Genomic DNA, 57,671 nt, shown 5'->3' with positions numbered 1-57,671 from the left:
CCTGCTCTGTAATGACTCCAAATAATGGTAGGGGAGAGCTGCTGAAAAAGATGGTAGAGGAGTATAGGGCTGACGGAGTGATAGATGTAATTCTTCAGGCATGTCATACATACAATGTAGAGACCCATCAGATGAAGAATGTGGTGACCAAGGAGGGAAAGAAGAGCTATATGAGTATTGAAACTGGATACTCTCCATCCGACCTTGGACAGATAAAGACGAGAATAGAGGCATTTTTAGAGTTACTATAATCTATATGTAACTGGAAATAGAGGAGAAAAAGAATTATGAAAGAAAAAATAGAGTTTATCAATGCATGTCCATGATGCACTAAATTTGAAGTCTTCGTGGAAGATTATGCTAGAAAAAAGGGATTAACAGCAAAGATCTATAAAGCAGGAAAGGATTTTGGCTACTTAAAAAAATATGGAGCAGTGATGAAATCCACTCTTATTATTAACGAAACAAAAAAATACCAGACCCTTTCCGAAGAGATAATAAAAAAAGCAATCGATGAGGCGGTTTAAGATGATAAAGTTTTTAGAAGAAATATTGAAGAGTTCATTTGAGATTTTAAATTCAGCCTCTATATGGCTGGTATTTAGTTTTTTACTGGCTGGATTCTTAAGAAATATACTGAATCCCTTAAAGTTTCAGAGGATGCTTGGGAATACGAAACTATCTTCAGTCTTTAAAAGCACACTATCTGGAATGCTCCTTCCCATATGCAGTTGCGGAGTTATACCTCTTGGCATGAGCATGTACTTTTCAGGAGCCTACCTGGGTCCTGTTTTGGCCTTTATGACATCAGCTCCTATGATTAATCCTGTGGCAGTTTTGCTTGCTTTTGGACTCCTTGGACCTGAGATAGCCAGTATCTATGTTTTGACTGGTTTCTGTCTGCCATTTTTAATCGGAGTAATCGGAAATAAATTTGGAGGGGATGAGCTTCATGCTCCTGGTATGGATGAGTTTATCCAGTCTGATTACGATGATGACAGAAGTTTTAAGGAAAAAATAATAGATGGGTTTAACTGGGCATTTAATGATCTGGCACTTGTTGTAAGTAAATATGTGGTTTTAGGTATCCTTATGGCTGGATTTTTATTCACTGTTTTTCCAAAGGGTTATATTGAAAGATATCTGGGGGATCCTAGCGTACTCTCCCTGGGAAGTATAACTATCCTGGCGGCTATAATGTATGTATGTGCAGTGGGGCATATTCCCTTTATTGCTGCTCTTGTTGCCAGTGGAGCTGCTCCCGGTGTAGCCGTAACATTTTTAATGGCAGGTACTGCAACGAATCTGCCAGAATTACTCAGTATGTATAAACTTATGGGAAAGAGAACGGTTGTCATCTACTCCACAACAATGGTTATATCATCTCTGGGAGTAGGATATCTAACAAATATTTTATTGGTGGATTTTAAACCAGTCATTGACTTTAATAAGAACTTAGGTTCTATTGAAGCTGCCAATGCCCTGCTTATTCAGCCACCGGAATATATTAAATATATATCCTCCATGATGATTATCTTACTTGCAGTAAAATCTGTTTTACCTGTGGTAAGGAGGAGAGTGATGGCATGAGAAAAGTTATTTTTATCTTTTTTATCGGGTTTATCTTCTATACCTATTCTTCACAGGAAATCTTCCAGGAAGATATAGACCAAAAAAATCCACTATTAAAAATATTTCAAGATGAATACTCAAATAGGGTTATTCTCACCAAGGAGGGAGATATTACAGATGACGGAATTGGTGATCTGATAATTATCTATGAAGTCTCCAAGTCTGAAAAAAGAATGGTTGTCGTTCTGGGAGGCTCAGAGAGATTGACCAGCAGTGTGAAAGCCCCTGTTGAAAGACAGAGTATTAAGTTAAAAAATATCGATGAAAAAGCTCAAATGGAGTTTATAGTTTCAGGTTATAAGGGAAGCAAGTTGGGGTATGCAATATACAGAATAGAAGATAACAGGATCATAGACCTCTTTGGAGAGGGGATGGATGAATGTTGTTAAATAAATTAATCAATAAAGGAGAAAAAGAATGAAAAAATTTATACTTGGGTTGTCCCTACTGGCATTTTTAGGGTGTGGTGAAGAAAAGGCAGAGGATTATACAGTAAAACTGGGATACTACAACTGTGACCATATGACTGCATCGGTTATTGCTAAAGATGCCGGGATATTTGAGAATATGGGACTTTCAGTAGATATCAGCGGGAATGGAAAGGTTCCCCAGGCAATGGCTGCAGGACAAATGGATGTGGGATATATCGGGGTTAACAATGTATTCAGATCCCAGCTCAAGGGTGCCCCCCTTGTAATTGGTGCAAATAACCATAAAGGAGGATCATATTATCTGGTTGTTGCTAACGATGTTGAGAAACCTGAGGATTTAATCGGTGAAAAGCTTGCCATCGGTACCCATCCTGAAAGATCAACTGGCTGGACTCAAATTGCAAAAAATCTAAACCTGCCAGTAGAGGGAGAAAATTATCAGGGAATCGATATAGGGTCATCAACAGATGCACTGACTGCTCTTAGAATGGGAGAGATCAAGGGGTTTACAGCATGTGATCCATGGGCATCCATGGCAGAGTATCAAGGCATCGGAAAGATTATGGAAACTGAAAATAAGTTATTAAACGGTAAATGGGGAGTATGCTGTACATACACTTTGAATAAAAAGTTTATTGAAGAACACAGAGAGCTGGCTAAAAAAATGATATTAGCCCATGCTAAAGCAATTCAGTATATCTATGAGCACCCCTTAAAATCAGCTGAGATCTTTGCCGATAACTACAATGTTCCATTGGAGGTTGCTGTAAGTACAATCTATAAAAAAACTGTAGGAGAGGGAAGGACCCTAACATGGAAACTGGATCCACAAGAGATCAGAAATGAATTGGAGTGGGTACAGGAAAACGACTTTATTTCAAAGGAAGTCAAGTATGAAAACATTGTAGATGAATCGATCTATGCTGAAGCTAATGTGCCTGATTTTGATAAGTTTATAGCTGAAAAAATTGAGAAAGCTTTCCCATTGGGAATGAGCTATGATTCATGGTATGCAAAAGCTCAGGAATTAGATAGATAAAGATGAAAAACCTTAGTGTCTTTCTCATCATATTGCTTATGGTAGCCTTTATCCTGCCTAGGGAAAAAAGAATGGAAAAACCACTAAGGATCGCCAGTGGTAAAGATACAACTGGCCTTCTGGTCAGCAGGCTTCTCCATAAAAATATTGAACTTCAAACAGTAGTTGGAGAGTATGAACTGCAGGATTGCTGAAGTTCCACAACTCAGTGGGCACTGAGTAGCGATGTACTGGATATAGCATTTTTATGCGATGATGCTGTGAACTCATTTGGAGGAAATAAGGAATTTGAAAATTTGGGAAGTGTAATAAAAAATTCAGATATAGTTGTAAAAAATAAAAAGGATCTAGATACCATTGCATATGAGGGAAGGAAGGAGTATCAAAAAAAATTAATCAAAGATTACAGCGTAAAATACCCTGTAAAGGCTAACTCTATTCCTGTATTGCTAGAAAGAGGTGTAGTCGATGCAGCTATACTAGATGGCATTAAGGCAATTACAATAAGGGGAGATTATGAAGAGGCCGGGGAGAACTATACTACATATAATATGGTAGTGAGAAAAGCTGTAATGGGAACCAGAGAATTTAAAGAATTTATTGAAAAATATAATGAAGTGGCTGAGGAATTAAATGATGAAAAATTATACCAAAAAGAAGTTAAAATTTATTTAAAGGAGGGAAAATGGCCGAAACATGTGTCTACACCAAGGTTTCAAAGGATCAAAATCCTATAAAAGGTAAGATGAAAAATATATGCAATAGATCAATAGCATTTATTGGCATCTTAACTGTATGGCAGATAATGTCTATATACTACCACAATGAACTACTGCTTCCCTCGCCAGTTATTACAATTAAAGAATTTTTTAAGTGCATAGTGGATTTGGAAGTATTGGAAAATATGGGAATTACAATGGGCCGTGTATTGAAGGGTTTTTTATTATCTCTCCTATTCGGCCTACCCCTGGGTTTTTTAATGGGATATTTCAGGGCAGTTGAAAAGGCTATGGGAGGGATTATTGATGCAGTACGTCAAATCCCAGTTATGGCATGGGTTCCCCTGACTATCGTCTGGTTTGGTATTGGAGATGGACCGACATTATTTTTAATAGCATTTTCAGGAGTATTTCCAATTATCTTAAATACATTAGAGGGAGTAAAGGGAATTTCATCTGATTATTATAATGCAGCCAGAAGTATGGGTGCCAGCAGATTTAGTCTCTTTAAAGATGTCACTCTTCCAGCTGTTGTTCCAGATATACTGACTGGAGCCAGGATCTCTATCAGTACAGGGTGGATGTCTGTTATCTGAGCGGAGTTCATAGCGACAAGTGCCGGGTTCGGTCACTCAATGGTAGAAGCTCAAGCTTACATGCAGACGGAGAGATTGATTGCTCTTATGATGTTAGCTGCTGTTGTAGGTTATACAATAGACAGAGGACTTCTACAGATAAATAAGCATCTAACCTCCTGGAGGGAAATATAATGGAAATAAGAAATATATCTAAAATATTTTCTTCAAAGGGTGAAGAAAATATAGTACTTCAAAATGTAAACATCTCCTTTAATAAGGGGGAATTTATAACTTTACTGGGACCATCTGGGTGCGGGAAAACAACCCTACTGACTATGATGGCAGGGTTTCAAAAACCCACCTCTGGTGAGATAAGGTTAGATGATGAGATAGTTACCAAGCCATCTCCAAAAAAGGGATTTGTTTTTCAAAACTATGCACTTTTCCCATGGATGACAGTTAAGGAAAATATACTCTACCCCATGAAGCAACAAAAATTAGCAAGGGATGAGATGGAAAAGCGACTGAAAAAATTAATTAAAATTGCCCACCTTCAAGGGAAGGAAGACCTGTATCCCAAGGAACTATCTGGGGGAATGAAGCAGAGGACAGCTTTTGTAAGGGCCTTGGCAGGGAATCCTAAAATTTTACTCCTGGATGAACCACTGGGAGCAATAGATTTTCAGATGAGAAAGTCTATACAGGTACAGCTGGAAAAACTATGGCAGGAAACCAAAATTACAACTGTAATGGTCACCCATGATGTGGAGGAAGCCCTCTACCTCAGCGACAGGATAATAGTAATGTCTAAAAACAGAGGGAAGATCATAAAAGACTTTAAAGTTGAGATGGAGAGGCCTCGTAACAGAGAATTTGACGAGTATAAAGATTATAAAAGAGAACTTGAAAATCTGCTGGAAATAGCATTAAAAGGAGTATAGATGTATACAAAACAAGAATTTTTAGAGCTGGAATTTGAAGATTATACCAGCGAGGAGCTGTATTTAGAGGGGAGATATAAGGACTTAGAGAGCAGGTATCAGAATATCAGGCTTTTTATTATGGAGTCTGTAATTGCTTCTAAAACTTCTTTAAAGGATATAAAAAGTAAATTAATAAATAAATACCCAGATATAGATGATATTTTAATAGAGATGCAGAAAAGAGGAGTATTTGTAGCTGATGATGATGTTAAATTTATATATCCTGTTTCAGCCTTGCCTACACCCCATAGGGTAAAAAGAAGGGACGGAAAAGAATTTTATTCCATGTGTGCAATAGATTCAATAGGAACCCACTTTACTTTTCATCAGGATGTTGAGATTAATTCCAGATGCTGTGAAACGGGAGAAGATATCAATTTAAAGTTATCCAATGGAAATTTGGTTTCATATTTTCCCGAGGATCTGCACATCCTTCATGTGGACCTAAACAATCATACCAACTGGGCTGGAGATTGCTGAAATATAATGAATTTCTTCCGGGGGAAGAAAGAAATAAAAAACTGGATTGAGAGAAATGGTATCCAAGAGGGGATATACTCCCTTCCGGTAAAGGATGCATTTAAGGTGAGTAAATTGTTGTTTGAAATTTAAAGATGATAGAGGAGTTAACTCAGGGATTAGCTAAACTGGTTTAATTTTATTGTCTCCCTGTATAGGCAGGGAGACTTTTTAAAGGGGGAATAGAAGTGGAATACGGAAAAAACATTAAGGGGAGTTTTAAAGGATTGATACCATTCCTGATATTTATAGGGCTTTACCTGGGAAGTGGATTAATTCTTCAGTCTAAGGGAGTGGAGCTGGCATTCTATCAGTTACCAGCACCAGTAGCAGTTTTTGCAGGGATAATAGCGGCTTTTCTTTTATTCAAGGGGAGCATAGGAGAGAAATTCAACACCTTTGTAAAGGGATGCGGTAACCAGGACATAATAATAATGTGTATTATCTACCTACTGGCAGGAGCCTTTGCAGGGGTATCCAAGTCCATGGGTGGAGTAGATTCTACAGTTAACCTTGGTCTTACCTATATACCGGCACATTATATCGCACCGGGACTATTTATGATATCGGCATTTATCGCTACAGCTACGGGAACATCTGTAGGTTCAATAGTAGCAGTTGCTCCAATTGCAGTGGGGCTTGCTGATAAGGGGGGACTTTCACTGCCGCTGGTACTTGCAGCAGTAATGGGGGGATCCATGTTTGGGGACAACCTATCGGTTATATCGGATACTACAATAGCAGCTACAAGAACTCAGGGTGTTGAGATGAGGGATAAGTTTAAAGTGAATGTCTTTATAGCCGCTCCAGCCGCAGCTCTAACCCTTTTACTACTTCTGGTTATGGGGAAACCAGAGATAGTTCCTGAGCTTCAGGTTTATGACTATAACTTTATAAAGGTTATACCTTACATCTTTGTGCTTGGACTTTCCTTAGTTGGAGTAAATGTATTTGTGGTGCTTACAGGAGGGATTATTCTTTCTGGAGCAATTGGAATGTTCTATGGAGATTTCACTACACTTGGTCTCTGTGGTGAGATATATGGAGGGTTCACAAACATGAATGAGATCTTCCTTCTATCCCTTCTAACTGGGGGACTGGCAGCTATGGTAACTGAGGCTGGAGGAGTACAGTGGCTTCTGGAAAAGATACAGAAGAATGTAAAGGGGAAGAAGTCGGCTCAGATAGGTATAAGTGCTCTAGTGGCCCTTACAGATGCAGCAGTGGCAAACAACACAGTGGCTATTATCATCAACGGCCCGATAGCTAAGAAGATGTGTCAAAAATATAAGGTAGACCCGAGAAAAAGTGCTGCACTACTGGATATCTTCTCATGTGTGGGACAGGGGATGATACCATATGGAGCCCAGATGCTTATCCTTCTTGGGTTTACCCAGGGAGCTGTGTCACCACTTCAGTTGATGCCTCTTCTGTGGTATCAGCAGCTTCTGGCTATCTTTGCCATCATATCCATCTTTATACCTTTTGCAGACAAGCTTATAAGGGAAAAGCCTTGGGTATGGGAAACAGAAGGAACAAAATAAATAATAAAGAAAAGGGGGATAACAATGAAAAATCCAAGAAATATTCTTAACTCTTTTATGGGAGGAATGAAGGAAGTATCTAAAACTAATGGGAAGCATGTAGGGGCATTTATGAACTTTCTAGGGACATCCTATGCTGCAGAGGAGCTGGATGTTAAGTTTAAAGAGTTGATCAGTGTGGCAATTGGGATATACAGCAGGTGTGACTACTGTATCGTTTTTCATACATATAAGGCTATGGAAGCAGGAGCTACAAGGGAAGAGCTTATGGAAACTGCAATGGTTGCTACGGCATTTGGAGGGGGAGGAACATTTGCATATAGCGTAACACTGTTGAAAGATTCCATAGATGAATTTGAAAAAGATTTTCAATAATTATTGTAGTTAACTGAGAGAGCATTAACTATAGGGAGGAGTAAAATGAAAACACTACTGAAAAATGTTATTTTATTACTGACACTATTTATACTTGCAGCATGTGGAGGAAAAAAGACGACTACAGAGGATGTAGCTGCTACTGAACCAGTAAGAGATACCCTTATTGTAGCCCAATCTGGAGAGGCGAAGTCTTTGGACCCCCATAAGGGAAATGATGGTTTTTCACTGAGAATCAATAAGCAGATCTACTCAAGACTTGTAGAAGCCAATGGAAGGATGGAGATAGTTCCAGGTTTGGCTGAATCATGGAAGCAAATTGACTCGAAAACTGTAGAGTTTAAATTAAGGGAGGGAGTTAAATTCCATAATGGAGAGGAGCTAAAAGCTGAGGATGTAAGGTTTTCCTTTGAGAGGATGATGAAGTCTCCCAGGATCTCCTTTGTTCTTCCTCCAATCAAGGAAGTTGAGGTTGTAGATGATTATACTGTAAGGATAGTTACTACCAATTCCTTCGGTCCCCTTATGGCTCATCTTTCCCATCCTGCTCTTGCCATAGTAAATAAAAAGGCTGTAGAGAAGTGGGGGGAAGACTATGGTAGCCACCCTGTGGGGACTGGCCCATATAAATTCTCATCTTGGGATGCAGGGGACAAGATCACTTTAGAAAGAAATGATGACTATTTTCAGGACAGGGCGCAGTTTAAAAGGTTAATATTTAGAAGTATTGTAGAGGAATCTAGCCGTACTATAGCCCTTGAGACTAAGGAAGCTGATATAGCCCTTGGAATCGGAGCATTGGATAAGGAGACAGTAGCTAAAAATGAGGATCTTACCCTCCTGGAGAAGCCATCGATATCATACAACTATATTGGTTTTAACAATGATAAGGAGCTTTTTAAGAATAAGGATTTGAGGCTTGCTATCAACTATGCCATAGACAAGGAAGCTTTAATTGATGTTGTGCTGAATGGTGCTGGAAAAGTAGCCACTTCACCTATTGCTCCTGGAGTATTTGGTTTCACAGATAAAACAGTTCCCTATGAGTATGACCTGAAAAAGGCCAGGGAATATATGGAAAGGTCTGGTGTTGCTCCTGGAACAAAGATAAAGCTTACAATTTTTGAGGGGAACAGCAATACCCAGGTAGCGGAGATCGTTCAGGCTCAGCTGAGGGAGATAGGAATAGAGGTAGAGATTGAATCCCTTGAGGTAGGGACCTTCTGGCAGTATACAGCCAATGGAAAGCACGATATGTTCCTGGGTTCATGGGGATGTGTTACTGGGGATGCAGATTACGGACTATATGCTATGTATCATTCAAGTGCCAAGGGAGCTCCTGGTAACAGATCTTTTTATGGAAATCCTAAAGTTGATGAGCTCCTAGATCTGGGTAAGGAAACTATAGATCCAGCAAGGAGAGGGGAGATATATGAAGAGGTACAGAAGCTTATTGTAGAGGATGCTCCAGATGTTATGCTGTATAACAGAGTTCTTGGAGTGGGGATGCAGAGCGACCTTACAGGCCTTGAGCTTCATCCAGTTACTCTTCATGACTTCTATCCGGTGAAGCTAAAATAGAGAGAAACAGAAAAACTGAGATGTATTTGTCTGTAAGACAGACTATAGTTTTTATGAAATAAATATTATATGGGGGAAGATAGATGCAAAAAAATAAAGTTTTATTGATTTTTTTAATACTAGTGATTAACTTTACAGTTGTTTTTGGAAAGACAATCTCTTCCGAGGAGTTGAAAAGTAATTTAGATAAATATACGGTTATTGATGCAAGGGGAGAAAAATCTTACCTACAGGGGCACATACCTGGAAGTACTTTTACTTCATGGACAGCTCTTTCAAACATGGTTGGGAAAAATGGGGATAAGGGCTGGGGTGTTGTAAATCTAGATGCTCACTCTTTAACTGAAAAACTTCAGAATCTAGGAATTATGAAGGATAAACCAGTTGTTGTGTATGGTGATGCAAAAGGTTGGGGAGAGGATACCAGAATTTGGTGGACTTTAAAGCTTGCTAAAGTTCCTGAAGTTTATGTCCTGTCTGGAGGTATAAACCAATGGAAGGAAAAGAATCTCCCTCTCACAAGGGAAAAGATGAAAGTTAAAAGAGGAGATTTTACAGTTGAATCCATCAACAGGGATATTGTCATAGATACAGATAATCTTGTAGAGAACTTAAAAAGCTATAAGGTGATCGATACCAGGTCTTCCAAGGAATATAGTAAAAAATCTATTTATGGTGAGGTGAGAGATGGACATGTTCCAGGGAGTATTAACATAGATTACTTGAAATTTAGAGATGAGGATGGGATATTTTTATCACCTGAAGAAACTAAAAAACTGCTTTCAGAAAATGGCATAACAAAGAATGATACAGTTGTGACATATTGTACAGCAGGAGTTAGAGCAGCAATGGCAGCTTATGTTATAGGAAATGCAGGTTATAAAGTTATGAATTACGATGCAGGATTTGCAGAATGGGCAGGAAGAGAGGAGCTTTCTGTAGAAAAGTAACCTTCGATAAAATTAGGCACTCTTAGGAGTGTCTTTTTTGCGTTGTAAAGATATAGGTGACAGCACTTCACTTAGACATTAAGGTCTTTAGAGGTATCTAAAACTAACCTTAAAAATATATTGACGTTTATTATGGATTTATGTTAAATTATTAATCGTAATGTATAAAATTTAAACTGAAAGGAGAGACCATGTTTTTTAGAGTATGACTTTGATCTGTAAATCTTACTTCTGGAAGAAGTAAATACCCGTTAGAATTATAGATTTAGAAGAATTCCCGATAAATAAGTGTTTTTATCCCTTCTAAGTAGAAATTCCATTTTAATTTCATTTTCAATTCTAAATTCTAATTTTTTAAAATTCTTTAGTTATTAAATTTCAAATAGGATGCTAATGGCATCGTGATATCCATAGTCCATATATGGCTTTTTGTCGTACAGTGATTAAAAAATTCTTTGAATTTTAGGTTTATATGATTGTTTTTATAATATAAAAAAATAAGGGGAGGATACAGATGAAAAAACTGTTAAGTGTATTGCTAGCTGCAGGTCTGGTATTAGCTTTAACTGCTTGTGGTTCAAAGGAGTCTGAAGAAAAACCAAAGGAGAAGGTAGTGGAAGATAAAGTGGTTGTTTACTCTACCCATGCAGAAAGTTTATTGGAGGTTGTGGTTTCGGAGTTTGAAAGGGAAACAGGAATAAAGGTGGAGTATATAAACTTAAAGGGGGCATTGGCGGACAGGGTGCTGGCTGAAAAGGATGCTCCCCAGGCAGATGTAATGTATGGTGGTGCTTCATCACTATTTATTGACCTAGCTGAGAAGGGTGTTTTTGAAGAAACACATCCAGAGTGGTCGGAGGAGCTTAATCCTCTATTCAAGGATGAAGGTGGTCTGTGGTATGGTACAATCCAAACACCAGTGGTAATGTTTTATAACAGTGAGATGCTCAGTGAGGAGGAAGCTCCAAAGGACTGGTATGAACTGATAAAGCCTGAATATGAAGATAAACTGGTATTTAGAGATGCAGGATCATCTTCTGCCAAAGCCACATACTCAAGCCTGCTATACCAATATGATAAGGAAGGTAGAATATCTGATGGTTGGGAGTTTATGAAATCCTTAGATAGGAACACTAAAAAATACTATGGAAGCGGATCGCTACAATTTCAGGCTGTTGGAAGAAAGGAAGCTTCTATAAGTTTTGCTGTTTTAAGCTCTGTTATTGCCAATAGGGATAATGGTCTGCCCCTTGAGATAATAGATGCTGAAAGCGGATCCCCTGTAATTACAGATGCCATTGGAGTGATAAAAAACTCAAAACACCCAAATGCTGCAAAAAAATTCCTGGAGTTTGCTGGAAGCAAAAAAATCCAGTCTAAACTTGCAACTGAATTTAACCGTATGCCGACTTTAAATAGTGCAATTGAAGAATCGCCTCAGTGGATGAAGGAGATTGAGTATAAGGTTATGGATGTTGACTGGAAGGTGTTATCGGAAAAGCAATCTCAGTGGATGCGAAAATGGGATTCTGAGATTAAAGGTTACAATTAAAGGGCTGCAGCCCTTTTTTTGTATAAAGCTGTATAAAGGAGCAGAGGATGGAAGATGTAATAATAAAAAAATTGACAAAAAAATTCGGTGGGAATACCGCTGTTGAAGATATAAACCTAAATATAGAGAAGGGGAGTTTGTTTACATTTTTAGGGCCTTCTGGCTGCGGTAAAACCACTATCCTCAGAGCTATCTCTGGATTTTTAAAAGTGGATGAGGGAAAAATCTTTTTAGGGGAGAGAGATATAACCAATGTAAGTCCTGAAAAGAGAGATATAGGAATGGTATTTCAAAACTATGCTCTATTTCCCCATATGACTGTCTATGAAAATGTTGCTTACGGCCTGAAAATTAAAAGGTTTTCTAAGCAAGATATCGATAAAAGGGTGGAAAAATATCTGGAGCTAGTTAGCTTAAATGGCTATGAGGACAGAAAAATATCTGAATTATCGGGGGGAGAACAGCAGAGGGTTGCTCTTGCCAGGTCGTTGGTAACTGAACCTAAAATTCTGCTTCTGGATGAACCCCTATGTAATCTAGATGCTAAACTCAGAATAAAGATGAGAAACGACATCAAGTTGCTGCAACAAAAACTTGGAATAACAACTATATTTGTTACCCACGACCAGGAGGAAGCTCTCACCATGTCCCATAAAATAGCTGTCTTTAACAGAGGAAGCTGCGTTCAGGTGGGGACCCCCAGTGAAATTTATTCAAACCCCAAAAACTCCTTTGTTGCTAATTTTATAGGAGAAACCAACCTTTTTAAGATAGATAGTGTATCCGATGCTCCTAGGTGTATATATATAGATGAGGAGACTAAACTAGATACGGAGCAGGATCCCTCCAATAAATTGTTTGCTTCAATACGGCCTGAACATATAGGGATAAAGGCAAGATCATCGGGAAGAGTAAATGAGTTTAAGGGGATCATTGAAAGGGTTCAGTTTAATGGGAATATTATCAATTACCTTGTTAAGGTCAAAAATATTGAAGTAACGGTGACTTCAGTTAATAGTTTAGAGGAAAATGATAAGTTTTTTCCCCTTCAAGAAGTCTATATTGAAATTCCAAAAAACTCTGTAAGGCTTTTAAAGGAGTAGGTGTATGGTTGATTCAAAGAAAAGATATGAAAATTTAACGGGATTTGTTCTTTTAATACTTCTAACAGGATATATACTGATCCCTGCTCTAAAAACATTTAATCTGAGTTTTTCAGAGGGGGGCAAACGTACTCTTTTGCACTATAAAAACTTTTTTTCAGTTAAGGCAAGTGTTGCCACTCTTGCAAATACAATTTTACTTGGGTTTTCCACTGTTATTACCTGCGGAGTTATTGGCACCTTGCTGGCTTTTTTAATAGGTTACTTTGATTTTCCCTATAAGGGTATGGTCAATAAACTCCTGCTAATTCCAGTTATGGTTCCAGGAGTTATTATAGTTATCGCCTTTATACAGCTATATGGTGAAAGCGGTATTATAACCAAATCCATTGAAAAATTTTTTAATCTTACCGATATACCCTTTAGATTTACCGGGTTTTGGGGGATTTTATTTGTTCATGCTTATACACAGTATATTTATTTTTATATGAATGTTTCCATAGCTATTAAACACATAGACTATTCCACCATAGAAGCAGCTAAAAATTTAGGGGCTAAAAACTATCAGATCTTTGCCTCTATTATTTTTCCGTTTATTAAGCCGGCACTGATTGCATCCAGCATAATAACATTTATAACTGGTATTGGATCCTTCTCAGCACCGAGCTTGATCGGAGACAGATTCAGAGTTCTGACAACTCAAATACTCTTTGCCAAATCAAACAATAACCTGGAAGGGGCATCTGTTCAGGTTGTTCTTTTAATGCTGGCAGCCCTCACCTTTCTTTTAGTATGCAGATATTATGAGAAAAAAAGCAGCTTTCCATCGCAGGTAAAGGGAACTTCAATGAAGGAGGTTTCTATAGAAATCCCACTGTTAAAGTTTATTTTTATAACATTTACAAGTATTCTAATTTTATTTATACTACTTCCAGTAATAACTATTTTTATACTGTCATTTGTTAAACCTGGAACATGGATGGTTGAAATCTTTCCCAGGGATTTTTCTCTGGACAACTATATTAAGATATTTACAAGGCCAAGTTTACTAAAACCAATTATAAACAGCGTAAATATGTCTGCTCTTGCTGGAGCTATGGGTGTTGTTTTAGCTGTTCCATGCTCCTATATAATTGTTAAGACAAAAAATAAATTGAGAGTTCTCATTGAAGTTTTAACCATGTTACCGTGGGCACTTCCGGCAAGTGCCATAGCCATTAACCTCATCAATATATTTAATAAACCAAGTGTTCTTTCCTTTAATAAGGTTCTTGTGGGGTCCTATATTTTATTGCCCCTCTCCTACTTTATAGGGATATTACCCCTCATCCTCAGAAGTGTTAATATCTCCATGTACAGCTTGAATACAACCTATGAAGAAGCCTCTAAAAGCTTGGGAGCTTCCTGGGTCTATACCTTCAGAAAAATAACCCTTCCCATTATTATGCCAGGAATCATTTCAGGGTTTCTTCTGGGGTTTGTCAGGTGTATAGGAGATTACACAAGTTCAGCCTATCTTTATACAGTATCCAATAAGCCAATTTCTGTGGCTATGGTAAATGCTGTATTTGAATACGAGATAGGGTTGGCCATGGCTTACGGGGTGTTGGCAATATGCTTTATCCTTGTTTTAAGCTTTATTGTAAATATTCTAAAGAGGAGATATTAGTGTGAGGTAATAAAGGCAATGAAGATATGGAATTTATTCCTGGGTGACTTTAGTACGGATTCTTGCGAACTGGATTGTTAAGGTAGATAAAAGATTTAAAAAATAGCAAAATCAATATAGATTTCATAGGTTTTAGGCGCTCCTAGGAGTGCCTTTTGGGGGTGGAGAAAATAAAATTGTTATCTTTCATTAGTGGAAGCTAAGTGTGGTGAGTGGATAGAGTTTTATATGGACCACCAAAGCTTCATGCTTTTACTTTCAAATAGAATAGTTAATATAAAAGGGGAGGCAGGGTGTTAAATTTTATCAAATATCCCAGGCTTCCTATAGGCAATTTAAAAATCAACCTTAAAAATATATTGACGTCTATTATGGGTTTGTGTTAATTTATTAATCGTAATGTATAAAATTTAAACTGAGAGGAGACACCATGTTTTTTAGAGTATGACTTTGATCTGTAAATCTTACTTCTGGAAGAAGTAAATACCCATTAGAATTATAGATTTAGAAGAATTCCCGATAAATAAGTGCTTTTATCCCTTCTAAGTAGAAATTCCATTTTAATTTCATTTTCAATTCTAAATTCTAATTTTATTAAATTCTTTAATTAATCAATTTAAAATAGGATGCTAATGGCATCGTGATATCCATAGTCTATATGGCTTTTTGTCGTACCACAATTTAGTTTTAAAGTGTAGACGACTGGGGTTATTTTTATTATGCAAAAATATAGAGAGTGCAGGTGGGAGAGGCGATGTACTTTTGACGGAGAAACTCAAAAGTGCGACTAAGAAAGTACAGTTCGGTTAGGATCTAAAATGAAGATAGGTATAAAGACACATTACATTAAAAATAACGATAATAAATTTTTTAAGGGCGGTTGTTAAATGAAGTTAATGGAAATATTAAAAAAAAATAATGTCTACGATTTTACTCTGATAGTAACATTAGTAGTTACTATTCTTGTAGGATTGGAGTTTATGGGGGATCTATCAGTGAAACCAGGGGATGCCGATACCGCAAGAATTTTAGATTTAGTTCATCTTCTAAAGGTAGATGTGGCTCCTGAAAATTCAAGTATTTTACTTAGCTTTGTTTATAAAAGGTATATCATCTTATTTTTAGGTTGTGGATATCTTGCCTTTCTTATTCTTCTGACTATATTATTCCGCAGGACCTTTAAAGAAGCGGGCTTATATGTTGGTTCATTATATTTTTCTCTGGCTGTTGGTTCAGAAACTCTCAGTTATATTTTACCTTTTGATAGTTGTAAGATCCTTTTTACAATTTTTAGCTGGGTCTTTGCTTTGTGCGGTTGTATTAGTTTTATAAAATATTTTTGGGAAAATTCATTTAATAAAAAATCTAAAGTAATAGAAGTAGTAATATTTGTTTTAATATTAGGTATAGCCATACTACTTTCACTATCCATAAGAGATTTTTATAATATATTTTTTGATAAAAACTTAATATTCTCAGGATGGGGACTACACATATGTTTTGATTATTTGAGAAATGGCTTTATAGGCTTGATACTCACCTTTAATTTTGCCTCAATTTTCTATAATAGAAATAAAATTAAAAAAATAGAATCAATCTATTATTGTTTCCTGTTCTTTATTCAACTTTTATTTAATATATATGTATATGATAAGTTAAATCTTTACGGGAACTTTGAATTTATGGCACATTTCATCATTAATATTCTGTTTGTTCATGTGAAATTAGAAGATATTAAATTATCAGAAGATAATCAATTTTTTAAAACAACAAATTTTAATGTAATAAGAGTTTTTATAATGTTTCTAACTATAAGTTATTTTGTGAAAAAGAATACTCTTACAGGATATGTTACAGGACTTCTAGCTATTATAATATTTGTTGAAGTAGTTTCATTTATCATTTTATTTTTTTCAGAACAAGAGGAAGTAAATTTTGATAAATTTCTAAAAAGATTAAAAGGCATAGAAACATTAAGTAATTTTTGTTTGTTTTTAGAGGATGAATTTACAAGAATATTCAGATTTATTGAGTTTAAAATGGAAATTTTTGATCTAGATTATGATACTAGGATATATGAAGAACATCCTTTCATTACGTTTTCACCTATATATCAAGGAAAAAAATATGATATAGGCATAAAAATTCAAAATAAAGATAATCTTTTAGGTTATATGTACGTTAAAGATCCCTGTTTGCTCATGTATAGAAAAAAATTAAGAAATTTTAAGAAGCTGATTTTAAATATTGCTCCAATTTTAGAGAATGTCATTCTAAAAAACCTTCAGATTAATCATTATAAGAATGTAGAAAAGAAATTAACTGAAAAAATAGAGAAATTAGAAAAAGATATTTTTTATACAAGAGAACTGCTAAATATTATGGAGAAAACAGATGCTTTTGATAAAAAAATGGAAGTAGCAAGAATGATAAGAAAAAAAATAAATACTGAGGAAGGGGGAGAAAAATAATGAAAAGCTTATTTTATGGAGATGATTTATTTTTCTATCTTTTAAAGAAAACTCTTTCTTTGAATATTGAGCAAATATCAGATTTGAGCGACGAGGTGTTGGAAGGTAGTTTTTTAATAACAGATAACAGCATATTTTCTGCTGAATGCATAAACTTAAAAAAGATAAAAAAAATCTATATATTTTCAGATAGAATAGACACAAAATTCTACAAAAAGTGTGAAGGAGATATAAAAAAGTTATCTTTTCATATGAGGGAAGAGTATGTATTTTTAGATAACTTTATAGATGAATTTACAGAAAAAAACAAATTAAACTATAGAGATAAGATCGTTTTATCCGACAGCTTTAAAGAAGTAGTAACTCCTTTAGAAGATATAGAATATTTTTCATATAATAGAACACTAAAAAAGTCCTCTGCTACTGTTTGTGGAAAGTCATATTTTCTTAGAAGATCTCTTACAGAGATAGAGAATTTTATCAAAAATTTCCACTTTATAAGAGTGGAAAGAGGGATCATACTGAACATCCAAAAAATAAAAGAAATTAATTATAAGGAAGAGTATGTGGAAACTAATAGTGGTCAAAAAGTATATTTGGGAAAGAATATTTTAAAAAAAATATCTGAAAACCATTTTGAGCACTTATATAGACTATAAAGGTTTTGAGGAATAATCTTTACTTTTTGATGTAAAAAAAGAGCTTTGTGATCCAAAGTAGAACCGAAAATCTATAAATAAAATATAATCATCTTATGTAATAAAAATAAAATTTGAAAGGTGATTATATGTTTATTAAGGAAGCGAACCTGGAAACAAGACTCGCTCATGGTTGTCACAAACCAGATAGTGAGACAAGATCTTTAGCTTCACCTATCTATCAGACGGCAACCTATGGAGCCACATCTCAAGAGCATTTTGAAGATTTATGCTATAACTGGGGACATGTTTATGCCAGAGAATCAAATCCAACAACAGATGAACTTGCAGCAACTCTTGCTCTCATAGAGGGGTGTGAAGCAGGATTAGTTACATCTTCTGGTATGGGAGCGGTTACATCGATGTTTTTTAGTCAATTAAAAAGTGGAGACCATATAATTTGTGCCAATGGGATATTCTCGCATACCACTTTATTTCTAAAAGAATGTCTAATGAACTTTGGAGTTGAAGTTACATTTGTAGATGCTACCGACTATAAAAATGTAGAAAAGAATTTAAAACACAATACAAAAATAGTCTATGTAGAGTCTCCTCTAAATCCATCATTAAGGGTAGTTGATATAGAAAAAATATCAAAATTAAAAGAGATAAAGGATTTTATTTTTGTTGTTGATTCTACCTTTGCACCAACTCCTATTCAATACCCGACAAAACTTGGGGCAGATTTAGTTATTCAAAGTTTGACTAAATTTATGAATGGACATGGTGATGCAATTGGAGGGGCTGTTTTAGGTAGCAGAGAATTAATCAATAAAATAAAGTGGCCATCGATGCCTTGTTTCACAGGAGCTTGTTTAACCCCGATGAATGCTTGGTTGATTTTAAGAGGATTAAGAACTCTAGATATGAGGGTTGAAAGACATTGTAAAAATGCCTTGGCAATAGCTGAATTTTTAGAAAATAATCCTTTAATAGAAACCGTTAATTATCCCGGGATAAAATCAAGTCCAGATTATGAGTTATGTCAGAAACAAATGAATGGACTTGGGGGTGGGGTGCTCTCATTTACCTTAAAGAAATTAACCAGTGACGAGGATAGAGTAGTTAAGACCAAAAAAATTATGAACAACTTAAAACTTATAACAATAGCCACTAGCCTTGGAGAAGGACATACATTAATTTCATTATATGATAATGGACTCGTAAGGATAGCAGCTGGATTAGAGAATTCAGAAGATTTGATTGAAGATTTAAAAAATGCTTTAGATAAAACAAGTGAAGAGGTGAAATAGGAGTGAATGAGAGATTAAAGAAGATTTTAATTATATTTTTAATTGGGTTTGGAACGACTGCTATGTATAGTTTGCCATATATGAAGTCTGTATTCTATGATCCTATGAGAGAGGCTTTAAACCTCTCCCATAAACAGCTGGGGAATACATTGAGTATATATGGAATAGTTGCAACACTGTCATATTTTCCTGGAGGATTGATAGCAGATAAGTACTCTGCAAAAAAGCTTGTACTTTTTTCCCTTGTCTCAAGTGGAGCTTTAGGAATATGGATGTCGATGGCTCCAAGTTACACGACTCTTTGTTTAATATTCTTCTTATTTGGAATAACAACGATACTAACTTACTGGGCTTCTATCATTAAGTTAGTAAGAATGCTAGGAGATAGCTCCGAGCAAGGTAGAGTATTTGGTCTTTATGAGGGAGCTGGAGGAGCAGCAGGTACAGTGCTTTCATTTTTAGGACTGTACTTCTTCTCAAGCTTTCCAGATGTAGTAAAAGGGTTTAAAGCAGCTACAGTGATGTACTCTGTTACCTCAATGATAATTGGTGTAATTCTTTACATGGTAATTGAAGAAAGAGAGGTAGAATCAAAGGATCAAGTTAAATTTTCAAGCTTGTTAAAAGCTTTAAAGATGCCAAAAGCGTGGCTGATTGGTGGAATCATTTTTTCAACATACATGGTTTTTTCCAGTTTGACATACTTAAATCCATACATGACTGAAGTGTTTAAAATGTCGATGTCTTTAGTTTCCATTACGGCTATCTTTAGAACATACATTATAAAATTTATAGCCTCTCCTGTGGCAGGTGTTTTAGCAGATAAGATTGGCTCATCTACTAGATGTATATTTGTAGGATTTATATTAGTAGCTATAACTCAAGCTGTTTTCCTAGTTACCCCTGGAAATCCCTCTTTAGTATATGTAGCTCTTGTAAATATGCTGGTGATGACAATTCTTATGTTTGCATTTAGAGGAATATACTTTGCAACGGTAGATGAATCTAATATCCCTATGAATATGACAGGAATAGTTGTTGGTTTTGTTTCTGTAATTGGATTTCTTCCAGACGCATTTTATTATACATTAGTAGGAGGTTGGTTGGATACTTATGGAAACCTAGCATATAAGTATGTTTTCTCTTTATCTTTGGCCTGTAGTCTCTTAGGGATTGTATCAGCTTATTCTCTATTAAAAATTGTCAGCAAGGAAAAGAAGGCAGAAATTCTGGTGCAATCACCTTCTTAATAGAAGTGGTAAAAATATTTTTGAGTATGTTTTGATCTTTCCCTCGATTTCTTTAAGACTTTAGTATCTTTCAGTAATCGAGGGAAGTTTTTTGTCTTTCTTTGTTAACAGCAACAAATACTTAAAAGGAGAGCAGAATGATAAAAAAATTATTTTTGATATCTATGTTTTTTATTAAGAAAGTTTCAAGTTTTTCAGATGGTAATTTAAATCAAGTAGATACTGACTTTGTTTTATCAAAATTAAAATCTAAAGAATGGATTGTCTTAGATGCAAGACTAAGTGATGCATATAATGGTTGGAAGATGGATGGATTAAAAAAAGGAGGACATATAAAGGGAGCGAAAGATTTTTCCTATACTTGGACTTCTGAAAAAGAAACCCTTATAAAAAGTAATATGAACGAGAGAGGAATTAGCAAGGAAAAAAATATCATTTTATATGACTCAAATCAAAAAGATTATATGGAGGTTGCAAAATATCTCAAGAATAAAGGGTTTAAAAAAATATATTATTATAATTTAAATAATAAGGTAATAGAAAGCTTAGAGATGAACTCATATCCTAATTATCAGCTTTTAGTTCCTGCATGGTGGGTTAAGGATTTAATTGACGGTAATAGTCCAGAAACCTATAGTGGTGGAAGGTTTAAAATTTTTGAAACTTCTTGGGGAAACTTAAAAGATTCAGCGTTCTATATAGCAAATCATATCCCTACTTCAGTTCATATAAATACTGATGAGGTAGAATCAGCACCAGAATGGACGTTAAATTCAGATGAAGAATTAATAGAATTTTCTAAAAACAATGGCATTCATAGAGATGTAACTATAGTTCTTTATGGTGATAATGTTATGGCTTCTTATAGGATAGCTGCTATATTAAAATATATCGGGATAAAAGATGTAAGAGTTCTAAATGGTGGGTTTAAAGCCTGGAAAAGAGAAAGATATCCCACTGAAAAGGGAATCAATAAAAAAGTTCACTTAACAGATATAGGGATAGAAACTGTTGTAAATAATTCAATGGTTTTAACAGTGGAGGAAGCTTTAGAAAATGTTGAGAACAATAACAACTTTCAACTTGTAGATATCAGATCGTGGAATGAACATAATGGACTGGAATCAGGTTACACTTATTTTCATAAAAAAGGTAGACCTAAGGGAGCTATTTGGGGGAGAGCAGGTACAAGTTCAGTGACACTAGAGGACTATCGGAATCCAGATGATACTATGAAAAATGGCTATCTTATAGTGGAGATGTGGAAAAATCTCAACCTAGATTTAGATGCAGATAAAGAAGTTGCTTTCTTCTGTGGTTCTGGTTGGAGAGCGGCGGAGGTATTAATCTATTCTCAGGTAATGGGATTTGAGAATACAAGCTTATATTCAGATGGGTGGATGGGCTGGTCAGCAAATCCAGAAAACCCTTTTGAAGTTGGGGAATAAAATATAATTCTTATTAAATTTAGACACTCTTAGGAGTGTCTTTTTGTGCAATTAAAATATAGGGTATAGATGCAGCTATATATATTTCATGAAAGCTTTTTACTTTGATATAGTTAACTTTCAAAAAATAAAAAAAGAGAGAATAGTCTCTCTTTGTAATTCTAGTCTGGTGCGTGGAGGGGGACTTGAACCCCCACCGGGAAAACCCCGACAAGGCCCTCAACCTTGCGCGTCTACCATTCCGCCACCCACGCGACAAGGATAATGATATCATAGAGATAGGGGTTTGTAAAGAAAAAAATACAAAAAAAACCAAAAAAAACCACTGGCGGACAAAAGTGTTAAAAATGTATGAAAAAACGAGGAAAAGATCTCTGGATACCACTGTTATTGAAGGCTTAAAGGTGTTAAAAAAGTAAGAGGCTGGGTTATATTTGTGGAAAATTCAATGAATTTTGTGGCTAGTTTTCAAAAAGTATGTTAAATTTATTGGAAGGAAAGTTAGGAAGGGAGTGGAAGATGGCGGAACTTAGAATACCTCGTGAAGAGGAGAGAAGAGAGATAGAAAAATACTATGAGTGTGTAGAGAGGGAGTGCATCCATGTGGAGGCTCTCCTAAGCATCAGCTATAATATGTTTCAGGAGAGGGCTATACCAAGGGTAAGGTGCACTAGAAGCAACCTCCTGCTAACACCTGAAAGCAAGATATGCAGCAGCTATGAGAAAAGGAAATAGAGATTAATTTATAAAGAGGAAGAGAGCAGGGGTGCAGCTAGGAATGAAAAGGGATTAGTCCCGTTACATAAAATTATTAAAGGGGGAAGTTCATGGATAAAACATTTGCAAGTGATAACTACAGTGGTGTACACAGCAGGGTAATGGAGAAGCTCATGGAGGTAAACTCAGGACATGCTTTTGCTTATGGAGAGGACCCGGTAACAAGGGAGGCTCTGGAGAAGTTTAAAGAGGTCTTTGGAGATGTAAAAACCTACTTTGTGTATAATGGAACGGGAGCCAATGTTCTGGCCCTAGAAGCTATGAAGGGGAGGGCTACAACGGTAATCTGTCCCAGTACAGCCCACATATTTACAGATGAGGCGGGAGCTCCCTCAAAGATAACGGGGATGCAGCTTCTTCCTGTGCCAAGCAGCGACGGAAAACTGGATCTGGAGAAGGCAAGGGAGTATCTGAGCTTTAAGGGGACCTACCACAGGGCTAGCCCCAACGTCATATCCATAACCCAGGCCACAGAGAATGGAACGATCTATACTCTGGATGAAGTAAGGGAGATCTCCAAGTTTGCTGTGGAAAACAATATGTATCTTCACATGGATGGGGCAAGGCTTGCCAATGCCTGTGCAAGTCTGGGGTGTACTCTAAAGGAGATGACAGCTGGGTGCGGAGTAGACGCACTCTCCTTTGGGGGGACCAAGAATGGACTTATGTTTGGAGAGGCCATAGTCTTCTTCAATAAGGACCTTGCAAGGGATTTCCTAAGGCTTCGTAAGCAAAACCTCCAGCTCCACTCTAAGATGAGGTATATAGCAGCCCAGTATCTGGCTATACTTGAAGGCGACCTATGGCTGGAAAATGCCAAGAAGGGCAATGAGATGGCAGCCTACCTCAGGGACAGGCTGGTAGAGATGGGAGTAGAGGTAGTCAACGATGTAAAGGGGAATACGGTATTTGCAATACTGGATGAAGAGACCACTGAGAAGATGCAGGAGTTCTGCTACTTCTATGTGTGGGATGAGATGAAATCCGAGGTGAGGTTTGTAATGTCCTACGATATAGAGAGGGAGGATATAGACCAGTTCATAGAGAAATTAAAGGAATTAAAATAGTCTATAGAATATGAAGATTAGGAGATAGGTGATGTTGAGAGAATATTTTACGAGAGAACGACCCAGGGAGGAAAGTGAATTTTCTTGAAATCCACTCCTAAAAAACTACCTCAGGAGGGGAGCTATGGATTTTAACTATGATTTAATTGTAGTGGGAGCAGGTGCCGGAGGTCTGACGGCTTCCATATCTGCCAGAGGATTTGGAAAATCGGTGCTGCTTATAGAGAAGGATAAGCCCGGGGGTGAGTGTACCTGGTCGGGCTGTGTCCCAAGTAAGGGGCTTATAAATATTGCAAAGGAAGTTCACTGTGCGAGAAAGTATGCTGACTTTACCCCAGATACGAGGAAGGCTCTTGAGGGGGTAAGGGATGTAGTGGCCAGAGTATATGCCCATGAAACACCAGAGGTTCTGGAGGAGCAAGGGATAAACTATATCCAGGGAGAGGCAAAGTTTGTGGATAAAAATACCCTGAGTGTAGGGGAGAATACATTTAAAGGAAAGAGTGTAATTATAGCCACAGGTTCAAGCCCCTTTATACCTCCCATTGAAGGACTGGATAAGGTACCCTATCTTACCAATGAGAATCTCTTTACCTTGGAGGAGCTGCCGAAATCCATGATAATCCTGGGAGGAGGAGCCATAGGAGTGGAGATGGCTCAGGCTCTAAACAGGCTGGGGGTAGAGGTACACTTAGTTGAGATGATGGAGAATATCCTATTCAGAGAGGACCAGGAGCTGGCAACGATACTGAGGAAAAGGCTTATAGAGGAGGGGGTAAACCTTCATATAGGAACCAAGGCTGTGAAGGTGGAGGATCTGTCACCAAAGATAAGACTTACCACTGAGAAGGATGGAGAACCGGGAGTAATCACAGGGGACTCCATACTGGTGGCTGTGGGAAGGAAGGCCAATGTAGAGGGATTAAACCTTGAAGAGGCAGGAATAGAGTACACTCCCAAGGGAATAGTTGTGGACAAACACCTTCAGACAACCAATAGTAAGGTATATGCTGTGGGAGATGTAGTAGGGCCATACCAGTTCTCCCATATGGCGAACTACCAGGGGATAGTAGCTGTCCAGAATGCTCTGACTCCTCTGAGAAAATCTGTGGACTATACCCATGTAACCTGGTGTACATTCACAGAACCAGAGCTGGCCAGTGCAGGAATGGATGAAGAAACTGCCAGAAGGGAGCACAGCGATATACAGGTATATAGGTATACAGCAGAGGACCTGGACAGAGCCAAGACCAAGGCCGGGGATATCTTTGAGGTTAAGATAATATGTGACTCTAAGAAGCATATCCTGGGGTGCCAGATACTTGCAGACAGGGCAGGAGAGCTTATCTCAGAGGTCCAGGCAATGAAGGTTAATGGAGTGAGCCTGGATAAGCTTGCAGGAGTAATCCATCCCTATCCAAGCTATGGAGAGATATTTAATAAGGCAGGAAAGAAAGCCTATGTAGATAAACTTCTGGCTAATCCTGTAGTACACTTTATTCAAAATATCAAAAAATAAAAGTCCCCTTAGGGGACTTTTTAATTTTTTGATTTTAATAGAGGGAACTTTCTTTCCTTTGGCTGCCTGTGGTACCCTCCTCCATCTTGTTGATCCACTCCCTGTATGCTCTTCTGTATTCCCTGCCATTTTCTCCCAGAAAATCCTCTGTATTTACAGCATTGACTCCGTCTATCTCCACAACCTCAAGAACCCTCTCCATCTCCCTCCAGTCCCCCACCTTGATGGTAGGCTCCAGAAGAACCTTGTATCCCATAGTTTTAGCCCTCTTAATATATCTTGTGAGGGAGTCCAGGTCCTGTATAGGGAGAAAAATGAGGGCTCCGTAGTGACTCTTAAGATCCTGCATATAGTAGTTTATAAACCTTCCCTCAGCGAAGGTCCTTTTATTCTGAATCCCCCTGTGCCAGTGGGGGATCTTAATGGCTAACTTTTCTCTCGGGAAGTACTGCAGAAGGATATCGCTGTAGAGTTTAGCCGCTGAAAGGGGCCCCTCAGCATAAAACTCCATAAAGTCCATGAGGTAGGCAGACTTTCCCCTGTCGTCCAAGTTGTAGTAGCCTGCCTCATGGAAGGTCTGGGGAGGCCTTACCTCGCTCCATTGGAGGAAGTGAGTTCCATACTTTTCATTGATCCTCTCCAATTTCTCAGGAGTCCTTCCTGTATCCTCTGTATTCAGGGAAAATATCCTCTCCAAATAGGTGCGGTAGCCCTCCAGGGCAGCTCTGTCAAATGCCCAGAAAACCAGTTCCTCTCCGTCGTAGCCAGACCAGGGATAGGACATCTGCCCCTCCTCCAGTATTCCAGGGTTTATATATTCGATGATGTCGTTATAGTTTTCCCTGAGATGCCTTCCCATATAGTCATACCAGGCTCCTATGATCTCATACTTAACAAGGTCCGAGTAGGGGGAGGGAATAAGGTGCTTCTCCAGGTCCTCCGACTGTATCTCAAAACTTCCCCTGTAATTTCTCAGAAGCTTATCCCTGTGACTATCCAGAAACCACTGGGGGATATAGTGGATGGACAGCTGGATGATAACCCTTCCGCCGATTTCTCTTATCTCCTCCAGTGTTTTGTCCAGCTTCTCCAGTTCTGCAAAGGTGTTCTCAACCCCAGCCTCAGATATAACAGTTCCCAAATGATAATCCCTCCAGGGAATATCTATCTGAAATACCTCAACTCCAGTTTCCTCCATAAGGAACTTCATGTTTTTTTTGCTATCTATCCCTGCCATGCTGTATGTATTACCCAAAGCACAGAGGGAAGTAAAAAAATATATTATAAAAATTTTTTTCATCTCATCACCTCCTAAAAAATCTTCGGAAAAAGTAAGGAAATCCTTTTATTCCATAAACGAGATAAATGTTTTTTAATAAAACTTATGTTAATAGAGAATAAGTATGCTTTTTTTAGCACACTTGTTCAAAATAATGATGAAAGGAGTGAGTTTTTTCCTGATATATCATATATCAATTATTTAAAAATGATTAAAAGAAGGGAAAAAATTATTTATTTTTCAGAAAAAAATTATAATAAATTTTGACTTTGTAAAAATCAGGGGTATACTATATTTGTACTTAAATTTTGTGAAAAGGTTACTAAAAATAAGGTACATAATTATGAAAAATTATTCATTATTTTAATCTTTTTTTAAGAGGGACCATTGACAAAGAATAAAAATGAGGTAATATCCTATTACCGAAAAACAAACAAAATGCTGTTAAACAAAACTAAATATATAAGGGGGAGAAACTATGTTTCAAAAAATGAGAGTATTACTTCTATCTCTAGTAGCCATTATGTTGCTTGCAGCCTGTGGTGGCGGTTCTAAAGATGGAGGGGAAGCTGCACCTGTAAAGGACACTCTAGTAGTGGGACAGGGAGCAGATGCAAAGTCACTTGATCCGCACGCTACAAATGACCAGCCGTCTTCGAGAGTATCTGCACAGATATACGACAGACTGGTAGAGGCTGATCTAGACATGAATATAGTACCAGGTCTTGCTGAATCTTGGGAGCAGCCAGATGACCTGACAACTATCTTCAAATTAAGAGAGGGAGTTAAGTTCCACAATGGAGAGGAGCTTAAGGCATCGGATGTTAAGTTTACTATCGACAGAATGGTAGCATCACCTACTGTACACCACATCATTCAAGCTGTGGACAGCGTAGAGGTTGTAGATGACTATACTGTAAAGATCTCTACTAAGCAACCATTTGGAGCACTTCTTAACCACCTTTCACACACAGCAGCTTCAATCTTAAATGAAAAAGCTGTAACTGAGATGGGAGACAACTATGGACAGACTCCTGTGGGAACTGGACCATATGCATTTGTTAAGTGGGATGCTGGTGATAAGGTAGTACTTAAAGCCAATGATGACTACTTCAGAGGAGCACCTGAGATCAAAAATGTAATCTTCAGAAACATCACTGAGGGAACTAACAGAACTATCGGTCTTGAGACTAAGGAAGTTGACATTGCTTACGACATCGAGCCAATCGACAAGGGAGCAGTAATAGACAACCCTGACCTAACACTAACTGAGGAGCCATCTCTATCTATGGCATACATTGGATTCAACATGAAGAAGGAAGAGTTCAAGAACGCAAAGGTAAGAGAAGCAATCAGCCACGCAATCAAGGTTGACGACATTATCGAAGCAGTACTTATGGGAGCAGGAAGCCCTGCAAACTCACCTATCGGTCCTAAAGTATTTGGGCACAACCCAGATGTAAAGGCACCTGCATATGATGTAGAGCTTGCTAAGCAGCTACTTGCTGAAGCTGGATATCCAAATGGATTTAAAACAAGCATCTGGACAAATGACAACCCTGTAAGAGTACAGATCTGTCAGATCGTTCAGGCTCAGCTTAAGGAGATCGGAATTGATATGTCTATCGAGATCGTTGAATGGGGAGCGTATCTAGATGGAACTTCAAGAGGAGATCACGACATGTTTATCCTTGGATGGGTAACTGTAACTGGAGATGCAGACTACGGTCTATATGCACTATTCCACTCATCAACTCACGGTGGAGCAGGAAACAGATCTTTCTACTCTAACGACAAGGTAGATGAGCTTCTAGACCAGGCTAAATCTTCTACAGATCCTGAGGCTAGAAGAGCACTATATGGTGAGATCCAGGTTATTCTTCAGGAAGAGCTTCCTGTAAGAACACTTTACTATCAGACACACAATGCTGGAATGCAGAACAATGTAGAAGGATTCCACCTTCACCCAGCTGGACACCACAAGATCTATGGAGTAAGTTTTAAAAAATAATCTGATATCCCCTCTTTAATTAGAGGGGATACTTTATAAAGAGAGGGAGGAGAATATGCATAAATATATTTTGAAAAGATTGCTTTTATTGGTTCCAGTACTGCTCGGTGTATCTTTTCTTGTTTTTACAATAATGTCTTTCACTCCAGGAGACCCGGCACAGCTAATCTTAGGTGAGAACGCACCGGCATCGGCAATAGCAGCGCTTAGAGAGGAGATGGGCCTTAACGATAACTTTTTCCTGCAATATGCACGTTTTGTAGGTAAGGGTATTACTGGAGACTTTGGAAGATCGTATACTTCTGGAAGAGAGGTATTTGGAGAGATATTTGCAAGATTTCCAAATACACTTATATTAGCAGTAGTGGGAGTAATAATAGCAGTACTTATTGGAATACCAGTTGGAATTATCTCAGCTACCAAGCAATATTCACTGCTTGACAGTACAAGTATGATTTTAGCGCTACTCGGGGTATCTATGCCTAACTTCTGGCTTGGATTAATGCTTATTCTTACTTTCGCTGTAGGACTTGGAGTACTTCCTTCAGGAGGATTCAACGGCATAAAAAGTATTATTCTGCCGGCTATTACACTGGGGACTGGTGCGGCAGCTATTATAACAAGGATGACACGTTCATCTATGCTCGAAGTAATCAGACAGGACTATATAAGAACAGCAAGAGCTAAGGGACTTGGAGAGAAGAAGGTAATAAACAAGCACGCTCTTAAAAATGCTCTTATTCCTGTAATTACAGTAGTTGGACTCCAATTTGGTTACCTTCTTGGTGGAGCTGTTCTGACTGAAACAGTTTACTCGTGGCCAGGAGTAGGAAGATTGATGGTAGAGGCTATAAGACAAAAAGATACACCAACAGTTCTGGCAGCAGTAGTGTTCCTAGCAGCTGCGTTCAGTGTGGTAAATCTACTGGTAGATATTCTCTATGCCTTTGTAGATCCTAGAATTAAGTCACAATACAAGTAGGGAGGGGACTAAATTATGTCGGAGGCCGTAGCAATGAAGAGTAAAAGTACAGCAAAGGCTGTTGAAACTGAAAATAAAAAGAGAAGCCAATGGGCAGAGATCTGGAGAAGACTTAAGAAAAATAAGATGGCAATGTTTGGACTGGGAATTATATCTGTAATAGTGCTTGCAGCAATATTTGCAGACTTTATAGCAGACTATGATACTGTGGTAATCAAGCAGAACCTGGGAGAGAGACTTCAGGGACCAAGTGCTAAGTATTGGCTGGGAACAGATGAGTTTGGAAGAGATATCTTTGCCAGAATGGTACACGGGGCAAGAGTATCCCTAAAGGTAGGTATACTTGCAGTGGGTATCGCTGTAGTAATTGGTGGAAGTTTAGGTTCCATAGCTGGGTACTATGGTGGTAAGCTGGATAACGTGATTATGAGAATTATGGATATCTTCCTTGCAGTACCAAGTATACTACTGGCAATCGCTATTGTATCAGCACTGGGACCAAGCCTTACAAACCTGATGCTTGCCATAAGTGTGTCTTCTGTGCCGAGCTATGCAAGAATCGTGAGATCTTCTGTACTTACCATAAAAGATCAGGAATTTATAGAGGCAGCAAGAGCTATAGGGGCAAGTGACGCAAGAATAATTTTAAGACATATAATACCTAACTCACTGGCACCTGTAATTGTACAGGGTACACTGGGAGTAGCAGGAGCAATCCTTTCTACAGCAGGTCTTAGCTTCATCGGAATGGGAATCCAGCCACCGGCGCCTGAGTGGGGATCTATGCTATCTGGAGGAAGACAATACCTTAGATATGCATGGCATGTAACAACATTCCCAGGGCTGGCTATTATGATAACTATTTTAGCACTTAACCTGCTAGGTGACGGTCTTAGAGATGCTCTAGATCCAAGATTAAAACAATAGTGAATTGAGGGGGAGAAAATGAGTGATAAACTACTTGATATAAAAAACCTTACTATAAACTACACTACTGAAGATGGAGTGGTGAATGCTGTAAATGGAATAGACTTTGATCTGAAAGAGGGAGAAACTCTTGGTCTTGTAGGGGAGACAGGAGCAGGAAAGACTACTACCGCTCTAGGAATTATGAGACTAGTACCAAATCCTCCAGGGAAGGTAGTAAACGGAGAGATAATCTTTGAGGGGAAGAACCTTCTTCAGGAATCAGAATCTGATATGAGAGCTATCAGAGGAAACCTGATATCTATGATCTTCCAGGATCCTATGACATCTCTAAATCCTGTAATGACTGTAGGAGAGCAGATCGCTGAGGTAATAGAGCTGCACCAGAATGTAACAAGAGCTCAGGCCTGGGAAAAGGCCAAGGAGATGCTGGAGCTTGTTGGAATACCTGGTCCAAGGGTACAGGACTACCCACACCAGTTCTCTGGTGGAATGAAGCAGAGAGTAATAATTGCAATCTCTCTTGCATGTAACCCAAGACTTCTTATTGCAGATGAGCCTACGACAGCGCTGGATGTAACTATTCAGGCACAGGTACTGGATCTTATGAATGATCTTAAGGAAAAGTTTAAGACAGCAATGGTAATGATTACCCACGACCTTGGAGTAGTGGCACAGGTCTGTGACAAGGTTGCTATCATGTATGCTGGAGAGATAGTTGAGGCAGGTAGCCTTGAGGATATATATGAGAGAACAAGTCATCCATATACCCACGGGTTATTTGGATCTATACCAAATCTAGACGAGGATACAGACAGACTAAACCCTATAAAGGGTCTTATGCCTGATCCTACCAATCTACCTACAGGATGTAAGTTCCACCCTAGATGTCCACATGCACAGGGACTATGTAAGGAGAGGGAACCTAAGACTACTGTGTTAAACAATGGACACAGAGTAAGATGTCTGGCATATGAGGGGCTTATAAATGTACCAGCTCTTACAGGACAGAAGGAGGTAGTGTAGATGGCAGATAAGATATTAGAGGTAAGAAACCTGAAAAAGCACTTTAGTACACCAAAGGGATTACTTCACGCTGTGGACGGTGTAAACTTTAGTATAGAAAGAGGTAAAACTCTTGGAGTGGTAGGAGAATCTGGATGTGGAAAATCTACAACTGGAAGGGTAATCCTGAGACTCCTTGAAGCTACCGATGGAGAGATACTATTTGAGGGAAAGAACATCAGAGACTTTTCCAAGGAGGAGATGAGAAGGTTAAGAGAGGAGATGCAGATCATCTTCCAGGATCCATTTGCATCTCTGAACCCAAGAATGACTGTAAGTGAGATCATAGGAGAGCCTCTTATCATCCACAAGATGTGTAAGAACAAGGATGAGATTGCAGCAAGAGTAAGGGAGCTTATGGATACAGTAGGACTGAGTCAGAGACTACTGAATACCTACCCTCACGAGCTGGACGGAGGAAGAAGACAGAGAATAGGAATTGCAAGAGCTCTTGCTCTGAATCCTAAGTTTATAGTATGTGATGAACCTGTTTCAGCTCTGGATGTATCTATCCAGGCGCAGGTACTGAACCTGATGCAGGATCTTCAGGCAAAGCTAGGGCTGACATATATCTTCATTACCCACGATCTGTCTGTAGTAAAGCATTTCTCAGATGATATTGCTGTTATGTACCTTGGACAGCTGGTGGAGAAGGCACCTGCAAGCAAGCTCTTTAAGAATCCAAGCCACCCATATACAAAGGCACTTCTGTCGGCTATTCCGGTAGCGAGTCTTTCCCACAAGATGGAGAGAGTAAGACTAGAGGGGGAGATTACATCTCCAATCAATCCAGAGCCAGGGTGTAGATTTGCTAAGAGATGCACCTATGCAACACCAGAGTGTGGACATGGAGATCCAAGACTTCTCGAGATAGCTGAAGACCACTTTGTGGCCTGTCACCTTATTGAGGGAATGATGGACTAAAATTTAGATAAAAGAGACTACTTTAGTGATTAAAGTAGTCTCTTTTTTTGTTGAAAAAAGATTGGAATATGAACATGATGGATCAATGTCGAAGAAGAAGAAACCACTGACAATTATAAAAAATCCTTAAAATCAGAAAAAAAAATTAAACAAATATAAAAAAGAATTTAAAATTATTATTGGGTTTTTATAGAACTTTTATATTTTTTATGTGAACAGTTTGATTTTTTATAGAGCTATTGTTGTTCGAAAGGTTTGGGTTTTTTAAAGGGGGATTAAAAAAAATTAATTTAAAAAACAAGGAAATAGGGGTATTAAAGTTAATAACAGTTATGCAAAAAACAAATGAAAAAAGCAGCTACAATTTATTTTAAATATATTTCCTCTTTCAAAGGAAGGGGGAGGGGGAGGGAAGATGGGGAAGTTTATAATCAAGAGGTTTATTCAGATGTTTGTTACTCTGTACCTGGTAGTGACAGCAACGTTTTTCCTGATGCATGCTATTCCAGGAGGGCCTTTTACAAGGGAGAAGCCGCTGCCGCCTGCAGTAATAGCAGCTCTGGAAGCTAAGTTTAAGCTGGATCAGCCGCTCTATGTGCAGTATCTAGACTATATGAAGGGGGTTTTTACCTTTGATTTTGGTCCATCCTTTCAGAAGGTTGGGCTGGATGTAACTGATCTGATAATGGAGGGACTGCCGGCATCAGCTAAGATCGGGGGAGCAGCTGTTATTCTTGTGCTTGTTGTGGGGATACCCCTCGGGATGATCTCAGCTCTAAAAAGAAACAAGTGGCAGGATTATATTGTGACCTTTATTGCAACCCTTGGAGTAACTATTCCAAGCTTCGTGGTGGCAACTTTAATAATCTATATATTCAGTGCAAAGTACGGGATACTTCCTGCCTTTGGACTAAAGACATGGAAGCACTATGTAGGGCCCGTTCTTGCTCTGGGAGGATTCTCACTGGCCTTTGTAGCAAGACTTACAAGGTCTAGTATGCTGGAGGTTCTACAGCAGGATTACATAAGGACAGCAAGGGCAAAGGGGATATCGGAGTTTGTGGTAATAGGGAAGCACGCTTTGAAAAATGCTCTGATTCCAGTGGTAACCTATGTGGGACCTATGATAGCAAGTATACTTACTGGATCCTTTGTAATTGAGAAGATATTTGCAATACCTGGAATGGGAAAATACTTTGTAGAGAGTGTTGGTAACAGAGATTACACTGTAATAATTGGGGTAACGGTATTCTATGCAGCTTTCTACATCATAATGGTATTTTTAGTAGATATCATCTATGGCTTAATAGATCCAAGGATTAAACTAAAAGATTAGGGGGAGACTATGGTAAACAAGTGGGAGAAGGTACCTAAGGAGGCTCTGGAAAAGGACAAGGTAATGAGAAGGAGCCTGACATATTGGGAAGATGCATGGCGTAGGTTGAAGCACAATAAACTTTCTATGTTGGGGCTGGTTACAATAATACTCATCTTTATGACAGCAGTATTTGGACCTATGTTTTCAAAGTTCAGCTATGAGGATCAGAATCTGGATTTTGGAAATATCCCGCCAAGGATGGAGATATATAAGGTGACAGATTCCGACTACCTTTATATTCATGCAGAGTATAAGGCTATACTGGTAAGTGAAAAGGGTGAGCTGCAGGAGCTCCTGGAGCCTTTAAAGACAGACCTGGCTAAGGGTCAGAGGGTTTACAATATAGACGGCAGGGAAGTAGTTCTGGATTTCAGCAATGTAAAGAAGCTGAAGAAGAACCCAGAGCTTAAGAGGTTTGAAGTGATCGTTGACGGAGAGACGAGGGATATCTACAAAAAGGTGTGGAATAAAACCAATATCTTCGGTACAGATGCCCACGGAAGAGATATGTTCATAAGGGTGCTCTATGGGGCAAGGATCTCCCTTCTTGTGGCACTTATGGCTACAATAGTAAACTTCTTTGTAGGAGTAATCTACGGGGGAGTTTCAGGATATCTAGGGGGAAGAGCAGATACAATAATGATGAGGCTGATAGACCTTATCAGTACTATACCGCTGCTTCTCTATGTAATACTTCTTATGGTAATAATAGAGCCTGGGCTGAAGACGATAATCCTGGCTATGGGTCTTACCTTCTGGGTAAGGATGGCTAGAATAGTAAGAGGACAGTCTTTATCTATAAAGGAGCATGAATATGTTCTGGCTGCAAAGACCATAGGGGCCAGCAGCCGTAGGATTATAATGAGACATATAATTCCAAATGCCATGGGACCAATCATTGTCTCTCTTACTATGATGATCCCAAGTGCTATATTCACAGAATCATTTTTGAGCTTTATAGGTCTTGGAGTATCGGCTCCTCAGGCTTCCTGGGGAACCTTAGCAAGTGATGCTCTTGGGGGGCTGAGAACCTATCCATACCAGCTTTTATTTCCAGCAATGGCAATCAGTATTACAATGCTTGCATTTAACTTCTTAGGTGACGGACTGCGTGACGCTCTGGATCCGAGACTACGTAAATAAAGAGGGGTGCTTATTTTGGCTGAAAGATTACTTGAGTTAAAAACATTAAAAACTTCATTTTATACTCACCTGGGAGAGGTACAGGCGGTGAGGGGAATCGACTATCACCTGGACAGAGGGGAAGCTCTGGGGATAGTGGGAGAATCGGGAAGCGGAAAGAGTGTAAGTTCCATGTCTATCATGGGTCTCCTTCAGCATCCGGGAAAGGTAAAGGAGGGAGAGGTTCACTTCAAGGGTGAAAATCTTCTGAACAAAAATGTAAGAGAGATGATGGATATAAGGGGAAATGAGATAGCTATGATATTTCAGGATCCCATGACATCCCTAAACCCAGTATATACTGTAGGGGATCAGATAATTGAGGTAATAAGAAAGCATCAGAAGCTAAGTAAGAAGGAAGCGAGGGCAAGGGCTATCGAGATGCTGAAGATGGTAGGGATCCCTGCTCCAGAGAGCAGGATAGACAACTATCCCCACGAGTTTAGTGGAGGGATGAGGCAGAGAGCCATGATAGCTATAGCTCTAGCCTGTGAACCAGATCTTCTTATAGCTGATGAGCCTACAACAGCACTGGATGTAACTATCCAGGCACAGATACTGAAACTGATGAAGGATCTAAAGGAGAAGATAAATACTTCTATAATCCTTATCACCCACGACCTGGGTGTAGTGGCAGATGTCTGTTCCAGGGTAATAGTGATGTATGGAGGACTTATTATGGAGGAGGGGGATGTAAAGGATATCTTCTACAATCCCAAGCACCCATATACAGTGGGACTTCTAAAATCGGTACCTAATCTGGAGGTAAAGGAAAGACTGGTTCCCATCGACGGAACTCCACCAGATCTTCTGCATCCACCAAAGGGATGCCCATTTGCAGCCAGGTGTGAACATACAATGAATATCTGCCTAGAGGAGCAGCCGCCCTACTACTCTGCAAGGGAGGGGCACAGAGCTATGTGCTGGCTCATGGATGAAGAGGCACCTAAAGTGACGGGATAAAGGGGGAGAGGTATGCTAGAGGAGAAGGATGAAGTAATTTTAGAGGTAAAGGAACTAAAGAAATACTTCCACTTAAAAAAGGGCTTTTTCGGAGGAGACAGACAGGACGTAAAAGCGGTGGACAATGTAAGCTTTCAGATAAAGAAGGGTGAAACCTTTGGTTTGGTGGGGGAATCGGGATGTGGTAAGTCCACAACTGGAAGAACCCTTATTAGACTCTACGATGTAACTGGAGGAGAGGTTATATTCAAGGGAAGAAATGTTAGTAGACTAAAGGAAAAGGAATTGGGTTCCTTTAGAAAGGAGATGCAGATGATCTTCCAGGATCCCTATGCTTCTCTGAATACAAGGATGACTGTGGGAGATATAATAGGGGAGCCTTTGGATATCCATGGGCTGGCCAAGGGAGATGAAAGACAGGCAAGGATATATGAGCTTCTAGAAAGGGTGGGACTATCCAAGGACCATGCAGGAAGATATCCCCATGAGTTCAGTGGAGGTCAGAGGCAGAGAATAGGAATAGCAAGGGCGCTGGCAGTAAAACCGGAGTTCATAATATGTGATGAGCCTATCTCAGCTCTGGATGTATCCATTCAGGCTCAGGTAATAAATATGCTTGAGGATCTTCAAAAAGAGTTCGGGCTGACCTATCTCTTTATAGCTCACGATCTTTCCATGGTAAAGCACATATCCGACAGGATAGGAGTAATGTATCTGGGGAAGATGGTGGAGCTGGCTTCAAGTGATGCCCTGCACGATGCTCCTATGCACCCATATACTCAGGCACTACTTACATCAATACCTATACCAGATCCGGATATCAACGCCAGTATAGAGAGGGAGATCTTAGAGGGGGATGTACCAAGTCCTCTTAATCCTCCAAGCGGATGCAGATTTAGAACGAGATGTAAATACGTTAAGGATCTTTGCAGCAAGGAGGAGCCTGCCTTCAGGGAATTAAGGGAGGGGCACTCTGTGGCCTGCCACTTTGCTGAAGATATAGAAAAAAGTTTACGAAATAAGAAGTAAAAAACAGGGAGGGATTATGAAGAAGATTTGGAAGACGTTAACAGTGGCATCATTGGTTGCTCTTACAGCCTGTGGTGGAGGTTCAAAGGACGCGGCTAAGGAGGAGACCAAGGAGGAGGCTAAGATAGTAACATTTAACCTGATATCTGAGCCAAAATCCATTGATCCTCAGCTAAACTCAGCAACAGATGGTGGAATCGTTGTAAACAATACCTTCGAGGGGCTTATGAGGATGAATAAGGAGGGTATTCCAGTTCCAGCAACTGCAGAATCCTATCAGGTATCTGAGGATGGTAAGACCTATACCTTTACAATCAGAGAGGGAGCTAAGTGGTCGGATGGTCAGCCTGTAAAGGCATCTGATTTTGAGTATGCATGGAAGAGAGCTCTTGATCCTGCAGTAGCTTCAGAGTATTCCTTCCAGTTATTCTATCTTGAGAATGGACAGGAGTACTTTAACGGAAAGGCTGAGGCTTCCGATGTGGGAGTAAATGCACTGGATGATAGGACACTGGAGGTAAGGCTAACTTCACCTACTCCATATTTCCTGGCTCTGACTACCTTCTATACTCTTATGCCTGTAAGAGAGGATGTCGTAGCTAAGAAAACAGAGGGATGGGCAAAGGATCCTGAGCTTACAGTATCCAATGGTCCATTTGTTGTTACTGAGTATAAATCTAGTGACAAGATCATAGTTAGAAGAAATGAAAACTACTGGAATGCTTCAAGTGTAAAGATCGACGGAGTAGACTTTATCGAGATTGTAGACCAGAGTACAGCACTGACTGCATATAACAGTGATGAAGTTGATATCCTTACTTCGGTACCTACTCAGGATATTCCAAAGCTTCAGCTGGAGGATCCTACATTCTCCATTGAGCCATACCTTGGAACTTACTACTATATCTTTAATGTGGACAGAGAGCCTACAGATAATGTAGATGTAAGAAAGGCTCTTTCCTATGCAATAGACAGAACTAAGATTGTAGAGCAGGTAACTAAAGCGGGGCAGCAGCCTGCAAATGGATTTGTTCCTACTGGACTTACAGACTCTGAAGGAAATGATTTCAGAGAGGTAGCAGGTGACTTTGGAATATCTCCTAGAGCAGATATTGAAAAAGCTAAGGAGTACCTGGCAAAGGCTGGATATCCAAATGGTGAGGGATTCCCAGACCTGACTCTTATGTATAATACAAATGAAAACCACAAGGCTATTGCAGAAGCAATTCAGGCAATGTGGAAGGAGAACCTAGGAATCAATGTTAACCTGACAAACCAGGAGTGGGCAGTATTCCAGGATACAAGACATGTTGGAAACTTTGATATTGCAAGAGCAGGATGGATCGGGGACTATGCTGACCCTATGACATTCCTGGATCTATGGACATCATACTCTGGAAACAACGACGCTCAGTGGAAGTGGACTACAGATGAGAAGAAGTTTGCTGATAATAAGAAGTTTGACGAGCTTATCGAGGCTTCAAAGGTAACTGGAGGAGCAGAGAGAGATAAAAATATGTATGAGGCAGAGAAGCTAATCATGGATAATATGATTACAATGCCTATCTACTACTATACTGGAACAGTTATGGTTAAGGAAGATATCAAGGGATGGGAGAGAGACATCCTTGGAACTTGGTATCTTGGAAATGTAACCATTGAAGAGGAATAATTGAAAGACTGCTGGAGAGATCCAGCAGTCTTTTTATTGTGGAAGGGATAGAAAAATTGCCGGGCATAAAGGAAGAGGGAAGAAAGGCAGTAAAAACTTAGGGAAGAAAAGAAGTGGGGGGATGAATGGATGGATATAAAGTTTATTGAAAGGATGTCAAATGCCAACGGAGTATCTGGATTTGAGGAGGAGGTTTTAGAAGTAGTCAGAGGTGAGGTCGACGGAGGCTTTACAGTGGCTGAGGATAGCATGAGAAACCTCTATATAATAGGCAGAAAGGATGAGGGGCTGCCAACAATAATGCTGGATGGTCATACAGATGAGGTAGGATTTATGGTACAGAGTATCCTGCCCAATGGTCTCCTTCAGTTTGTCCCCCTTGGAGGGTGGATAGCCACCAATATACCTGCACATCAGGTGAGGGTAAGAGATAAGGATGGCAGATACCATATAGGGGTGACTACCTCTAAGCCGCCCCACTTTATGAGTGCCCAGGAGAGGGATAAGAAGCTTGCAGTGGAGGATATCTATATAGATCTTGGAGCAAGTAGCTACGAGGAGGTAGTGGAGGAGTTTGGCATAGAACCGGGAGCACCTGTGGTTCCCCATGTGGAGTTTTCCTACAATGAGAAGAATGAGGTGATGTGCGGAAAGGCCTTTGATAACAGGCTAGGGTGTGCAGCTGTGGTGGATACCATGAAGGCACTTGAAGCCGAGGGGGTAGGTGTAAATATAGTGGGGACCCTTTCCAGCCAGGAGGAGGTTGGAACAAGGGGATCAGTTATAACTGCAAGAAGGGTAAAACCCCATGCAGCCATAGTTTTTGAGGGGACCCCTGCAGATGATATCTACAGAGACGGTTACAGAGCCCAGGGAGCTCTGGGGAAGGGGCCGCAGATAAGGCACAGGGACAGCTCTATGATATCCAATCCCAGATTTACAAAGTTTGCCAGGGAAACAGCCAGGGAGATGGGGATGGAGTTTCAGGATGCAGTGAGGGTAGCAGGGGGAACAAACGGAGGAAGGATCCACATATCCAACTATGGTATACCAACAATTGTACTGGGAGTTCCTACCAGATATGCCCATACCCACTATGGATATGCATCCTTTAAGGACTACAGGGATACAGTGAGACTGGCTGTGGAGATAATCAAGAGACTGAACTGGGAAACTGTCAATAACTTTTAAGGGGGGGCTATGAAAAAATTAATGAAGATACTACTACTTATAACAGCGATATTTCTTCTGGCAGCATGCAACGGCAATAGCGGGAAGACGGAAGAGGAGAGAGAGAAGATAGAGGTAAGTGGGGGAAGGACTATGAAGTGGAGTCTGGACAGTGATCCCAAGACCCTAGATCCCCAGCTCAACTCAGCTACTGGAGCAGGTTCTGTCATCAACAATATGTATGAGGGACTCATGAGGGAGGTGGACTCTAAGCTGCTTCCTGCTATGGCTGAGTCCTATGAGATATCTGAGGACGGCTTAAAGTATAGGTTTCACCTGAGGGAGAGCAGGTGGTCCGACGGAAAGCTGGTAACAGCACATGACTTTAAGTATGCCTGGCTGAGAGCGTTGGATCCCAAAGTGGCTTCGGAGTATGCTTTTCAGATGTTTTATATAAGGGGAGCCAGGGATTACTATGAGGGAAGGGGAGCGGCAGAGGAAGTTGCAATAAGGGCAGCAGACGAGAGGACTCTGGAGGTGGAGCTTGAGACTCCTACACCATACTTTCTTAACCTCACGGCATTCTATACCTACTTTCCTGTGAGAAGAGATATGGTGGAAAGGAATCCGGACAAGTGGGCTGTCGATCCTGAGCTGGCTGTATCCAATGGCCCCTTTAAACTCGCAAAGTATGCTATCAGCGATGAGATTGTTTTGGAAAAAAATACTGAGTACTGGAATGCAGAGGATGTAAAACTCGATAAGATAGTGACTATGATCATAGGGGATTCCATGACTGCCCTTACGGCATATGAGCAGGATGAGATCTTTATTCTGGATACCATGCCCTCCCAGGAGGTCATGAGGCTCCAGCTGGAGGATCCTACCTTCCGGATACTTCCTATGCTGGGGACCTACTACTATATATTTAATGCAGACAGGGAGCCTACAAATAATGTAGATGTAAGAAAAGCTCTCTCTCTGGCAATAGACAGAGGAGCTATAGCCCAAGGAGTCAAGAGGGGAGGAGAGATTCCAGCAAGGGGATTTATACCTGTGGGCCTCTATGATTCAGAGGGGAATGAGTTTAGAGAGAGGGCAGGAGATTACTACATAAGTTCTGGAGGGGCTGATATAGAAAAAGCAAGAGCTCTGCTGGCTAAAGCGGGATACCCAGGTGGAGCAGGATTTCCTAAGATGACTCTCCTCTATAATACATCGGACTCCCACAGGGCCATAGCAGAAGCAGTTCAGGCAATGTGGAAGGAAGGTCTTGGAATTCAGGTGGAGCTCATGAACCAGGAGTGGGCAGTGTTTCAGGATAGTGTAAAACTGGGTAACTTTCAGGTAGGAAGAGCTAGCTGGATAGGGGACTATGTGGATCCCATGACATTTTTGGAGCTGTGGACCTCCTATTCAGGTAAAAACGGAGCTCAATGGAGGTGGACCGAGGACGGAAGGTTCCCGGAAAATAAGAGGTATGATGAACTTGTAGAGGAATCCAAGAGAGTTTCTGGAGCTAAGAGAGATGGGAAGCTCTATGAGATGGAAAAAATAATTATGGAGGAGGCTATAGTAGCGCCGATCTACTACTACGTGGATCAGGTAATGGTAAAGCCATACCTCAAGGGATGGAATAAAAGCGTATTGGATACGTGGTACTTTGGAAATGCAGAGGTAGTTCGGTAGATAGTACTAGAGAACCCCTTGCTTTAAGGGGTTCCTAGAGTATCTCTTTGCTATAATTTTGTGTATAGAGGTATTCACTGTGGTTGTTTATAAATGATACGATGATGTTCCTTCCGATGGTCTTTCTTTTTATCTTTTTATGTATCTCATCGGCAGATCTTTTAAAGAGAGAGTCTTCAGTTATTCCCAGTACATATATGTATATATTTTTCTTATGTATCTTTACTTCAAAATCTAGCAGGAGTCTTTTAGAATCTATTGTAAGGGGAGAGCATAGTTCATAGAGGGTATTTTCCAGAGCACTCTCAGGTCTGATTATGAGCTTCTTGAGGCACACTATAATGTAAAAAGAAATAAACAGAGAAAAGGAAAACAAGTAAACTGTCCTAAGATACATTTAACATCTCCTTTTAAATTGTAATAATAGAAGTTTACTCCTTTAGCTTGATATAGACAACTAAAATTAAACTAACTATTACTTAAATATCACTTAATTAAATTTTCCTTTACTTATGGGCCTTTTAGGGTATATTATAGGTAAAGAATAAGGTATAGCACTAGGAGGAAATAGGATGAAAAAAATATTGATTGTAGAAGATGATAATAGTTTATCGCAATTACTTAACCTGCAACTTAAGTATTCAGGCTATGATTCAGATATAACTGACAACGGGGAAACTGCAGTTAGCATGGTAAGAAAAAATGACTATGTCCTTATTTTACTTGATGTAATGATATACGGAATGGACGGAGTAGAGGTAGCAAAGGCTATCAGAGAATTTTCAGATATACCTATTATTATGCTTACAGCTAAAGACAGCCTTAATGATAAGTTAATAGGCTTTGAGAGCGGAGTAGACGACTATATGACAAAGCCCTTTGAGTTTGCAGAACTTCTTATGAGGATAAAGGCAAACACAAGAAGTAAGACATATGAGAATAAAAATACCATCGAGCATAAGGGAGTTAGGATCTATCTGGATACCTATAAGGCGGAGAGAGACGGACAGGATCTGAATCTTACTAAAAATGAGTTTAAGATCTTAAGACTTCTACTGGAAAATAAGGGAAAGGTGGTTACCAAGGAGGAGATAATTACAGAGATTTGGGAAGGTTTTTATGAGGAGGACAACAACATTGTCTTTGTATATATAAACTATCTGAGAGCTAAGGTGGATAAGAACTTTGATGAGAAGCTTATAGAGAATATCCGTGGTGTAGGATATATTATTAGGTAGGTGGAAGGTTGAAAAAATTTATAAATTCCCATATAAATACCCTGGGAAAGAAGATATACTTTTCCTATGGGGTATCGGTTTTTATTATACTTTTTACCCTCAACACTTCGGCGTCTATATTTTTCTATAGCTGGGAAAGAAACAGAAGTATGAATGTTATACTAGGGATAGAAAATCATATTCAGAAGCAGATTGCTCAGATAGAGGATCTAGACGATATGAAGCAGCTGGAGGATTTTGGAAGAAACTTTAACGGGAATATAATAAGGGATATCTCTGCAGATCTGGGGAAGCTTTCTATAAAGGTTTGGAAGGATGAGAAGAAGATACTCTCCCACAGGGAGGTAAAGTACAATATCGCCCACGATGAGGAGCTTGGAGACTTTCAGATAAAGAGGTATGACAAGGAAACCTATATAGTCTACAACAACGACTTTAAGATAAGGGGAAGTTCATTTGTTATTCAGATAATAGGGAGTATGAAGTTTGTAATAACAGACCTCTTCACCCTCCTGAAGTCCCTTTTTGGAGCTAATATTCTGGCTCTTATTCTGGCTTACTATTCAGGCAAGATTCTGCACTCCTCTATTATTGTGCCTATAAATGAGATAACCAAGACAACTCAGAAGATAAACAGGTATGCCCTAAATCAGAGGATAAAGGTGATTAACGATAAAGATGAACTGGGAAAGCTCTCTGTAACTATAAACAATATGGTGGAGCGGCTGGAGATGGCCTTTAAAAACCAGGAAACCTTTATATCCAATGCATCCCATGAGCTCCGGACCCCCCTTACGGTGATAAAGGGTTATGTGGATCTCTTAGACGCAGGAGCCAAGGGAAGTCCTGAGATAGTGGATAAGGCAGTGGCTGAGATAAAGCATGAAAGTCTTCATATGAATAACCTTATCTCCACCCTGCTCTTTATAGCCAGAAAGGAAAATATGGCTCTCAAGGGGGAAGCTAAGGCTATAAATATCTCCGACCTGCTGAGCGGCCTTATGGAGAAGCAGGAGCTCATAGATAAGGTTCACCTCTATACAGCTAACATTCAAAGAGGTATTGTGATGCACACTGTGGAGGACCTCTTTAGTATGCTGGTAAGGGAACTTCTAAAAAATGCATCCAAGTACACACCTGAGGGGAAGAATATCATTCTGAGCCTTACAGGGGATGAGAGCAATATCTATATGGTGGTAGAGGATGAGGGAGTAGGTATAGAAAAGGAGGATCTTGAGAATATCTTTAAACGATTCTATAAGAGTGACAAGGTAAGAAACAGGTCTGCTAAGAGTTATGGTCTGGGGATGTCCATTGTAAAGAATATAGTGGAGTTTCATAAGGCCAAGATAGATGTTGAAAGTGAAGTGGGAGTGGGAACAAGGATAATGGTGACCTTTCCTACAAAGAACTATATTTAAAAAAGTAGGATTTAGCATTTGCTAAATCCTACTTTTTATTTAGTAGAGCATGGATAAGGTGTTTTTGTCCGATACCTGAGATCATTGGGAGTTTGTAGAGGGTATCCACAAGCTTGTGGTGTTTTCTCTCCTCCTCATTTAAAAACCTGTAGTAGGATTTTATCTCCCTGTTGATGTGGGCATCGCTTCCAAAGGTAGCTGTGAGATCATATTTTTTTCTCAAAGATTTAGCAGCGAGGTTTCTTCCCTTGGTCAGGGTGTGATTGTAGGTTTCTACCGAGTCCACCTTCTGCAGGATATCCTTTATATACTCCTTGTTTTTGATAAAGTTTTTCTGGGCAAGGCCATTGATGTGGGGTATGGATATATGGCACTCCCTCTCCCTTAAGAGGTCTAGGAAGTAGTAGACATCCTTATTTGTACGGGCCATCCTGTATCTGTGCTTGTGGGGTTCCACCTCCCTTATGTAAAAATCCTCCAGCTTTTCTATAGTTTTAAAGTAGATCAGAAGCTCAAAACCATCGATGAACCCAAGCTCTATTCCTGGAACATTGTTGATACCGGAACCCTCTATGGCCACAGCTCCCCTGATCTCATTGTGGTCTGTAATGGAGATGAGGTGCTCCTTCTCCCTTAAAAAATCTATGAGGAAGTCCTCCCTGTTAAAACCGTCGGAAGCATAGGTGTGCATGTGAAGGTCTAAATACAGTTCTCTTCCATCATCCTTGAAGGGATGGATCTCCTTAAAAAAATCACTTAATTTATCAAATTCAATCATATTTCTCTCCTTTTAATTTTTAATCGTTGCTTTAAAGTATTGGGGAAAAGAGGCGGCTGATGGATTCCTTTATCTTTACTATGACCCTTCTCTGCTTATACCTCTCACTGGATATCTTTGTACTTACCTTGAGGTCCTCTATGAAGGCCTTCTTGAGCTGGTGAACTATCCCCTTGTCATAGAAGAAGCAGTTTATCTCGAAGTTTTGATAGAAGCTCCTGTGATCAAAGTTGGAGCTCCCCAAGGTAGCAATGCTGTCATCAGATACTATCATCTTACTGTGTAAAAAACCATTGTTATATGTGTAGAAATCGATACCGAAGTTCATGAGTTCCCCCACGTATGAAAGGGATGCCCAGTATACCATCATATGATCGGGTTTATTTGGAATTATTATTTTTACCTTAACTCCAGAGAGGGAAGCCAGCTTGAGAGCTTCATAGGTAGAATCATCTGGAATGAAGTAGGGGGTATGGATGTAGATATATTTTTTTGCACTTGATATTATCTTGAGAAATCCATCCCTTATAAGCCTGAAATCGTAGTCTGGAGCGCTTCCCACTACCTGTATGGGACACTCACCCTTGGTCTTCACTGTGGGGAAGTAGCGCTTTAGTTCCACAGGAGGGACTTCCTCCCTTCTTTTGAAGAGTCTTTGCTCCTTGGTGAAGTGCCAGGAGGAGAGAAATTCCTTTTGCAGTTCACGTATTATGCTGCCGTGGAGGCGGACATGGGTATCCCTCCAGTAACCCAGGGGTCCCCTTCCCAGGTAATCCTCACCTATATTAAATCCTCCCATATAAGCTGTCTTACCATCCACTATGACGATCTTTCTGTGGGTTCTGTAGTTTACTCTCAGATGGATAATAGGAAAGTAGAGGGGGAAGAAGGTTTCCAGCTCTATGCCGCTCCTTCTCATCTCTCTTATAAAGGATTTCGGAAGCTTTCTGGAACCTACTCCGTCGATGATGAGTTTAACCTCGACCCCCTCTCTGGCTTTGGCCATGAGTAGTTCACCGATCTTCTTTCCTGTCTCGTCGTATTCAAAGATGAAGTACTCCAGGTGGATGAAGCTTTTTGCCTTCCTGATATTTCGTGTGAGATCCCTGAAGAGCTCCTCCCCGTGAAGATACACTTTAACAGCATTGGAGAAGGTGAGGCGGTTCTTTCCAGTATACTCAAAGTAGTTGATGAGCTGCTTCCAGGGTTCAAGTTTTTTAGTATCCTCTCTTCTCTCCTCGAAAACCCTTCTAAAAAGGCTTCTCTTATAAAATTTTTTTGTTATCCTCTTCTTTCGAAAGCTCAGTCCGAACATGAGGTAGATAATAAATCCCAGGTAGGATGTAAAGGTAAGAATAGTAATCCAGAAGAGGCTGTATACAGGTTTTCTCCTCTCTACAAAGATTATGGTTATTATGAAAAATATGTTCATTAGGTAGATATAGTCCGACAGAAGAGAGATGATATTTTCATTCATAAAAATTCACTCCAAAATTACATGATATAGTTCTTATACCATAGGATTAAAGGGTTTCCTAGGGGAGAAAAATAATGTTTATGAGAAAAGGAAATGTATTCATATTTTGTAAGTACTAGATAGAAAGTTAAGAGGAGGGGGAGAAAAATGACAGATAAGAGTAATACTAATCAATTGGTAAGTGTAAGTGAAGTTTTACCTGAAAAACTTGTGATACTGCCTATAATAACCAGGCCAATTTTTCCAAATATAATGATACCTATTACCTTTTCAGGGGAGCAGTTTTTAGAGGCTATAAAGAGAATAGATCAAAATGAAAATAAGCTTCTGGGGCTTGTATTTGCCAAGGAGGCAAATGAGGTAAATCTTTTGGAATCTGACCTCTATGATGTGGGAACCATAGTGAAGATCCATAAGGTGACCTCCCTGTCGCCCAACACGGTACAGGTGATAGCTCAGGGAATCAACAGGTTTAAAAAGGTAAAAGAAGTGGAGAAGTCGCCTCAGCTGGTATGGGAGGTGGACTACAACCATGAATCCGAGGAGGCTCCCAACGATGAGGTAAGGGCCTATATGCTGGCAATAATGACCTCCCTCAAGGAGGTATTTAAGGTAAATCCAATGCTTCAGGAGGAGCTGAAACTTCTCATGTCTCAGGTATCCTATGATAAACCTGCCATCTTGATGGACCTCATTGCATCTATGCTGAAGACTGAGAGCAGTGAACTTCAGGAGCTCCTCAGTGAATTCAGCCTTGAGATGAGGTGTAGAAAACTTCTGATACTTCTGAAGAAGGAGCTGGAGATAGCCCACCTGCAGGAGAGTATCCAGAAGAAGATAGAGGACAAGGTAAGTACCCAGCAAAAAGAGTACTTCTTGAGGGAGCAGCTTAAGCTCATAAAGAAGGAGCTGGGAATGGAGAAGGATGAGAAGCAGGCCGATATAGAGAAGCTGGCTTCCAGGCTGGATGAGATAGAGTTGTCGGAGGAGGCCAGCAAGGTGGTAGAGGAGCAGTTTGAAAAGCTCCAGCTTCTGGATAAGAGCTCTCCAGAGTTCCATGTAACCAGGTCCTATATTCAGTCTATAGTGGAACTACCTTGGGGAGTGTTCTCAGAGGACAGGCTGGATGTAAAGAAGGCCAGAAAGATCCTAGACAGCGACCACTATGGTCTAGATGATGTAAAGACAAGTATCCTTGAATTCATCAGTACAATCATGAAGACGGGAAATGTAACTGGATCCATCCTTTGTCTCGTAGGACCTCCAGGAGTAGGTAAGACCTCCATCGGTAAGTCTATCGCAGGTTCCTTGAACCGTGAGTTCTACAGGTTCTCTGTGGGAGGAATGAGGGATGAGGCTGAGATAAAGGGACACAGAAGAACATATATTGGGGCTATGCCAGGAAAGATAATCCAGGCCATAAAGAGGGTAGGAACCTCCAACCCGGTAATTATGCTGGATGAGATAGACAAGATAGGAAGCAGCTTCAGGGGAGATCCCGCTTCAGCTCTTCTAGAGGTGCTGGACCCTGAACAAAACAAGGACTTCCTGGATCACTATCTGGATGTAAGATATGATCTTTCAAATATTCTATTTATTACAACAGCAAATACTATGGACACTATACCGAGACCACTTCTGGACAGGATGGAGGTTATCCAGCTTCCTGGATACATTCTCGAGGAGAAGCTAGAGATTGCCAAGAGATACCTTCTGCCAAATCAGATGAAGGAGCATGGACTGGATAAAAATGAGATATCTATCTCCCAGGGAGCTGTGGAGGATATAGTAGAAAAGTATGCAAGGGAAGCAGGAGTAAGAAACCTTGAAAAGAATATACGTAAACTTATGAGAAAGACTACCCTTAAGATAGCTGAGGGAGATCTCAAGAAGGTGGCTATCAACAAGAAGAACCTAGAGGAGTACCTGGGAAAACCTCTATTTACAACGGAAGAACTCTATCAGAAGAGCAGACCAGGAGTAACTCTGGGACTGGCCTGGACATCCATGGGTGGAGCAACTCTCTATATAGAAGCCACCAATATCAGCTCCAAGGGAAGCGGATTTAAGCAGACGGGTCAGCTGGGTAGTGTAATGAAGGAGTCAGCAGAGATAGCCTACTCCTATATAAGATCACACCTATGCAATGAAAATGCCTGCGATGAAAAGATAAAGAGCTTCTTTGACTCCAATTCTGTACACCTTCATGTACCTGCAGGAGCTACTCCTAAGGATGGACCTTCAGCGGGAATAACAATGGCTCTAGCTCTCTATTCACTGGCTAAGGGAAGAGCAGTGAGAACCGATATTGCCATGACTGGAGAACTCACCCTTACAGGAAAGGTTCTTCCTATTGGAGGAATAAGGGAGAAAACCATAGCTGCAAGAAGAGTTGGAATCTATACTCTCATAGTACCAAAGGACAATAAAAAAGATTTCGAAAGATTGCCAGATTATATCAGAGAGGGAGTAACTGTTCACTATGCAGACTACTTCGACGATGTACTGAAGCATGCCTTTAAGAAGTAAGTAAAATAGCCCCTCAGAGAGGGGTTATTTTTTCTTTTTTCTTCCAAATCTTATTGTTTATTAACCTTAAATAGGGTATACTATCTTGAGAACAACTAATCAAAATTGGAGATTATTTTAGCATAGATAAAATCATAGGTGGAGGAAGAGACGATGTCTAATATTATAAGAAGAATAAAGGAGGGAGAGAAGCTGGTCCTGTGGATTGGAGACGCGATCTCTAAGATAGTGGGACTCCCTACAAAAAAAGATCTGGCTCGAAGTATTTGTACAGATATAAATGAAAGTGCAAAGAACGCAATTAAGGATAAAAAATCCCTGGCAGAAGTAAGCCAGGTATACCTTGACAGTATAAGCGGAAGTAAATCCAAGCTTCTAAAGAAGATAAGGAATCAATATAGTGGGGATGACAGTGCGGGAAACCCCCTGAAGGTTTTTGCAGAAGCGCCCTTTGTGGAGAGTATTATTACTACCAGTATAGATGATCTTGTGGAGAAAGCCTATGGAGACAGTGTATTTAAGGTGAACTACTACTCAGAGGATCTTGGGGGTATCAATGATAAGAAACTCTATAGGGTAAATGGAAGTTTGGCCGACCTGAATAAAACTATTATTACAAAGCAGGATATGAGGAAGCTGGATATCCTTCCCATCTACAATGAGTTTTTTAACAGGCTTGCCCAGGAGATTAACGGGAGAATCGTTCTTTTTATTGGATATGATCTGGATGATCCAGATACCATAAATAATATCTCCATGGTACTGAATAAGCTAGAGGGAGTAAGAGCCAGTGCTTACTTTATAACCTCATCATCTATAATAAATACAACAGCACTTAACTGGTTAAATGCCAATGAGATAAAGCTTCTTAAGCAGAGTGATATGGAGTTTATAGAAGCTATCAGGGAGTATATGATAGGAGAGGGGATTGTAGACCTGCCTCTAGAGGAAGTTAGACAGGAAAAAAAAAGCCTACTAATGTAGAAATTGAACTAAATGAAATAAAAGAGGATGAAAAAGCTGAAAAAGAATCACAGGATGAAGATATAGAAGTGGCTGAAACCTGTGAAGAGGCAGCTACAGAACCTCCACTCCCTTCAGAAGAAAGTTTAGAAGAGAAGGCAGCTGAAGAGGCTGAGACCTCAGTAGATTCAGAAACAGAGAGATTAGAAGATGAGCAGCCTACTACCCCTGAGAGTGAAGAGGTATTGGAAGTCTCTGAAGCTGAAGAGGAGCCAAAGGGTGAAGTAGAGGAAATAGGGGAAGTTCTCATTGAGAACCCTGGTTTTGAAGTGAAAAGCTTTCTGGATATAGAGGCTGCGCGGGTAGAGGAGTTAAAGCTCCCTGTAGGCTTTGGGTATACAGAGGAGAAACTTCCTAAGAGAAACCTCTTCTCAGCAGGGGGAGTAAGTATTACCTCCCTGGGACAGACCCTCTACAACTTTAAGGTTTTAAGGGAAGAGGGGATTGGTAAACGGAAGATTCACCTGAAAAGCAGGGAGTGCAGGATAGGTTTTGAAGGAGTAATCTATGATAACGGAACCATAGGTATGACAAAGCTTACCTCCTACTCAGTATGCAAGGATCTTCCATTTAAAAGAGCCCTTGAGGTATATACCTTTATGCAGAAAGTAGTGGCTGGAAATGATATAAGGATAGAGGGAGACAGTCTGGATGTAACTATTACCCTTCCTCAGAGATTTGAGTACTTAAAGCTCTTAAAGATAGTGGATACCCTTTATAAATACTATTCTGTTTCCAAGGTGATGAATTTGAATACCAATGAAAGGGTAGAGTTTATCCTGAAAAATGCCGTTAAGGTAAATAAGCTGGCACTTCTCATGAGGGGACTTCCAGTGGAAACTATGGTCAGAGTAGAGGGTGAGGAAATAGAAAAGCTTTCTCAGGCTGACCCATTAAAGATAATTAAGAGGGGTTCCATTAAACTAAAAAAAGTAGAAATTTCTTTTGTTCAGGAGGTAGTAATTCCAGAATTTGTACTAGATTCTAAGGCGGATGGTGGCAAAATGTCCACTTCTTGGAAAAAGGCAACTTTGTGCTACAAAAAAGTGCTTGATTAATTGACACAGCTGTGATAATATTCATTAAAATAAGTTGTAAAAACTTGTATATGTCAGGTAATAGGGACCTGATGTTTCTACTAGGCCGCCGTAAATGGCCTTGCTACAAGTAAAGATAGTACTGTAATTTCGTCTATTTTTGCTTGCAAAAATGACGATTTTATTTTATAGGAGGAGTTTATGCTTTTGTCTGCTTTAGAAAAAAAGATGAAAACTGTATATTCTTGCGATCCCCTTGAAAAGGGGCTGGTGTTGTCGACTGCATATTCTGCACCTCTTAAAAAGGACTTAGCGACTAAAAAAATAATTGATAATCAAAGATAGAATTCCCAAGGGATTTCTATCTTTTTTATTTACCTAGCTATTTATAATTTATTTTTTATAAACATTAAAATATTGAGGAGGAGTGTAACATGATAGGAGTTGATTTTAAAAAGAAGCCTTTAACAGAGATCTATGGAGAAAACTGTTTTAATGAGGTAACTTTAAAGCAGCGTGTACCAAAGAGTATTTTTAAGGAATTTAAAAGAGTACAAGAAGGAAAATGCGAACTGACTCTAGCAGTGGCCGAGGTAATTGCAAATGCTATGAAGGACTGGGCTATTGAAAATGGAGCCACTCACTTTACTCACTGGTTCCAGCCCCTGACAGGATTAACAGCTGAAAAGCACGATTCATTTATCAATGCAACTAATGTGGGAGAAGCTCTTATGGAGTTTTCAGGAAAGGAGCTTATAAAGGGGGAACCAGATGCTTCCTCATTCCCAAATGGAGGACTGAGATCTACCTTTGAAGCAAGGGGGTATACAGCTTGGGACACTACATCTCCTGCATTCCTGAGAGAGGATAACTCTGGAACGACACTATATATTCCTACAGCCTTTGTGGCTTACACTGGGGAAGCTCTGGATAAGAAGGTACCTCTTCTAAGATCTATGGTATCTGTAGAGAGACAGGCTCTTAGAGTATTGAAATCTCTAGGAGACAAGGAGAGCAGCAAGGTAAGTGTAACCCTTGGAGTAGAGCAAGAGTACTTCCTAGTGGAGAAGGAGTTCTACCTGAAAAGACTTGATCTACAGCATACAGGAAGAACCCTTATAGGAGCTCCAAGTGTAAAGGACCAGGAGCTTACAGGACACTACTTTGGAACTATCAAGGAAAGAGTAGCTAAGTTCATGAGGGAGCTGGATCTGGAGCTTTGGAAGATAGGGGTTACATCCAAGACAAAGCACAATGAGGTGGCACCAAACCAGTTTGAGATGGCGGCGGTATTTACTACAGCCAATGTAGCTACAGACAACAACCAGATCACAATGGATATTATTCAGAAGGTAGCAGCAAGACACGATCTTGTGGCCCTTCTACATGAAAAGCCCTTTGCAGGGATCAACGGATCTGGTAAGCACAACAACTGGTCTCTGGCTACAGACACTGGAATCAACCTGTTAGAGCCGGGAGAAAACCCAAAGAAGAATGCACAGTTCCTCCTATTCCTTACCTCTGTAGTAGAGGCAGTGGACAGATATGCTCCACTTCTTAGACTGTCAGCAGCAAGTGCGAATAACGACCACAGACTGGGAGGACATGAGGCGCCCCCTGCAATCATCTCTATCTTCCTTGGAGATCAGCTGAGCAATATTCTGGGAAGAATAAAGGGAGATCATGTAGAGGAGGGAGCTAAGCTTGAGCTTGGAGTAGATTCTATGCCAAAGCTTCCTAAAGATATGACAGACAGAAACAGAACCTCTCCATTTGCCTTTACTGGAAACAAGTTTGAGTTTAGAATGGTGGGGTCATCGGCTTCAACTTCTACACCAAATGTAATATTAAACACCATCGTTGCTCAGGTGCTGTCGGAGTATGCAGAGAAGCTAGAGGCGAGCTCGGATATAAAGGCTACCATGAAGGAGATAATCAAGGGTGCCTATGAGAAGCATGGAAGGGTAATCTTCAACGGAAACGGATATGGAAGCGAGTGGGTAGAGGAAGCTGCTAGAAGAGGACTTCCTAACCTGAAGGCAACCAATGATGTACTGAAGTACTACCTTGCAGATGAAACTGCAGAACTCTTTGGTAAGCACGGAGTATTCACAAGGGGAGAGCTGGAGTCTAGATATCAGATCTATGCTGAGAAGTATATAAACCAGCTTCACCTAGAGGGAAAGACTATTCTCAAGATGATAGAGAGAGAAGTAATACCAGCTGCCAATGGAGAGCTAAAGGAGAGAGCAGAGGTTATAAATGCTGCATCAAAGATCCTTTCAGAGGAGCTTCTTCTTTCGCAGATGGACGGTATAAAGGCTCTTGGAGTAGAGATTGGAAGACTTACAGATGCTGTTAAGGAGCTGAGAGAGCATGTTGAGAGAAGTGAGTTTGATTCTGTAGACTCTCATATTCAGCACTCAAGAAGTAAGGTTGTAGCTTCTATGGAAAAAGTAAGGGAGATATCTGATAGAATAGAACTTATGATGCCAGCTAAAGCTTGGCCTATGCCAGGTTATGAGGAGATGCTATATCACCTGTAATGCTTTAGGAAAGAGAGATCTTTTTTAAAGAGGGTTAGAATTATAACTAGTTTAAAAATAATAAGTTGTAATTAAAGTATTGGAAGAAAAGAAGGAGCAGTGGTCCAGGTGACCACTGCTCCTTTAAAATTTTATTCTTTATCTTAATATCAGATAATCTGAGTATCTGTTTTTACTGTCCCTTATTATTATATTGTTTCTACTTCTGAGAAGCTTCTTGTCTACCCTGATATAGCTTTTCTCTACACGGGTCCACTCCCAGCCATAGCCACTTAAGAATACCTCTACCTTCTCTGCCTCTTCTGGAAGGGTAACCTTCATCCCTTTAAGGATGTCTCCTTCAATATCCACTCTCTCCCACCTTGCGGGGAGGTAGTTCATAGACAGGAAAAACCTAAGGTTTGTCTTTTCTCCCATGGGGATCCTGTTTAAGGTATAGAGGTTGCTGTCTGTGCTTACAGCTCCCATTACCTGCTTAAAGGCACCTTTATATCCCAGATTTTCAACTTCATCGGCTACCTCCTTGGAGTATTCACCATAGGGGTAGGCAAAGTACCTCATCTCTCCGATCCTTTCCTCCAGGAGTTTCTTGTTGAGTTTTAGTTCCTCCCTCATCTGCTGTTTGTCTATTTTCGGCATACTGCTGTGGGTATGGCTGTGGCCTCCGATCTCCCCATATCTGCTGGAGTCCTCGATCATCTTCCAGGTCATATAGTCCCCGTACCTCCTCTCCACAGCCTGGGTATTTACAAATAGTGTAAAGGGATATCCCCTTTCCTTTAAAAGGGGTAGACCATTTTCATAGAAGGATTTATAGGCATCATCTATAGTTATTGCCACCCACTTGTCATTCAGCTCCCTTTTATCTCTCACAGCTTCTACTATCCTGCTTAGTTCCACTATCTCATATCCATTGTCCTCTAAAAATCTCAGCTGCTTTTCAAAGGCCTCAACTGAGACGTTGGTTGAGGGGTGTCTGCTGTCCCCTATCCTGTGATACATGAGAATATGAGCATCCCCAAAGGCTCTCATGGAAAGAACCAACAGTAGTATAAGTATCTTTTTTATCATATCTACCTCCAAGTCATTTTCTGCTAAGGAATAATTATAGCTTTTTTTAAATTTCCATGCAAATTTTTTAACACTTCCAGTAGTTTTACAGTATAAAGATAGAGGTGTCTTGCAGTTAATGAGAGATAAAAAAACTGACCTCTGGGAGGTCAGTAAATTGTAGGTGGTATCTTCCTATCTACTCCTTTACAAGGATGGCCATCCCCTTCTCGGCTACTGGAAGGATATGGTGTACAATACTCCCCATAAAAAATGAGATTAACACTGTACCGAGGCCTAGGTTTGAAAAGTCATTTAATTTAAAGCCTATAGACACAGCCAGAAGAAGAGCAGTTACATCTGCTATGGTTTTAACCTTCTGATAGGAGTGACCTGTGGTGTCTACTATGGAGAAGATAAATGTTTCAGTGTGATTTTTAGGAAAGTTTGTCACAAACATCATAGCTAACCCGACCCCGATGGAGATAAGTCCTGCCACAAGAATTAAAAATCTTGTAAGGAAGGATTCAGAGGTGATCACCTGAATCAGTGGATAATAGAAGATATCTATAAGCTTTCCAAGGATAATGGAGATGATAAAGGCTTTATAGTTTATAAACTCCCTCTTTAGAAGAGCAGCTACAACTAATAGTATAAGACCTATAACGATGATCCAAGTACCTATCTTTATATCGGTGGCTTTGTAAAGATTTTCCACAAGGGCATCCCAGCCTCCCGCACCGAGATTACTTATAAGGGTAAGGCTTACTCCAAGGGCCAGTAGCATAAGACCAAGTAGATAATACAGGTGTTTAAAAAACATGGTGAAATCCTCCTAAGATTTTATCTGTATAGATTTATGGTAGTAGTATACCTGTCTCGACCACTGAATTATAGACGTAAAATCCATTGTAGAACAGTGGTGTAAAAGTTGTTTCTTTTTAAGACAAGTTGTTAGTATAATACCAGATAGTTTCGGTAAAAGCAAGAAAAATAAATAAATGTTTAGTATATAAAGCCATAAAAAAGGAGTAGGACTTTAAAAGTCCTACTCCTTTTTTATGGATTCCCTTAGCAAATACAGTTGATAATTAATTATTCAGGGCGGTAAGGGCCAGAGCCAGGGCTCCGCATATGCCAGCATTATCTCCAAGTTCAGGGTAGAGGATATATTCGTCGATCTTAGAGGCAAGCTCCTCCTTTGCAATATAACTCTTTAAGATCTCTTGTACATAATCCCTTATCTTAGGGAAGAGCTGCTGCTGCTTCATTACTCCCCCTCCCATTATAATCTTTTCTGGGGAGAGGATAAGGATGTAGTTTACAAGAGCCTGAGCCAGGTAGTAGGCCTCCATATCCCAGGCTTCATGATCTACAGGGAGCATATCACCCTTGATCCCCCATCTGGCCTCTATAGCTGGTCCTGCTGCCAGTCCCTCCAGACAATCTCCGTGATATGGGCAACTTCCCTCATATGTATCCTCTGGGTGCCTTCTCACATAGATATGTCCCATCTCTGGATGGAGGAGACCATTTATCATCTCTCCCTCTACCACAGCGCCGGCTCCTATTCCAGTTCCCACAGTTATATAGAGGGCAGAGCTTAATCCTTTGGCAGCTCCCCACTTTAACTCCCCAAGGGCAGCTCCATTTACATCGGTATCAAACTCCATGGGGACCTTAAAGTGCTTTTTCAGTTCTCCCAGGATATTGTAGTTGCCCCAGTAGGGCTTGGGAGTAGTGGTTATATACCCGTAGGTGGGAGAGTGTTTGTTTGGGTCTATTGGACCGAAGGATCCCACTCCCATGGAGATTATCTCCTTCCCATTAAAGAAATCCACAACCTTCTTCATAGTTTCCTCTGGAGTTGTTGTGGGAAAGCTCACCCTTTCCAAAACTTCTCCCCTTTCATTACCTATAGCACAGACAAACTTCGTACCTCCAGCTTCTATAGCACCTAATATCATCTTATCCCCCTTGATATCTTATCTAAATCGATATAACAAAAATCAGTGTGATTAAATTATCTGTATACTACAAAAATTTTATGGGAAGTTCAAGGGGAAATCTGAGGTGGGATAGTGGAGGGAGGGACTATAGATTGCTATACCTTTAATAGGAGAAGTGTAAAAGAAGGCGATGAAGTATTGAGATTGAGAGGAAAAGAAAAGACAGCAGGAGAGCTTCCTGCTGTCTTTCAGTGGAGTCTATCCCCCGATTGAGACCATATTTTTAGATATATATTCCCCCTCTTCCAGCTTATGCTCAGAGGGCTTAGATGTAAGGGCATCCTGGATGATCCTCTCTATACTTTCTCCCCGTCTGAGAGCTGTGAGGAGGTCGATCTCCCTGTCCGAGTGAAGACAGAGTTTTAACCTTCCCTGAGAGGTGACCCTTATCCTGTTGCAGCTGCTGCAAAACTTATCTGAAAGGGGATTGATGATTCCCACTCTTCCCTTACCCTCAGGATAGGAGTAGAGAAGGGAGGGGGAAGCTGCATACTCCCTGTCAACCAATCTGAGGTCAGGGCACCTTTCAAGGACTGTTTTAGAGGAGAGGTAGTGCTGGCTACTCCAGCTTGTGGAATCCCCCATGGGCATAAGCTCTATAAACCTTACGTGGATATCCCTCTCCCTTGTAAGCTCACAGAGGTCAACTATCTCATCCTCGTTGAAGTCCTTTATTAGGACCGAGTTGATCTTTATGGAATTGAAGCCCGCTTTCTGGGCAGCTTCTATTCCCTTAAATACCTTTTGAATCCTTCCCCCTGTCATCTCCAGGTATCTGTTCTCCCTCAGCGTATCCAAGCTTATATTTATCCTCTTGAGGCCGGCCTTCTTCAGGGCTGGAGCCAGGTTTTCCAGAAGGAGGGCGTTTGTGGTGAGGCCGATATCGTCGATGCCATCTATGCTGCTGGTTCTTTCAATTATCTCTACAATATCTCTTCTGAGAAGGGGTTCTCCTCCGGTGAACCTGACCTTCCTTACTCCAAGCTTAGCTGCCCCCCTTACAAGGGAGATGACCTCCTCTGTATCCATTAAGACCTCCTGAGGTGAGGTACAGCCGTCGGGGTTGCAGTAGAGACACCTGAGGTTGCAGCTCTCAGTGAGGGAGAGCCTTAAATAGTTTATCTCTCTTCCGTG

At 39.9% G+C, this 57,671-nt stretch carries 50 protein-coding genes, 1 tRNA gene, 1 pseudogene and 1 riboswitch (2 of these 53 cut by a window edge); of the genes and pseudogenes, 43 read left to right on the top strand and 9 right to left on the bottom strand.

Going from position 1 to position 57,671, the window contains the following annotated elements; translation table 11 throughout:
* The 21 genes and pseudogenes from QMG11_RS02890 to QMG11_RS02790 all read left to right on the top strand — a co-directional run.
* Positions 1–251, top strand: the end of a protein-coding gene (locus QMG11_RS02890) for a double-cubane-cluster-containing anaerobic reductase (RefSeq protein WP_281833309.1). 898 nt of this gene lie to the left of the window's left edge; 251 of the gene's 1,149 nt are visible here — the last part of the coding sequence; its start codon lies beyond the left edge, outside the window; its stop codon occupies positions 249–251.
* A gap of 87 nt (positions 252–338) precedes the next feature.
* A pseudogene (gene saoT, locus QMG11_RS02885) lies at positions 339–527 on the top strand (thioredoxin-like (seleno)protein SaoT); the annotation flags it as partial.
* Position 528: 1 nt separating this feature from the next.
* Positions 529–1,590, top strand: coding sequence for an efflux transporter SaoE (saoE, locus tag QMG11_RS02880; protein ID WP_281833307.1), 1,062 nt, complete (start codon positions 529–531; stop codon positions 1,588–1,590).
* Positions 1,587–2,021 (top strand): Cys-Cys-COOH (seleno)protein SaoC, encoded by a 435-nt coding sequence (saoC, locus tag QMG11_RS02875; protein WP_281833306.1) that lies wholly within the window; start codon positions 1,587–1,589, stop codon positions 2,019–2,021. Before saoE ends, saoC begins: the two co-directional genes overlap by 4 nt.
* A gap of 28 nt (positions 2,022–2,049) precedes the next feature.
* Positions 2,050–3,102, top strand: coding sequence for an ABC transporter substrate-binding subunit SaoX (gene saoX / locus QMG11_RS02870; RefSeq protein ID WP_281833304.1), 1,053 nt, complete (start codon positions 2,050–2,052; stop codon positions 3,100–3,102).
* Positions 3,103–3,104: 2 nt separating this feature from the next.
* Complete coding sequence (gene saoB / locus QMG11_RS20100; RefSeq protein ID WP_444980828.1) at positions 3,105–3,839, top strand: ABC transporter substrate-binding (seleno)protein SaoB; 735 nt, start codon at positions 3,105–3,107, stop codon at positions 3,837–3,839.
* Positions 3,788–4,417: an ABC transporter permease subunit gene (locus QMG11_RS02860; RefSeq protein ID WP_496435097.1), complete on the top strand. Its 630-nt coding sequence runs from the start codon at positions 3,788–3,790 to the stop codon at positions 4,415–4,417. Before saoB ends, QMG11_RS02860 begins: the two co-directional genes overlap by 52 nt.
* Positions 4,418–4,590: 173 nt before the next feature.
* The gene (gene saoA / locus QMG11_RS02855) at positions 4,591–5,340 is read left to right on the top strand and encodes an ABC transporter ATP-binding protein SaoA (RefSeq protein WP_281833300.1); all 750 of its coding nucleotides are present in this window, start codon (positions 4,591–4,593) and stop codon (positions 5,338–5,340) included.
* The gene (saoL, locus tag QMG11_RS02850; RefSeq protein WP_350297498.1) at positions 5,341–5,994 is read left to right on the top strand and encodes a MerB-like organometallic lyase SaoL; all 654 of its coding nucleotides are present in this window, start codon (positions 5,341–5,343) and stop codon (positions 5,992–5,994) included. It abuts the gene before it with no gap.
* Positions 5,995–6,089: 95 nt separating this feature from the next.
* The gene (locus QMG11_RS02845) at positions 6,090–7,445 is read left to right on the top strand and encodes a Na+/H+ antiporter NhaC family protein (protein ID WP_281833297.1); all 1,356 of its coding nucleotides are present in this window, start codon (positions 6,090–6,092) and stop codon (positions 7,443–7,445) included.
* A 24-nt stretch (positions 7,446–7,469) separates the two neighbouring features.
* Entirely contained in the window at positions 7,470–7,820 is a 351-nt protein-coding gene (locus tag QMG11_RS02840; RefSeq protein ID WP_281833296.1) for a carboxymuconolactone decarboxylase family protein, read from the top strand.
* Between the two features lie 45 nt (positions 7,821–7,865).
* On the top strand, positions 7,866–9,401 hold the full coding sequence (locus QMG11_RS02835) for a glutathione ABC transporter substrate-binding protein (RefSeq protein ID WP_281833294.1): 1,536 nt from the start codon (positions 7,866–7,868) through the stop codon (positions 9,399–9,401).
* Positions 9,402–9,484: 83 nt separating this feature from the next.
* Complete coding sequence (locus QMG11_RS02830) at positions 9,485–10,351, top strand: sulfurtransferase (RefSeq protein WP_281833293.1); 867 nt, start codon at positions 9,485–9,487, stop codon at positions 10,349–10,351.
* 514 nt (positions 10,352–10,865) lie between these two features.
* Positions 10,866–11,903 (top strand): extracellular solute-binding protein, encoded by a 1,038-nt coding sequence (locus QMG11_RS02825; RefSeq protein WP_281833292.1) that lies wholly within the window; start codon positions 10,866–10,868, stop codon positions 11,901–11,903.
* A gap of 47 nt (positions 11,904–11,950) precedes the next feature.
* Positions 11,951–13,006 carry an ABC transporter ATP-binding protein gene (locus QMG11_RS02820; protein WP_281833290.1) on the top strand — a complete coding sequence of 352 codons (1,056 nt, stop codon included), beginning with the start codon at positions 11,951–11,953 and terminating at the stop codon, positions 13,004–13,006.
* A gap of 4 nt (positions 13,007–13,010) precedes the next feature.
* Positions 13,011–14,675 carry an ABC transporter permease gene (locus tag QMG11_RS02815; RefSeq protein ID WP_281833289.1) on the top strand — a complete coding sequence of 555 codons (1,665 nt, stop codon included), beginning with the start codon at positions 13,011–13,013 and terminating at the stop codon, positions 14,673–14,675.
* Positions 14,676–15,562: 887 nt separating this feature from the next.
* Positions 15,563–17,146 carry a hypothetical protein gene (locus QMG11_RS02810; RefSeq protein WP_281833288.1) on the top strand — a complete coding sequence of 528 codons (1,584 nt, stop codon included), beginning with the start codon at positions 15,563–15,565 and terminating at the stop codon, positions 17,144–17,146.
* Entirely contained in the window at positions 17,146–17,805 is a 660-nt protein-coding gene (locus QMG11_RS02805) for a LytTR family transcriptional regulator DNA-binding domain-containing protein (protein ID WP_281833287.1), read from the top strand. Before QMG11_RS02810 ends, QMG11_RS02805 begins: the two co-directional genes overlap by 1 nt.
* A gap of 128 nt (positions 17,806–17,933) precedes the next feature.
* Positions 17,934–19,097 (top strand): trans-sulfuration enzyme family protein, encoded by a 1,164-nt coding sequence (locus QMG11_RS02800; protein WP_281833286.1) that lies wholly within the window; start codon positions 17,934–17,936, stop codon positions 19,095–19,097.
* Positions 19,098–19,099: 2 nt separating this feature from the next.
* Positions 19,100–20,347, top strand: a complete 1,248-nt coding sequence (locus QMG11_RS02795; protein WP_281833285.1) for an MFS transporter — start codon at positions 19,100–19,102, stop codon at positions 20,345–20,347.
* A gap of 137 nt (positions 20,348–20,484) precedes the next feature.
* A complete protein-coding gene (locus tag QMG11_RS02790; protein ID WP_281833284.1) occupies positions 20,485–21,795 on the top strand; it encodes a sulfurtransferase in 1,311 nt (436 codons plus the stop codon).
* A 167-nt stretch (positions 21,796–21,962) separates the two neighbouring features.
* On the opposite strand, the gene QMG11_RS02785 is transcribed toward QMG11_RS02790, so the two are convergent.
* Positions 21,963–22,049 (bottom strand) — tRNA-Leu (locus QMG11_RS02785).
* A gap of 265 nt (positions 22,050–22,314) precedes the next feature.
* Between QMG11_RS02785 and QMG11_RS02780 the strand changes: the two genes are divergently transcribed.
* The 3 genes from QMG11_RS02780 to QMG11_RS02770 all read left to right on the top strand — a co-directional run bounded on the left by QMG11_RS02780 (position 22,315) and on the right by QMG11_RS02770 (position 25,158).
* A complete protein-coding gene (locus tag QMG11_RS02780) occupies positions 22,315–22,530 on the top strand; it encodes a hypothetical protein (protein WP_281833283.1) in 216 nt (71 codons plus the stop codon).
* 92 nt (positions 22,531–22,622) lie between these two features.
* The gene (locus QMG11_RS02775) at positions 22,623–23,639 is read left to right on the top strand and encodes a threonine aldolase family protein (RefSeq protein WP_281833282.1); all 1,017 of its coding nucleotides are present in this window, start codon (positions 22,623–22,625) and stop codon (positions 23,637–23,639) included.
* A 124-nt stretch (positions 23,640–23,763) separates the two neighbouring features.
* On the top strand, positions 23,764–25,158 hold the full coding sequence (locus QMG11_RS02770) for a dihydrolipoyl dehydrogenase family protein (RefSeq protein WP_281833281.1): 1,395 nt from the start codon (positions 23,764–23,766) through the stop codon (positions 25,156–25,158).
* Positions 25,159–25,192: 34 nt separating this feature from the next.
* Here QMG11_RS02770 and QMG11_RS02765 read toward each other — a convergent pair whose 3' ends face one another.
* Complete coding sequence (locus QMG11_RS02765) at positions 25,193–26,458, bottom strand: hypothetical protein (protein WP_281833280.1); 1,266 nt, start codon at positions 26,456–26,458, stop codon at positions 25,193–25,195.
* Positions 26,459–26,915: 457 nt separating this feature from the next.
* Between QMG11_RS02765 and QMG11_RS02760 the strand changes: the two genes are divergently transcribed.
* The 12 genes from QMG11_RS02760 to QMG11_RS02705 all read left to right on the top strand — a co-directional run bounded on the left by QMG11_RS02760 (position 26,916) and on the right by QMG11_RS02705 (position 41,429).
* A complete protein-coding gene (locus QMG11_RS02760; RefSeq protein ID WP_281833279.1) occupies positions 26,916–28,448 on the top strand; it encodes a glutathione ABC transporter substrate-binding protein in 1,533 nt (510 codons plus the stop codon).
* A 55-nt stretch (positions 28,449–28,503) separates the two neighbouring features.
* Positions 28,504–29,430 (top strand): ABC transporter permease, encoded by a 927-nt coding sequence (locus QMG11_RS02755; RefSeq protein ID WP_281833278.1) that lies wholly within the window; start codon positions 28,504–28,506, stop codon positions 29,428–29,430.
* A 15-nt stretch (positions 29,431–29,445) separates the two neighbouring features.
* Positions 29,446–30,357, top strand: coding sequence for a nickel transporter permease (gene nikC / locus QMG11_RS02750; protein WP_281833277.1), 912 nt, complete (start codon positions 29,446–29,448; stop codon positions 30,355–30,357).
* An 18-nt stretch (positions 30,358–30,375) separates the two neighbouring features.
* A complete protein-coding gene (locus QMG11_RS02745; protein WP_281833276.1) occupies positions 30,376–31,383 on the top strand; it encodes an ABC transporter ATP-binding protein in 1,008 nt (335 codons plus the stop codon).
* Positions 31,384–32,346, top strand: coding sequence for an ABC transporter ATP-binding protein (locus tag QMG11_RS02740; protein ID WP_281833275.1), 963 nt, complete (start codon positions 31,384–31,386; stop codon positions 32,344–32,346).
* 415 nt (positions 32,347–32,761) lie between these two features.
* Positions 32,762–33,682: an ABC transporter permease gene (locus QMG11_RS02735; protein ID WP_281833274.1), complete on the top strand. Its 921-nt coding sequence runs from the start codon at positions 32,762–32,764 to the stop codon at positions 33,680–33,682.
* A 9-nt stretch (positions 33,683–33,691) separates the two neighbouring features.
* Positions 33,692–34,867, top strand: coding sequence for an ABC transporter permease (locus QMG11_RS02730; protein ID WP_281833273.1), 1,176 nt, complete (start codon positions 33,692–33,694; stop codon positions 34,865–34,867).
* Positions 34,868–34,882: 15 nt separating this feature from the next.
* Entirely contained in the window at positions 34,883–35,869 is a 987-nt protein-coding gene (locus QMG11_RS02725; RefSeq protein ID WP_281833272.1) for an ABC transporter ATP-binding protein, read from the top strand.
* Between the two features lie 12 nt (positions 35,870–35,881).
* A complete protein-coding gene (locus tag QMG11_RS02720) occupies positions 35,882–36,898 on the top strand; it encodes an ABC transporter ATP-binding protein (RefSeq protein WP_281833271.1) in 1,017 nt (338 codons plus the stop codon).
* A gap of 16 nt (positions 36,899–36,914) precedes the next feature.
* Positions 36,915–38,570, top strand: a complete 1,656-nt coding sequence (locus QMG11_RS02715) for a peptide ABC transporter substrate-binding protein (protein WP_281833270.1) — start codon at positions 36,915–36,917, stop codon at positions 38,568–38,570.
* 129 nt (positions 38,571–38,699) lie between these two features.
* Positions 38,700–39,761 (top strand): M42 family metallopeptidase, encoded by a 1,062-nt coding sequence (locus QMG11_RS02710; protein WP_281833269.1) that lies wholly within the window; start codon positions 38,700–38,702, stop codon positions 39,759–39,761.
* Between the two features lie 9 nt (positions 39,762–39,770).
* Entirely contained in the window at positions 39,771–41,429 is a 1,659-nt protein-coding gene (locus tag QMG11_RS02705) for a peptide ABC transporter substrate-binding protein (RefSeq protein ID WP_281833268.1), read from the top strand.
* A 34-nt stretch (positions 41,430–41,463) separates the two neighbouring features.
* Here the strand turns inward: QMG11_RS02705 and QMG11_RS02700 are convergent, their stop codons facing one another.
* Positions 41,464–41,826, bottom strand: a complete 363-nt coding sequence (locus QMG11_RS02700) for a hypothetical protein (RefSeq protein ID WP_281833267.1) — start codon at positions 41,824–41,826, stop codon at positions 41,464–41,466.
* A gap of 175 nt (positions 41,827–42,001) precedes the next feature.
* On the opposite strand from QMG11_RS02700, the gene QMG11_RS02695 reads away from it, so the two are divergent.
* Positions 42,002–42,667, top strand: a complete 666-nt coding sequence (locus QMG11_RS02695) for a response regulator transcription factor (RefSeq protein ID WP_281833266.1) — start codon at positions 42,002–42,004, stop codon at positions 42,665–42,667.
* Positions 42,668–42,675: 8 nt separating this feature from the next.
* Positions 42,676–44,088, top strand: coding sequence for a sensor histidine kinase (locus QMG11_RS02690; protein WP_281833265.1), 1,413 nt, complete (start codon positions 42,676–42,678; stop codon positions 44,086–44,088).
* A gap of 28 nt (positions 44,089–44,116) precedes the next feature.
* Here the strand turns inward: QMG11_RS02690 and QMG11_RS02685 are convergent, their stop codons facing one another.
* Both QMG11_RS02685 and cls read right to left on the bottom strand, forming a co-directional pair.
* A complete protein-coding gene (locus QMG11_RS02685) occupies positions 44,117–44,866 on the bottom strand; it encodes a PHP-associated domain-containing protein (protein ID WP_281833264.1) in 750 nt (249 codons plus the stop codon).
* A gap of 31 nt (positions 44,867–44,897) precedes the next feature.
* Positions 44,898–46,343 (bottom strand): cardiolipin synthase, encoded by a 1,446-nt coding sequence (gene cls, locus QMG11_RS02680; RefSeq protein ID WP_281833263.1) that lies wholly within the window; start codon positions 46,341–46,343, stop codon positions 44,898–44,900.
* Positions 46,344–46,490: 147 nt separating this feature from the next.
* On the opposite strand from cls, the gene lon reads away from it, so the two are divergent.
* The 5 genes from lon (at position 46,491) to QMG11_RS02655 (ending at position 53,478) form a co-directional block, all read left to right on the top strand.
* Positions 46,491–48,872 carry an endopeptidase La gene (gene lon / locus QMG11_RS02675; RefSeq protein WP_281833262.1) on the top strand — a complete coding sequence of 794 codons (2,382 nt, stop codon included), beginning with the start codon at positions 46,491–46,493 and terminating at the stop codon, positions 48,870–48,872.
* 153 nt (positions 48,873–49,025) lie between these two features.
* Entirely contained in the window at positions 49,026–49,856 is an 831-nt protein-coding gene (locus tag QMG11_RS02670; protein ID WP_281833261.1) for an SIR2 family protein, read from the top strand.
* A gap of 68 nt (positions 49,857–49,924) precedes the next feature.
* Positions 49,925–50,953, top strand: a complete 1,029-nt coding sequence (locus QMG11_RS02665) for a hypothetical protein (RefSeq protein WP_281833260.1) — start codon at positions 49,925–49,927, stop codon at positions 50,951–50,953.
* A gap of 24 nt (positions 50,954–50,977) precedes the next feature.
* Positions 50,978–51,079, top strand: a riboswitch (purine riboswitch).
* A gap of 60 nt (positions 51,080–51,139) precedes the next feature.
* Positions 51,140–51,277: a hypothetical protein gene (locus QMG11_RS02660; protein WP_281833259.1), complete on the top strand. Its 138-nt coding sequence runs from the start codon at positions 51,140–51,142 to the stop codon at positions 51,275–51,277.
* Positions 51,278–51,366: 89 nt separating this feature from the next.
* Entirely contained in the window at positions 51,367–53,478 is a 2,112-nt protein-coding gene (locus QMG11_RS02655; RefSeq protein ID WP_281833258.1) for a glutamine synthetase III family protein, read from the top strand.
* Between the two features lie 138 nt (positions 53,479–53,616).
* On the opposite strand, the gene QMG11_RS02650 is transcribed toward QMG11_RS02655, so the two are convergent.
* The 4 genes from QMG11_RS02650 to moaA form a co-directional block, all read right to left on the bottom strand.
* Positions 53,617–54,549 (bottom strand): polysaccharide deacetylase family protein, encoded by a 933-nt coding sequence (locus QMG11_RS02650; protein ID WP_281833257.1) that lies wholly within the window; start codon positions 54,547–54,549, stop codon positions 53,617–53,619.
* A 178-nt stretch (positions 54,550–54,727) separates the two neighbouring features.
* On the bottom strand, positions 54,728–55,351 hold the full coding sequence (locus tag QMG11_RS02645) for a YczE/YyaS/YitT family protein (protein ID WP_281833255.1): 624 nt from the start codon (positions 55,349–55,351) through the stop codon (positions 54,728–54,730).
* Between the two features lie 268 nt (positions 55,352–55,619).
* The gene (locus QMG11_RS02640; RefSeq protein WP_281833253.1) at positions 55,620–56,495 is read right to left on the bottom strand and encodes an ROK family protein; all 876 of its coding nucleotides are present in this window, start codon (positions 56,493–56,495) and stop codon (positions 55,620–55,622) included.
* A 240-nt stretch (positions 56,496–56,735) separates the two neighbouring features.
* A protein-coding gene (gene moaA / locus QMG11_RS02635; protein ID WP_281833251.1) for a GTP 3',8-cyclase MoaA crosses the window boundary here: on the bottom strand, positions 56,736–57,671 show its 3' portion. The gene runs 12 nt beyond the window's last position; 936 of the gene's 948 nt are visible here — the last part of the coding sequence; its start codon lies beyond the right edge, outside the window — the gene reads right to left on this strand; its stop codon occupies positions 56,736–56,738.

This window comes from Propionigenium maris DSM 9537, from assembly GCF_027925155.1.
In the GTDB taxonomy this organism is placed as follows: domain Bacteria; phylum Fusobacteriota; class Fusobacteriia; order Fusobacteriales; family Fusobacteriaceae; genus Propionigenium; species Propionigenium maris.
This window is presented reverse-complemented; position numbering and strand designations above follow the sequence as displayed.

Coding starts and splice junctions, on each gene's coding strand:
- QMG11_RS02650 (WP_281833257.1), bottom strand. CDS start 54,549: ATGATAAAAAAGATACTTATACTACTGTTGGTTCTTTCCATGAGAGCC.
- QMG11_RS02740 (WP_281833275.1), top strand. CDS start 31,384: ATGGCAGATAAGATATTAGAGGTAAGAAACCTGAAAAAGCACTTTAGT.
- lon (WP_281833262.1), top strand. CDS start 46,491: ATGACAGATAAGAGTAATACTAATCAATTGGTAAGTGTAAGTGAAGTT.
- QMG11_RS02670 (WP_281833261.1), top strand. CDS start 49,026: ATGTCTAATATTATAAGAAGAATAAAGGAGGGAGAGAAGCTGGTCCTG.
- QMG11_RS02735 (WP_281833274.1), top strand. CDS start 32,762: ATGGGGAAGTTTATAATCAAGAGGTTTATTCAGATGTTTGTTACTCTG.
- QMG11_RS02820 (WP_281833290.1), top strand. CDS start 11,951: ATGGAAGATGTAATAATAAAAAAATTGACAAAAAAATTCGGTGGGAAT.
- QMG11_RS02860 (WP_496435097.1), top strand. CDS start 3,788: ATGGCCGAAACATGTGTCTACACCAAGGTTTCAAAGGATCAAAATCCT.
- QMG11_RS02815 (WP_281833289.1), top strand. CDS start 13,011: ATGGTTGATTCAAAGAAAAGATATGAAAATTTAACGGGATTTGTTCTT.
- QMG11_RS02685 (WP_281833264.1), bottom strand. CDS start 44,866: ATGATTGAATTTGATAAATTAAGTGATTTTTTTAAGGAGATCCATCCC.
- saoC (WP_281833306.1), top strand. CDS start 1,587: ATGAGAAAAGTTATTTTTATCTTTTTTATCGGGTTTATCTTCTATACC.
- QMG11_RS02775 (WP_281833282.1), top strand. CDS start 22,623: ATGGATAAAACATTTGCAAGTGATAACTACAGTGGTGTACACAGCAGG.
- QMG11_RS02770 (WP_281833281.1), top strand. CDS start 23,764: ATGGATTTTAACTATGATTTAATTGTAGTGGGAGCAGGTGCCGGAGGT.
- QMG11_RS02720 (WP_281833271.1), top strand. CDS start 35,882: ATGCTAGAGGAGAAGGATGAAGTAATTTTAGAGGTAAAGGAACTAAAG.
- QMG11_RS02645 (WP_281833255.1), bottom strand. CDS start 55,351: ATGTTTTTTAAACACCTGTATTATCTACTTGGTCTTATGCTACTGGCC.
- QMG11_RS02730 (WP_281833273.1), top strand. CDS start 33,692: ATGGTAAACAAGTGGGAGAAGGTACCTAAGGAGGCTCTGGAAAAGGAC.
- nikC (WP_281833277.1), top strand. CDS start 29,446: ATGTCGGAGGCCGTAGCAATGAAGAGTAAAAGTACAGCAAAGGCTGTT.
- QMG11_RS02700 (WP_281833267.1), bottom strand. CDS start 41,826: ATGTATCTTAGGACAGTTTACTTGTTTTCCTTTTCTCTGTTTATTTCT.
- QMG11_RS02655 (WP_281833258.1), top strand. CDS start 51,367: ATGATAGGAGTTGATTTTAAAAAGAAGCCTTTAACAGAGATCTATGGA.
- QMG11_RS02755 (WP_281833278.1), top strand. CDS start 28,504: ATGCATAAATATATTTTGAAAAGATTGCTTTTATTGGTTCCAGTACTG.
- QMG11_RS02805 (WP_281833287.1), top strand. CDS start 17,146: ATGAAAAGCTTATTTTATGGAGATGATTTATTTTTCTATCTTTTAAAG.
- QMG11_RS02710 (WP_281833269.1), top strand. CDS start 38,700: ATGGATATAAAGTTTATTGAAAGGATGTCAAATGCCAACGGAGTATCT.
- QMG11_RS02790 (WP_281833284.1), top strand. CDS start 20,485: ATGATAAAAAAATTATTTTTGATATCTATGTTTTTTATTAAGAAAGTT.
- saoA (WP_281833300.1), top strand. CDS start 4,591: ATGGAAATAAGAAATATATCTAAAATATTTTCTTCAAAGGGTGAAGAA.
- saoX (WP_281833304.1), top strand. CDS start 2,050: ATGAAAAAATTTATACTTGGGTTGTCCCTACTGGCATTTTTAGGGTGT.
- QMG11_RS02765 (WP_281833280.1), bottom strand. CDS start 26,458: ATGAAAAAAATTTTTATAATATATTTTTTTACTTCCCTCTGTGCTTTG.
- QMG11_RS02825 (WP_281833292.1), top strand. CDS start 10,866: ATGAAAAAACTGTTAAGTGTATTGCTAGCTGCAGGTCTGGTATTAGCT.
- QMG11_RS02640 (WP_281833253.1), bottom strand. CDS start 56,495: ATGATATTAGGTGCTATAGAAGCTGGAGGTACGAAGTTTGTCTGTGCT.
- QMG11_RS02705 (WP_281833268.1), top strand. CDS start 39,771: ATGAAAAAATTAATGAAGATACTACTACTTATAACAGCGATATTTCTT.
- QMG11_RS02830 (WP_281833293.1), top strand. CDS start 9,485: ATGCAAAAAAATAAAGTTTTATTGATTTTTTTAATACTAGTGATTAAC.
- QMG11_RS02695 (WP_281833266.1), top strand. CDS start 42,002: ATGAAAAAAATATTGATTGTAGAAGATGATAATAGTTTATCGCAATTA.
- QMG11_RS02715 (WP_281833270.1), top strand. CDS start 36,915: ATGAAGAAGATTTGGAAGACGTTAACAGTGGCATCATTGGTTGCTCTT.
- QMG11_RS02810 (WP_281833288.1), top strand. CDS start 15,563: ATGAAGTTAATGGAAATATTAAAAAAAAATAATGTCTACGATTTTACT.
- QMG11_RS02760 (WP_281833279.1), top strand. CDS start 26,916: ATGTTTCAAAAAATGAGAGTATTACTTCTATCTCTAGTAGCCATTATG.
- cls (WP_281833263.1), bottom strand. CDS start 46,343: ATGAATGAAAATATCATCTCTCTTCTGTCGGACTATATCTACCTAATG.
- QMG11_RS02840 (WP_281833296.1), top strand. CDS start 7,470: ATGAAAAATCCAAGAAATATTCTTAACTCTTTTATGGGAGGAATGAAG.
- QMG11_RS02835 (WP_281833294.1), top strand. CDS start 7,866: ATGAAAACACTACTGAAAAATGTTATTTTATTACTGACACTATTTATA.
- QMG11_RS02780 (WP_281833283.1), top strand. CDS start 22,315: ATGGCGGAACTTAGAATACCTCGTGAAGAGGAGAGAAGAGAGATAGAA.
- saoE (WP_281833307.1), top strand. CDS start 529: ATGATAAAGTTTTTAGAAGAAATATTGAAGAGTTCATTTGAGATTTTA.
- QMG11_RS02745 (WP_281833276.1), top strand. CDS start 30,376: ATGAGTGATAAACTACTTGATATAAAAAACCTTACTATAAACTACACT.
- QMG11_RS02800 (WP_281833286.1), top strand. CDS start 17,934: ATGTTTATTAAGGAAGCGAACCTGGAAACAAGACTCGCTCATGGTTGT.